General features: G+C 59.0%; 57 protein-coding genes, 3 tRNA genes and 1 pseudogene. 26 read left to right on the top strand and 35 right to left on the bottom strand.

The annotated features are described in order from the left end of the window. Nucleotides 1–255 precede the first annotated feature (255 nt). The 7 genes from AC3WJW_RS27220 to AC3WJW_RS27190 form a co-directional block, all read right to left on the bottom strand. Nucleotides 256–1,671, bottom strand: coding sequence for a sigma-54 interaction domain-containing protein (locus tag AC3WJW_RS27220; RefSeq protein WP_493728135.1), 1,416 nt, complete (start codon nt 1,669–1,671; stop codon nt 256–258). A gap of 145 nt (nt 1,672–1,816) precedes the next feature. Beyond that, complete coding sequence (locus AC3WJW_RS27215) at nt 1,817–3,394, bottom strand: ABC transporter ATP-binding protein (RefSeq protein WP_429387674.1); 1,578 nt, start codon at nt 3,392–3,394, stop codon at nt 1,817–1,819. 13 nt (nt 3,395–3,407) lie between these two features. Continuing rightward, nucleotides 3,408–4,430, bottom strand: a complete 1,023-nt coding sequence (locus AC3WJW_RS27210; protein ID WP_493728134.1) for an ABC transporter permease — start codon at nt 4,428–4,430, stop codon at nt 3,408–3,410. Beyond that, nucleotides 4,430–5,491 (bottom strand): microcin C ABC transporter permease YejB, encoded by a 1,062-nt coding sequence (locus AC3WJW_RS27205; RefSeq protein ID WP_493728133.1) that lies wholly within the window; start codon nt 5,489–5,491, stop codon nt 4,430–4,432. The genes AC3WJW_RS27210 and AC3WJW_RS27205 overlap by 1 nt, the downstream gene beginning before the upstream one ends. Continuing rightward, complete coding sequence (locus tag AC3WJW_RS27200; RefSeq protein WP_493728132.1) at nt 5,491–7,359, bottom strand: extracellular solute-binding protein; 1,869 nt, start codon at nt 7,357–7,359, stop codon at nt 5,491–5,493. Before AC3WJW_RS27200 ends, AC3WJW_RS27205 begins: the two co-directional genes overlap by 1 nt. A 135-nt stretch (nt 7,360–7,494) precedes the next feature. Next, a complete protein-coding gene (locus AC3WJW_RS27195; RefSeq protein ID WP_007974703.1) occupies nt 7,495–7,776 on the bottom strand; it encodes a peptidylprolyl isomerase in 282 nt (93 codons plus the stop codon). A gap of 107 nt (nt 7,777–7,883) precedes the next feature. Further along, nucleotides 7,884–8,765: an esterase/lipase family protein gene (locus tag AC3WJW_RS27190; protein ID WP_493728131.1), complete on the bottom strand. Its 882-nt coding sequence runs from the start codon at nt 8,763–8,765 to the stop codon at nt 7,884–7,886. A gap of 338 nt (nt 8,766–9,103) precedes the next feature. Between AC3WJW_RS27190 and AC3WJW_RS27185 the strand changes: the two genes are divergently transcribed. Next, nucleotides 9,104–10,168, top strand: coding sequence for a hypothetical protein (locus tag AC3WJW_RS27185; protein WP_493728130.1), 1,065 nt, complete (start codon nt 9,104–9,106; stop codon nt 10,166–10,168). 57 nt (nt 10,169–10,225) lie between these two features. Here the strand turns inward: AC3WJW_RS27185 and AC3WJW_RS27180 are convergent, their stop codons facing one another. After that, entirely contained in the window at nt 10,226–11,305 is a 1,080-nt protein-coding gene (locus tag AC3WJW_RS27180; RefSeq protein ID WP_493728129.1) for a 3-deoxy-7-phosphoheptulonate synthase, read from the bottom strand. 627 nt (nt 11,306–11,932) lie between these two features. Here AC3WJW_RS27180 and AC3WJW_RS27175 point away from each other — a divergent pair. From AC3WJW_RS27175 to AC3WJW_RS27135, 9 genes are all read left to right on the top strand, one after another. Next, on the top strand, nt 11,933–12,691 hold the full coding sequence (locus tag AC3WJW_RS27175) for a carbon-nitrogen hydrolase family protein (RefSeq protein ID WP_493728128.1): 759 nt from the start codon (nt 11,933–11,935) through the stop codon (nt 12,689–12,691). Beyond that, complete coding sequence (locus tag AC3WJW_RS27170) at nt 12,691–13,125, top strand: GNAT family N-acetyltransferase (protein WP_493728127.1); 435 nt, start codon at nt 12,691–12,693, stop codon at nt 13,123–13,125. The genes AC3WJW_RS27175 and AC3WJW_RS27170 overlap by 1 nt, the downstream gene beginning before the upstream one ends. Before the next feature lie 136 nt (nt 13,126–13,261). After that, a complete protein-coding gene (gacA, locus tag AC3WJW_RS27165; RefSeq protein ID WP_008015884.1) occupies nt 13,262–13,903 on the top strand; it encodes a response regulator transcription factor GacA in 642 nt (213 codons plus the stop codon). Nucleotides 13,904–13,905: 2 nt separating this feature from the next. Continuing rightward, the gene (gene uvrC, locus AC3WJW_RS27160; protein ID WP_007974717.1) at nt 13,906–15,729 is read left to right on the top strand and encodes an excinuclease ABC subunit UvrC; all 1,824 of its coding nucleotides are present in this window, start codon (nt 13,906–13,908) and stop codon (nt 15,727–15,729) included. Between the two features lie 32 nt (nt 15,730–15,761). Continuing rightward, nucleotides 15,762–16,322: a CDP-diacylglycerol--glycerol-3-phosphate 3-phosphatidyltransferase gene (pgsA, locus tag AC3WJW_RS27155; protein WP_204933690.1), complete on the top strand. Its 561-nt coding sequence runs from the start codon at nt 15,762–15,764 to the stop codon at nt 16,320–16,322. A 63-nt stretch (nt 16,323–16,385) separates the two neighbouring features. Further along, a tRNA-Gly gene (locus tag AC3WJW_RS27150) sits at nt 16,386–16,461 on the top strand. 47 nt (nt 16,462–16,508) lie between these two features. Next, a tRNA-Cys gene (locus AC3WJW_RS27145) sits at nt 16,509–16,582 on the top strand. A gap of 195 nt (nt 16,583–16,777) precedes the next feature. Then, nucleotides 16,778–16,864, top strand: a tRNA-Leu gene (locus AC3WJW_RS27140). 67 nt (nt 16,865–16,931) lie between these two features. Then, entirely contained in the window at nt 16,932–17,201 is a 270-nt protein-coding gene (locus tag AC3WJW_RS27135; protein ID WP_493728126.1) for a hypothetical protein, read from the top strand. A gap of 112 nt (nt 17,202–17,313) precedes the next feature. Here AC3WJW_RS27135 and AC3WJW_RS27130 read toward each other — a convergent pair whose 3' ends face one another. After that, nucleotides 17,314–17,532: a GDCCVxC domain-containing (seleno)protein gene (locus tag AC3WJW_RS27130; protein WP_493728125.1), complete on the bottom strand. Its 219-nt coding sequence runs from the start codon at nt 17,530–17,532 to the stop codon at nt 17,314–17,316. A gap of 165 nt (nt 17,533–17,697) precedes the next feature. On the opposite strand from AC3WJW_RS27130, the gene merR reads away from it, so the two are divergent. Continuing rightward, a complete protein-coding gene (gene merR, locus AC3WJW_RS27125; RefSeq protein WP_493728124.1) occupies nt 17,698–18,096 on the top strand; it encodes a mercury resistance transcriptional regulator MerR in 399 nt (132 codons plus the stop codon). Between the two features lie 138 nt (nt 18,097–18,234). Here merR and AC3WJW_RS27120 read toward each other — a convergent pair whose 3' ends face one another. Further along, nucleotides 18,235–19,137: a universal stress protein gene (locus tag AC3WJW_RS27120; RefSeq protein WP_493728123.1), complete on the bottom strand. Its 903-nt coding sequence runs from the start codon at nt 19,135–19,137 to the stop codon at nt 18,235–18,237. A gap of 273 nt (nt 19,138–19,410) precedes the next feature. Here AC3WJW_RS27120 and AC3WJW_RS27115 point away from each other — a divergent pair, with 273 nt between their 5' ends. Both AC3WJW_RS27115 and AC3WJW_RS27110 read left to right on the top strand, forming a co-directional pair. Next, nucleotides 19,411–20,958 (top strand): phospholipase D family protein, encoded by a 1,548-nt coding sequence (locus AC3WJW_RS27115; protein WP_493728122.1) that lies wholly within the window; start codon nt 19,411–19,413, stop codon nt 20,956–20,958. 476 nt (nt 20,959–21,434) lie between these two features. Further along, a complete protein-coding gene (locus tag AC3WJW_RS27110; RefSeq protein WP_493728121.1) occupies nt 21,435–22,040 on the top strand; it encodes a transglycosylase SLT domain-containing protein in 606 nt (201 codons plus the stop codon). Between the two features lie 122 nt (nt 22,041–22,162). On the opposite strand, the gene AC3WJW_RS27105 is transcribed toward AC3WJW_RS27110, so the two are convergent. Together AC3WJW_RS27105 and AC3WJW_RS27100 are read right to left on the bottom strand one after the other, a co-directional pair. After that, the gene (locus tag AC3WJW_RS27105; protein ID WP_493728120.1) at nt 22,163–22,357 is read right to left on the bottom strand and encodes a hypothetical protein; all 195 of its coding nucleotides are present in this window, start codon (nt 22,355–22,357) and stop codon (nt 22,163–22,165) included. A gap of 93 nt (nt 22,358–22,450) precedes the next feature. After that, nucleotides 22,451–23,293, bottom strand: a complete 843-nt coding sequence (locus tag AC3WJW_RS27100; protein WP_493728119.1) for an NAD(P)H-binding protein — start codon at nt 23,291–23,293, stop codon at nt 22,451–22,453. A 179-nt stretch (nt 23,294–23,472) separates the two neighbouring features. Between AC3WJW_RS27100 and AC3WJW_RS27095 the strand changes: the two genes are divergently transcribed. Next, complete coding sequence (locus AC3WJW_RS27095; protein WP_493728118.1) at nt 23,473–24,129, top strand: TetR/AcrR family transcriptional regulator; 657 nt, start codon at nt 23,473–23,475, stop codon at nt 24,127–24,129. Between the two features lie 33 nt (nt 24,130–24,162). On the opposite strand, the gene AC3WJW_RS27090 is transcribed toward AC3WJW_RS27095, so the two are convergent. The 8 genes from AC3WJW_RS27090 to AC3WJW_RS27055 form a co-directional block, all read right to left on the bottom strand. Next, the gene (locus AC3WJW_RS27090) at nt 24,163–24,447 is read right to left on the bottom strand and encodes a hypothetical protein (protein ID WP_041474854.1); all 285 of its coding nucleotides are present in this window, start codon (nt 24,445–24,447) and stop codon (nt 24,163–24,165) included. A 207-nt stretch (nt 24,448–24,654) separates the two neighbouring features. Continuing rightward, nucleotides 24,655–24,885 (bottom strand): hypothetical protein, encoded by a 231-nt coding sequence (locus tag AC3WJW_RS27085; protein WP_007975977.1) that lies wholly within the window; start codon nt 24,883–24,885, stop codon nt 24,655–24,657. Nucleotides 24,886–25,014: 129 nt separating this feature from the next. After that, nucleotides 25,015–25,236, bottom strand: a complete 222-nt coding sequence (locus AC3WJW_RS27080) for a hypothetical protein (protein ID WP_493728117.1) — start codon at nt 25,234–25,236, stop codon at nt 25,015–25,017. A 72-nt stretch (nt 25,237–25,308) separates the two neighbouring features. Next, nucleotides 25,309–26,334: a DNA topoisomerase IB gene (locus tag AC3WJW_RS27075; protein WP_493728116.1), complete on the bottom strand. Its 1,026-nt coding sequence runs from the start codon at nt 26,332–26,334 to the stop codon at nt 25,309–25,311. 75 nt (nt 26,335–26,409) lie between these two features. After that, the gene (modC, locus tag AC3WJW_RS27070; protein WP_493728115.1) at nt 26,410–27,489 is read right to left on the bottom strand and encodes a molybdenum ABC transporter ATP-binding protein; all 1,080 of its coding nucleotides are present in this window, start codon (nt 27,487–27,489) and stop codon (nt 26,410–26,412) included. Between the two features lie 3 nt (nt 27,490–27,492). After that, nucleotides 27,493–28,173, bottom strand: a complete 681-nt coding sequence (gene modB, locus AC3WJW_RS27065) for a molybdate ABC transporter permease subunit (protein ID WP_493728114.1) — start codon at nt 28,171–28,173, stop codon at nt 27,493–27,495. After that, nucleotides 28,174–28,941: a molybdate ABC transporter substrate-binding protein gene (gene modA, locus AC3WJW_RS27060; RefSeq protein WP_493728113.1), complete on the bottom strand. Its 768-nt coding sequence runs from the start codon at nt 28,939–28,941 to the stop codon at nt 28,174–28,176. Nucleotides 28,942–29,067: 126 nt separating this feature from the next. Then, complete coding sequence (locus AC3WJW_RS27055) at nt 29,068–30,135, bottom strand: NAD(P)H-dependent flavin oxidoreductase (protein WP_493728112.1); 1,068 nt, start codon at nt 30,133–30,135, stop codon at nt 29,068–29,070. 213 nt (nt 30,136–30,348) lie between these two features. On the opposite strand from AC3WJW_RS27055, the gene acuI reads away from it, so the two are divergent. After that, nucleotides 30,349–31,332 carry an acrylyl-CoA reductase (NADPH) gene (acuI, locus tag AC3WJW_RS27050; RefSeq protein ID WP_493728111.1) on the top strand — a complete coding sequence of 328 codons (984 nt, stop codon included), beginning with the start codon at nt 30,349–30,351 and terminating at the stop codon, nt 31,330–31,332. On the opposite strand, the gene ada is transcribed toward acuI, so the two are convergent. The 5 genes from ada to AC3WJW_RS27025 all read right to left on the bottom strand — a co-directional run bounded on the left by ada (nt 31,333) and on the right by AC3WJW_RS27025 (nt 34,484). Next, a complete protein-coding gene (gene ada / locus AC3WJW_RS27045; protein WP_493728110.1) occupies nt 31,333–32,397 on the bottom strand; it encodes a bifunctional DNA-binding transcriptional regulator/O6-methylguanine-DNA methyltransferase Ada in 1,065 nt (354 codons plus the stop codon). It lies immediately after the preceding gene. Nucleotides 32,398–32,484: 87 nt separating this feature from the next. Next, complete coding sequence (gene alkB / locus AC3WJW_RS27040) at nt 32,485–33,165, bottom strand: DNA oxidative demethylase AlkB (RefSeq protein WP_493728109.1); 681 nt, start codon at nt 33,163–33,165, stop codon at nt 32,485–32,487. Beyond that, entirely contained in the window at nt 33,155–33,859 is a 705-nt protein-coding gene (locus AC3WJW_RS27035; protein WP_493728108.1) for a 2OG-Fe(II) oxygenase, read from the bottom strand. The genes alkB and AC3WJW_RS27035 overlap by 11 nt, the downstream gene beginning before the upstream one ends. A 117-nt stretch (nt 33,860–33,976) precedes the next feature. After that, a complete protein-coding gene (locus AC3WJW_RS27030; protein ID WP_007985513.1) occupies nt 33,977–34,144 on the bottom strand; it encodes a hypothetical protein in 168 nt (55 codons plus the stop codon). A 37-nt stretch (nt 34,145–34,181) separates the two neighbouring features. Beyond that, nucleotides 34,182–34,484 (bottom strand): DUF1883 domain-containing protein, encoded by a 303-nt coding sequence (locus tag AC3WJW_RS27025; RefSeq protein ID WP_007912251.1) that lies wholly within the window; start codon nt 34,482–34,484, stop codon nt 34,182–34,184. A 201-nt stretch (nt 34,485–34,685) separates the two neighbouring features. Between AC3WJW_RS27025 and AC3WJW_RS27020 the strand changes: the two genes are divergently transcribed. Further along, complete coding sequence (locus tag AC3WJW_RS27020; protein WP_493728107.1) at nt 34,686–35,042, top strand: hypothetical protein; 357 nt, start codon at nt 34,686–34,688, stop codon at nt 35,040–35,042. A 72-nt stretch (nt 35,043–35,114) separates the two neighbouring features. Then, the gene (locus tag AC3WJW_RS27015) at nt 35,115–35,345 is read left to right on the top strand and encodes a hypothetical protein (RefSeq protein WP_007975952.1); all 231 of its coding nucleotides are present in this window, start codon (nt 35,115–35,117) and stop codon (nt 35,343–35,345) included. Between the two features lie 11 nt (nt 35,346–35,356). On the opposite strand, the gene AC3WJW_RS27010 is transcribed toward AC3WJW_RS27015, so the two are convergent. From AC3WJW_RS27010 to AC3WJW_RS27000, 3 genes and pseudogenes are all read right to left on the bottom strand, one after another. Then, on the bottom strand, nt 35,357–35,638 hold the full coding sequence (locus AC3WJW_RS27010) for a hypothetical protein (protein WP_104447300.1): 282 nt from the start codon (nt 35,636–35,638) through the stop codon (nt 35,357–35,359). Between the two features lie 147 nt (nt 35,639–35,785). Further along, a pseudogene (locus AC3WJW_RS27005) lies at nt 35,786–35,866 on the bottom strand (DNA-3-methyladenine glycosylase 2 family protein); the annotation flags it as partial. A 209-nt stretch (nt 35,867–36,075) separates the two neighbouring features. Continuing rightward, nucleotides 36,076–36,264: a hypothetical protein gene (locus tag AC3WJW_RS27000; protein WP_493728106.1), complete on the bottom strand. Its 189-nt coding sequence runs from the start codon at nt 36,262–36,264 to the stop codon at nt 36,076–36,078. A 290-nt stretch (nt 36,265–36,554) separates the two neighbouring features. Between AC3WJW_RS27000 and galU the strand changes: the two genes are divergently transcribed. The 3 genes from galU (at nt 36,555) to gorA (ending at nt 40,713) form a co-directional block, all read left to right on the top strand. Further along, entirely contained in the window at nt 36,555–37,394 is an 840-nt protein-coding gene (gene galU / locus AC3WJW_RS26995; RefSeq protein ID WP_102702148.1) for a UTP--glucose-1-phosphate uridylyltransferase GalU, read from the top strand. 338 nt (nt 37,395–37,732) lie between these two features. After that, nucleotides 37,733–39,247, top strand: a complete 1,515-nt coding sequence (locus tag AC3WJW_RS26990) for an MFS transporter (RefSeq protein ID WP_493728105.1) — start codon at nt 37,733–37,735, stop codon at nt 39,245–39,247. A 107-nt stretch (nt 39,248–39,354) separates the two neighbouring features. Further along, nucleotides 39,355–40,713 carry a glutathione-disulfide reductase gene (gene gorA, locus AC3WJW_RS26985; protein WP_493728104.1) on the top strand — a complete coding sequence of 453 codons (1,359 nt, stop codon included), beginning with the start codon at nt 39,355–39,357 and terminating at the stop codon, nt 40,711–40,713. Here gorA and AC3WJW_RS26980 read toward each other — a convergent pair. Beyond that, nucleotides 40,710–41,720, bottom strand: a complete 1,011-nt coding sequence (locus AC3WJW_RS26980) for a DNA-binding protein (protein ID WP_493728103.1) — start codon at nt 41,718–41,720, stop codon at nt 40,710–40,712. The genes gorA and AC3WJW_RS26980 overlap by 4 nt on opposite strands. A gap of 296 nt (nt 41,721–42,016) precedes the next feature. Here AC3WJW_RS26980 and AC3WJW_RS26975 point away from each other — a divergent pair, with 296 nt between their 5' ends. The 3 genes from AC3WJW_RS26975 (at nt 42,017) to ahpF (ending at nt 45,352) form a co-directional block, all read left to right on the top strand. Next, nucleotides 42,017–42,955: a site-specific integrase gene (locus AC3WJW_RS26975; protein ID WP_493728102.1), complete on the top strand. Its 939-nt coding sequence runs from the start codon at nt 42,017–42,019 to the stop codon at nt 42,953–42,955. 138 nt (nt 42,956–43,093) lie between these two features. Next, nucleotides 43,094–43,657: an alkyl hydroperoxide reductase subunit C gene (ahpC, locus tag AC3WJW_RS26970; RefSeq protein ID WP_007975937.1), complete on the top strand. Its 564-nt coding sequence runs from the start codon at nt 43,094–43,096 to the stop codon at nt 43,655–43,657. 132 nt (nt 43,658–43,789) lie between these two features. Next, on the top strand, nt 43,790–45,352 hold the full coding sequence (gene ahpF / locus AC3WJW_RS26965; protein WP_493728101.1) for an alkyl hydroperoxide reductase subunit F: 1,563 nt from the start codon (nt 43,790–43,792) through the stop codon (nt 45,350–45,352). Between the two features lie 255 nt (nt 45,353–45,607). Here the strand turns inward: ahpF and gloA are convergent, their stop codons facing one another. Next, the gene (gloA, locus tag AC3WJW_RS26960) at nt 45,608–46,129 is read right to left on the bottom strand and encodes a lactoylglutathione lyase (RefSeq protein WP_095966630.1); all 522 of its coding nucleotides are present in this window, start codon (nt 46,127–46,129) and stop codon (nt 45,608–45,610) included. Between the two features lie 144 nt (nt 46,130–46,273). Between gloA and AC3WJW_RS26955 the strand changes: the two genes are divergently transcribed. Further along, complete coding sequence (locus AC3WJW_RS26955) at nt 46,274–46,792, top strand: DUF4946 domain-containing protein (protein WP_493728100.1); 519 nt, start codon at nt 46,274–46,276, stop codon at nt 46,790–46,792. Nucleotides 46,793–46,955: 163 nt separating this feature from the next. Here AC3WJW_RS26955 and AC3WJW_RS26950 read toward each other — a convergent pair whose 3' ends face one another. The 3 genes from AC3WJW_RS26950 to AC3WJW_RS26940 all read right to left on the bottom strand — a co-directional run bounded on the left by AC3WJW_RS26950 (nt 46,956) and on the right by AC3WJW_RS26940 (nt 50,084). Further along, complete coding sequence (locus tag AC3WJW_RS26950; protein ID WP_008075430.1) at nt 46,956–47,321, bottom strand: histone-like nucleoid-structuring protein, MvaT/MvaU family; 366 nt, start codon at nt 47,319–47,321, stop codon at nt 46,956–46,958. Nucleotides 47,322–47,554: 233 nt separating this feature from the next. Continuing rightward, nucleotides 47,555–49,087, bottom strand: coding sequence for an EAL domain-containing protein (locus AC3WJW_RS26945; RefSeq protein WP_493728099.1), 1,533 nt, complete (start codon nt 49,085–49,087; stop codon nt 47,555–47,557). A 124-nt stretch (nt 49,088–49,211) separates the two neighbouring features. Beyond that, a complete protein-coding gene (locus AC3WJW_RS26940; RefSeq protein ID WP_493728098.1) occupies nt 49,212–50,084 on the bottom strand; it encodes a LysR family transcriptional regulator in 873 nt (290 codons plus the stop codon). A gap of 78 nt (nt 50,085–50,162) precedes the next feature. Here AC3WJW_RS26940 and AC3WJW_RS26935 point away from each other — a divergent pair, with 78 nt between their 5' ends. Both AC3WJW_RS26935 and hppD read left to right on the top strand, forming a co-directional pair. After that, nucleotides 50,163–51,107: a DMT family transporter gene (locus tag AC3WJW_RS26935; RefSeq protein ID WP_493728097.1), complete on the top strand. Its 945-nt coding sequence runs from the start codon at nt 50,163–50,165 to the stop codon at nt 51,105–51,107. Nucleotides 51,108–51,357: 250 nt separating this feature from the next. Further along, nucleotides 51,358–52,434 carry a 4-hydroxyphenylpyruvate dioxygenase gene (gene hppD, locus AC3WJW_RS26930; RefSeq protein ID WP_007979060.1) on the top strand — a complete coding sequence of 359 codons (1,077 nt, stop codon included), beginning with the start codon at nt 51,358–51,360 and terminating at the stop codon, nt 52,432–52,434. A gap of 126 nt (nt 52,435–52,560) precedes the next feature. Here the strand turns inward: hppD and rarD are convergent, their stop codons facing one another. After that, on the bottom strand, nt 52,561–53,442 hold the full coding sequence (gene rarD / locus AC3WJW_RS26925; protein WP_493728096.1) for an EamA family transporter RarD: 882 nt from the start codon (nt 53,440–53,442) through the stop codon (nt 52,561–52,563). Nucleotides 53,443–53,639: 197 nt separating this feature from the next. Then, the gene (locus tag AC3WJW_RS26920) at nt 53,640–54,653 is read right to left on the bottom strand and encodes an aldo/keto reductase (protein WP_493728095.1); all 1,014 of its coding nucleotides are present in this window, start codon (nt 54,651–54,653) and stop codon (nt 53,640–53,642) included. Between the last annotated feature and the right edge of the window lie 231 nt (nt 54,654–54,884).

Raw genomic sequence — 54,884 nt, 5'->3', positions numbered from 1 at the left:
TAGGGTGAAACTGGGTAGGGAGGCGTATAGCGAGTTTTGTGCCATATGTTTAAGTTGTTGAAATATAAGGGTTTAAGTTGGTTTTAAGATGAGCTTGCGGCGTATTTGTCTATTTATTGAGACTTTGTGGTGCGTTAAAAGATCGCAGCCTTCGGCAGCTCCTACAGGGGAACGCGGAAAGCCCTGTAGGAGCTGCCGAAGGCTGCGATCTTTTGCTCTTTAAAAAACATTCTACAAAAAGAGATTGATGTCTCTCTAAAGAGACTCGACAATCCCCAACGCCACCATCTTCTTGTACAACGTCGACCGCCCCAGCCCCAATCGCGCCGCCGCCTCAATGACCTTGCCCCCGCATTGCGCAAGGGTCGTTTCGATCAGATGCCGGTCGAATCGCTCCCGCGCCGCACTGAACGTTTCATGGGCAAAGGGCTCCTGGGCCATGGGCGTGACGCGCTCAACCCGGGTGAACGTACCAATCGCCGCGCGGATGTCCGCCGCTGTCAGGCGCAAGTCATCGCTGAGCAGCGCCGCGCGCTCCAGCACGTTGCGCAATTCGCGGATGTTCCCCGGCCAGGCGTGTTGCCCCAGCAACTCCAGGGCCTCGTGGTGCAGTTCATGCTGGCTGCGCAGTTCCTCGAGAATCGCTTCACTGAGCGCCGGCACGTCATCGAGGCGGTCGCGCAGGGGCGGAACCTGGATCGGCAGCACGTTGAGGCGGTAGTACAGGTCGGCGCGGAACTCGCCGCGTTTGATCGCCGCTTCCAGGTCGGTCGAGGTCGCGGCGATCACCCGCACATCGCTCTGGATCACTTCGTTGGAGCCTACCGGCTCGAATTCCTTTTCCTGCAACACCCGCAGCAGTTTGCTTTGCAGGGGCAGCGGCATGTCGCCGATTTCGTCGAGGAACAAGGTGCCACCCTGGGCGATCTGCAATTTGCCGGCGCGCCCCTTGCGGTCGGCTCCGGTAAATGCGCCGGGGGCGGTGCCGAAGAACTCGGCTTCCAGCAGTGATTCGGGAATCGCCGCGCTGTTGATACTGACAAACGCCTTGTGCGCGCGCGGCGAGGCATTGTGGATGGCCTGAGCCAACAACTCCTTGCCGGTGCCGGTTTCGCCGAGCAGCAGTACCGGCGATTCGGTACTCGCACTGCGCCGGGCGCGGCGTTTGACTTCCAGGCTGGCGGCGCTGGTGCCGATGAAATGGGCGAAGTTGTATTTGGTCTGCCGCGCGCGCAGCAGCGAGCGGGTGGAGGCCAGTTCTTCCTGCATGCTCATGTAGCGCTTGAGCATCGGCGACAGGCTGCGCAGTTCGTCGAACAGGGCGAAACCGATGGCGCCGATGACCACGCCGGCGTCATCGTGAATCGGCAGGCGCATGACCACCAGCGGCTCTTTCGGGGTGTCTTGCATATCCAGCAGGATCGGCCGGCCGGTGCGCACCACTTCACGCAACAGGCTGCCGGGGATCACGCTTTCGCAGGGCTTGCCGATCGCAACTTGCGCCGATTGCAGGCCGAAGCGCCGGGCATAGCGCTCATTCATCCAGACGATGTTGGCATCGCGGTCGACAATCACCGTGCCCTCGCTCGATTGCTCGATGATTTCGAACAATGAACGGATCGCCAGCAGGCGAACGCGCTGGTAGTCCTTGAGGCTATCGGTGGTGTTCATGGGGCTGATCCTGATTATGTTTTGCCTGTGCCGGCCTCTTCGCGAGCAGGCTCGCTCCCACAGTTGATCTGTGTCGTTCACAAATCCCCTGTGGGAGCGAGCCTGCTCGCGAAGGCCGCGCCTCGGTCCAACTTCATGCAACGGATTATGCCTGCCCCAACAACGCCGCCGCCAACAGCTCTTTGGTGTACGGATGCTGTGGTGAGTCAAATACCTCGTGGCTGGCGCCGCGTTCCACCACCTTGCCATCCTTGATCACGATCATGTCATGGGCCAGGGCGCGCACCACCGCCAGGTCGTGGCTGATGAACAGGTAGGTCAGGCCGTGCTTTTCCTGGAGCTGGCGGAGCAGGGCGACCACCTGTTTCTGCACCGTACGGTCCAGCGCTGAAGTCGGTTCGTCGAGCAGGATCAGCGCAGGCTTGAGCACCAGCGCCCGGGCGATGGCGATGCGCTGGCGCTGGCCACCGGAGAATTCGTGGGGATAGCGATGGCGGCTTTGCGGGTCGAGGCCGACTTCGCTCAGAGCGCGGATCACTTCGGCGTTGCACTCTTCAGTGCTCAACTGGCTGTGCACTTCCAGGCCTTCGCTGATGATCTGCGCCACCGACATTCGCGGGCTGAGACTGCCGAAGGGGTCCTGGAACACCACCTGCATTTTCTTGCGCCACGGCCGTAGCTGTTTTTGCGTCAGGCCATCCAGCGCCTGGCCCTGAAAGCGGATGCTGCCTTCGGAGTCGAGCAAACGCAGGATCGCCTGGCCGAGTGTGGACTTGCCGGAACCGGATTCACCGACAATGCCCAGGGTCTTGCCACGCTGGATGTTCAGGCTGATGCCATCGACGGCACGCAGCCAGGTCTTGCGCTGGAACAGGCCGCCACTGACGGGAAACCGCACCTGCAGATCGTTCACCTCCAGTACGTTTTCGCGCTCGTCCCGGGGCAAGGCTTCGCCCTCGGGTTCGGCGTGCAGCAATACGCAGCTGTAAGGGTGCTTCGGTTCGGTGAACAGGGTTTCGCACGGCGCTTGCTCGACGATTTCCCCGGCCTTCATCACGCACACGCGCTGGGCGATGCTGCGCACCAGATTGAGGTCGTGGCTGATCAGCAGCAGCGACATGCCCAGCCGCTGTTGCAGGGACTTGAGCAGCAGCAGGATCTTGCGCTGCACCGTCACGTCCAGCGCGGTGGTCGGCTCGTCGGCAATCAGCAGTTCCGGTTCGCACGCCAGGGCCATGGCAATCATCACTCGCTGGCGCTGGCCGCCGGACAATTGATGGGGATAGGCTTTGAGGCGCTCCTCGGGTTTCTGGATGCCCACCAGGTGCAGCAGTTCAAGGATCCGCGCCTGCGCCGCTTTGCCCGCCAGGCCTTTGTGCACCAGCAAGGTTTCGCCGATCTGTTTTTCGATGCTGTGCAGCGGGTTCAGGGACGTCATCGGCTCCTGGAAGATCATCGCAATGCGATTGCCGCGCAGTTGTCGCAACTTGCCGGCATCGGCACCCACCAGTTCCTGGCCGCGATAGCGGATGCTGCCGGTTGTCCGGGTATCGGTTTGCGGCAGCAGTTGCAGGATCGAGTGGGCCGTCACCGACTTGCCCGATCCCGATTCGCCCACCAGCGCCAGGCATTCGCCGGGGCGGATGTCCAGGCACAGGTTGCGCACCACGGTCTGGCCACTGAAGGCCACGCTGAGGTCACGGATTTCGATCAGGTTGGTCATTGCCGCCGTCCGTTCAAGATCTCGGATCGAAGGCGTCTCGCAACGCCTCGCCGATAAACACCAGTAAAGAAAGAATCAGCGCCAGGGTGAAGAACGCCGTCAGGCCCAGCCACGGCGCTTGCAGATTCTGCTTGCCCTGGCCGATCAGTTCACCCAGGGAAGCGCTGCCCGCCGGCATGCCGAAGCCGAGGAAGTCCAATGCCGTCAGGGTGGAAATCGCCCCGGTGAGGATAAACGGCAAGTAGCTCAAGGTCGCGTTCATGGCGTTGGGCAGAATGTGCCGGACGATGACTTTGCGGTCGGTCAGGCCCAGCGCGCGCGCGGCCTTGACGTATTCCAGGTTGCGCCCGCGCAGGAACTCGGCGCGCACCACGTCCACCAGGGCCAGCCATGAAAACAGTGCCATGATTCCCAGCAACCACCAGAAATTCGGCTCGACGAAACCCGACAGGATGATCAGCAGGTACAGCACCGGCAACCCGGACCACACCTCCAGCAACCGCTGGCCGAGCAAATCCACCCAGCCGCCGTAATAGCCTTGCAGGGCACCGGCCGCGATGCCGATCAGCGCGCTGACAAAGGTCAACATCAAGGCAAACAGGATCGATACCCGGGCACCGAAGATCACCCGGGCCAGAACGTCCCGTGCCTGGTCGTCGGTGCCCAGCCAATTGACGCTGGTGGGCGGACTGGGGGCGGGTTTGTTCAGGTCGTAGTTGGGCGTGTCGTCACTGAACGGAATCGGCGGAAACAGCAACCAGCCGCCATCCTGCTTGATCAGCTTCTGCACGTAGTCGCTGCGGTAGTCGGCCTGGAACGGCAGTTGCCCGCCGAACTCCTGTTCGGTGTGGCGCTTGAACACCGGGAAGTACCACTGGCCTTGATAGCTGACCATCAGCGGTTTGTCGTTGGCGATCAGTTCGCCGCCCAGGGTCATCAGGAACAGGCCGACAAACAGCCAGAGCGACCACCAGCCCCGGCGGTTTTTCTTGAAGCGCTCGAAGCGTCGGCGCGCCAGCGGTGAAAGCTTGAGCATCAGGCGTTCCTCGCGGCGAAGTCGATACGCGGGTCGACCAGGGTGTAGCAGAGGTCGCCGACCAGTTTTATCAAAAGGCCAAACAGGGTGAAGATGAACAGCGAGCCGAACACCACCGGATAGTCCCGGGATACCGCTGCTTCGTAACTCATGCGACCCAGGCCGTCGAGGGAGAAGATCACTTCGATCAGCAGGGAGCCAGCAAAAAACACACTGATGAACGCCTGGGGAATGCCCGACACCACCAGCAGCATGGCGTTGCGGAACACGTGTCCATAGAGTACCCGTCGTTCACTCAAACCCTTGGCCCGGGCAGTGACCACGTACTGGCGGGTGATTTCATTGAGGAACGAGTTCTTGGTCAGGATGGTCAGTGTGGCGAAACCGCCAATCACCAGCGCGGTGACCGGCAACACCAGATGCCAGAAGTAATCGGCCACTTTGCCCAGGGGCGACAGCGATTCGAAGTTGTCCGAGACCAGTCCGCGAACGGGGAACCAGTTCAGCGAAGTGCCGCCGGCAAACACCACGATCAGGAACATCGCAAACAGGAACGCCGGCATGGCATAGCCGATAATGATCGCGGTACTGCTCCAGATGTCGAAATGGCTGCCATGGTGCACGGCCTTGCGGATGCCCAGGGGAATCGACACCAGATAAGTAATCAGCGTCGCCCAGAGCCCGAGGGAAATGGTCACGGGCATTTTCTCGAGGATCAGGTCGGTGACGGTGGCACCGCGGAAGAAACTCTTGCCGAAGTCCAGGCGCGCATAGCTGGTGAGCATCAGCCAGAGGCGTTCGTGTGCCGGTTTATCGAAGCCGTACTGTTTTTCTATGTCCTTGATCAGCTGCGGATCGAGCCCGCGACTGGCCCGGGACTTGCCGCTCATGGACTCGCCGGAACCGCCGCCGACCGCGGCGCCACCAATGCCTTGCAGGTGTGCGATGGCCTGTTCGACCGGCCCGCCGGGCGCCGCCTGGACGATGACAAAGTTGACCAGAAGAATGATCACCAGCGTCGGAATGATCAGCAGCAGGCGCCGCAGTATGTAAGCCCACATCAGTGCGGCCCTCCGGGTTTGCCACGGCTGATACGCTCGGCCGTCATCTGTTGGTTGGTCAATGGCGTGGTGCTCATCTCCCACCAGCTCTCGATGGCTTCGTCATTGCTCGCTTGCACGTTCGGGATGCCGAAGCGGTTCCACCACACCGTCGAGGTGCCCGGCGGGTAATAGTTGGGAATCCAGTAGTAGTTCCATTGCAGCACCCGGTCCAGGGCATGGGCGTAATGCAGCATGTCAGCCTGGGTGTTGGCCCGGATCAGCCCGGTGATCAGGGTGTCCACTGCCGGGTTCTTCAACACCATGTAGTTGTTGGAACCCGGGTCGGTGGCCGCCTCGGAACCGAAGTAATTGAGCAGTTCGCCTCCCGGAGAGGTGGTGACGGGGTAGCCGGTGACGATCATGTCGTAGTCGCGGCTCATCAGGCGGTTGACGTATTGGGACGAGTCGATGCGGCGGATATTGAGGTCGATGCCGATCTGTTTCAGCGTGCGTTTATAGGGCAGCAGCAGACGGTCCATGCCGTTCTGGCTGACCAGGAAGGTGAAGCTCAACGGCTCGCCTTCGGCATTGACCAGTTGATCGCCATCGGGTTTCCAGCCGGCCTGTTCGAGCAAGTCCAGGGCCTGCAACTGCTTGTCGCGAATCACGCCGCTGCCGTCGGTCTTCGGCGCCTCGAACACCTGGGTGAAGACTTCGTCGGGAATCTGCCCGCGCAGCGGTTCGAGAATCGCCAGCTCCCCGGCATCCGGCAGTTGCCGGGCGGCGAGATCGGTGTTGGAGAAAAAGCTCTGCTGGCGAATGTACATGTCGCGCATCATCTGCCGGTTGCTCCACTCGAAGTCCCACAGCATCACCAGCGCCTGGCGCACGCGACGGTCCTGGAACATGGGCTTTTGCAGATTGAACACAAAACCCTGGGCTGGCTGCGGCGCCTCGGTGGCGAGGTGGGCCTTTTGCAGGCGACCGTCACTCAGCGCGGGACTGTCATAGCCGATGGAATACCCGGTGGCGGAAAATTCCCGGTTGTAGTCATAGGCGCCACCGCGCAGGACCTGGCGCGCCACATCGGTATCGCCGAAGTACTCGATGCTGAAATGATCGAAGTTGTACAGGCCACGGCTGACCGGCAGGTCCTTGCCCCACCAGTCGGGATTGCGCTCGAAGGTGATACTGCGCCCGGAATCGATCTTGCCGACTTTATAGGGGCCGCTGCCCAACGGTGCTTCATAGCCGCCGCCACCGGCGAAATCGCGAGTCTTCCACCAGTGTTCGGGAAACACCGGCAGGGTCGCGATATCCAGCGGCAGGGTGCGATTTTCGTTGTTCTTGAAATCAAAGCGGATAGTCAGCGGCGATTCCACTTCGACGCCTTTGACGTCGGCGAACTGGGTGCGGTAACGCAGGCTGCCCTGGGTCATCAGCAGGTCGAAGGTATAACGCACGTCTTCGGCGGTAATGGCTTTACCATCGGCAAAACGCGCCTTGGGATTGAGGTAAAAACGCAGTGACAGGCCGTCCTCGGAACGCTCCATCTTCTCTGCCACCAGGCCGTACACGGTGTAAGGCTCGTCCAGCGAGCGCTGAGCCAGCGGCGAATAGAGCAAGCCGTCGATCTGGGTGACGCCGATGCCTTTGTCGATATAAGGCAAGACATGGTCGAACTGCCCGATTTCGATCGCCGATCGCCGCATCGTGCCGCCTTTGGGGGCCTGCGGATTGGTGTAGGCGAAATGACTGAAGCCGGCAGGGTATTTTGCCGGTTCGCCGTACACGGTCATTGCCGGTTGCGGTGCCGCATTCACACCCGCGGCACCCGACAGCAGGGCCACGGCCGTGAACAACAAGGTAGGGAAAGCCAGTCGCATTGTCAGCCTTAGAGCCGGGTGGTCGTTAACGACAATTTGTACGCTAGCGGCGCGTCCCTCGCCAGCCGAATTACGCGTGTGAAACACAACGGCCCACCAAAAGGCGGGCCGTTGTGTGAGGAGCTCAAGCGTCGATCAGTCCTGACGGCTGGTCACTTCCAGCAGGTGGTAACCGAACTGGGTCTTGACCGGGCCCTGGACCACGTTGAGCGGCGCGCTGAAGACCACGGTGTCGAATTCCTTGACCATCTGGCCTGGACCGAACGAACCCAGATCACCGCCCTGGCGGCTGGAAGGGCAGGTGGAGTTTGCCTTGGCAACGTCGGCGAAATCGGCGCCAGCCTCGATTTGCGCCTTGAGTTCGTTGCATTTGGCTTCCGAGGCAACAAGGATGTGACGGGCAGTGGCTTTGGCCATGGGAAAATACTCCTTTCAATATTCGGTAAAGTGCGGAGCCTACCGGATTCAGTGAGCTATTTCTCCTCAAAGTTCCGTTCCATTCGCGATCCACGGCAGGTAGCCCCTCAAAGGCCGGCGGCGCTCAAGCGCTCGGCATGCTGGACATACAGGTCAATCGGGTCGACACCTGTGCGCAACTGGCCCGTCGGTTGGCCAAGGGTGTCCAGATGATCCAGCGCATAGTCGGAACGGATAACCGTGCCCAGATGAGAACTGAAACGACCGACCAAACCGTCGTTCTGCCCGGCTTCCGTGACGAAATAGCCAGAAAGGGCCCGACAGAAAGCGTTGAGCGGATGGAGTGCATTGAGCCCTTCCTTGAACACATTCGACTGCAGCACGCCGCTCCACGAGTAGTAACGAACACCGTTGACCTGTTCGCGCCCCTTGCCACCCCAGGTGGCGGGCAGCCCTTGCGGGTATTTGTCGTTGAATGCGCCTACACCTTCGGTGGTCAGGGCATTGAGGGCGGCGATGGCGTTCTGCGGCTGGTACTGGTTGTCGCTCAGGGTCGCGAGGAAGTCGGCGAAGAGGGTCACCACCGTCTCGGCCACATGTTCCGGCAGACGACCCGGAGTCAATGCCTTGCGCAGGAAATCGGCGAGCTCCGAGCCATGGTTCGGCCCGCTGACGGAAGTCACCGATGCCACACTGTGTGGCGCAACCGCCGCGGCGTAGCGTGCTGCCAGTGCTCCCTGGCTATGGCCTATGAGGTTGACTTTGCGGGCACCGGTTCCTTCCAGTACCCGCTCGATCTGCATGAGTAATTGGTTACCGCGTACTTCGTTGTCGTGGATGGCCGACAAGTGGGGAACGAACACCCTTGCTCCGGCGTTCCTCAGCGCCTGCCTGATGTCGTGAAACAGCTCGAACTTGCCAATTCTTTCGAAGCCGAAAAGGCCGTGGATCAGCAGTATTGGATAACGAGTGCTTGCATTCCTTTGCATATTCACACCTTTGCACAGAAGTTCGTCGGGACTGCATGGCGCTTCACTCTAAAACACTGGAGGTTGGCGCGATGTATGAAAAGTCCGCCGAAACTTGCGAAAAGCGGAATAGAGCAAGTGCGAATGCTCACGATTTGCTGAGGCTTTAGTCGGAATCGTTTGACGATTTTTCACGGCATTCAGGCGGCTCTTGATCAAAGACCTACTTCACATGTATCGACTTTCCGAGCGAGGCTGAGTGAGAAGCCGACATCACGGCAGGTAGTCGTGAGGTTAAATAGACGTCATCCAAAGCCGGCCACCCGTTCGGTGTTTATTCCAGGGAATGGAGCGAATGAATGACTGTTTATGAACCCGACACCTTGAATCTCGTACTGCAACCATTGCCACCGCCCGTACTGGAGCAGGCGGAAAACGGCGTTCTGAACCCCTCTGACCGAAAAGCCGTGATCAGGGTGCGGCCTTACCCAGGCATGACCTGCGGCGACAAATTGCTATTGAATTGGGCGGGGCTGGATGCCGATGGCCTCGCCTGCAATCATCAGGTGACGCGTTTTGTCAGTGACGACCGAGTCGGCGAGGACATGATCTTTGCTGTGGGTAGCGCTTATATCGAGGCGCTCGACGGTGGCTCACTCGAAATCAGCTACTCGCTCCTGAGCAGTCGTTTTACCGGGCTCGTGCATTCCCATCGTTTACAGTTGTGTGTGGGTGATGTGCAGTCAGACCTGTTACCCGCGACGGTGAACGACGCGGTGGGTAGAACGCTTGATCCGGATCGGGTCAGGGAAGGGGCGATCGTTACAATCAAGCCCTATGCGCGCATGACCGCGGGCGACTGGGTGTTGCTGACCTGGACGGGTGTTTCGCTCGAAGCAAGTTTCAGTGATGCACTCAAGGTCGAGTCCTTTGCTGTGGGGGGCGAGCTGTCGTTTTGGGTCAGCCCGGAGTGCATTGCGCCCAATCTGGGATCATCCGTGTCCGTCGATTATTGCGTCAAGCAAGCAGGACATGGCCCTCGTTACTCTGAAGTGACGACACTGATGATTGGCAAGATGGAGCGGGGACCACTGCCAGCTCCCATTGTGCTGGAAGCCGACGAAGGTTGGGTGGATCTGCTTGATGCGCAGGATGGCGTGACCGTCGTCATCGAAAACCCGAGGGCTGAAAAAGGGGAGCTGGTTTGCCTGAGATGCGACGGGGAGAAATTCAATCACTGTGACGAGCGCGAAATCACCAGAGACAGCGCGGGCGAGCCGTTGATATTCATCGTTCCCTACCGGTTCTGGAGGGAACATCGAGATTCTGCGATCCGTATTTCCTGTTCGGTCGAGCGCCTTGATAACACCTCGCAGCAATCCGGGGTGACACGGGTTCAGGTGCAATCCCTGATGGGGCATTGATCGCCATTTGCCCTCCAGTCTTCAGATGAAGGCCGGAGGGCGGACAGAGGATGCCGGTTATTGGGCGTTGTCTTGCACTCGCAGCCGACCTGCCGCTTCAAGCAACAGTTGTTCCGTCCCGGCCCAACCAAGGCAGCCATCGGTCACTGACACACCGTATTGCATTGACGAACCCAACGGCTGACAGCCCTCGAACAAATGGCTCTCGATCATCATGCCGATCAGCGAACGATTACCTTGCAGACGCTGTTCAAGCACATCGTTGAACACGGCCGGCTGGCGCAACGGGTCTTTGCCGCTGTTGGCGTGACTGCAATCGACCATGATCCGAGCCGGAATCCTGAGCCGGGCCAAGTCACTGTTCACCCGGGCGATACTGGCGCTGTCGTAGTTCGGCCCGCGATGGCCGCCGCGCAATACCAGGTGAGTGTCCGCATTGCCCGGGGTTTGAATGATCGCCGGATGTCCCTGGCTGTCGACACCGAAATGGCGATGCGGATGGGCGGCGGAACGCATGGCGTCGCTGGCGACAGCGACACCACCGTCAGTCCCGTTCTTGAACCCTACAGGCATGCCCAGGCCGCTGGCCATTTCCCGATGGATCTGCGATTCCGTGGTCCGGGCGCCGATCGCCACCCAGCTCAACAAATCGTCGAAGTAGCCGGCGGCCATCGGTTGCAGCAGTTCAGTGGCGACGGGCAAGCCCAGGCGGAGCATTTCGCGCATCAACTCGCGGGACAGCGTCAGGCCGGCGGCCATGTCATCGCTGCCGTCCAGGTGCGGATCGTAGGCCAGGCCTTTCCAGCCAACCGTGGTACGGGGTTTTTCGACGTAGGCGCGCATCACTAGGAGCATTTCGTCGCTGACTTCGGTGGCGAGGCGGGCAAGATTACCGGCGTATTCGAGGGCTGATTCCGGATCGTGGATCGAGCATGGGCCTACGATGACCAGCAAACGGGAGTCTTCACCGTTGAGGATCGCGCGAACCGCCTGGCGGTGGGAGGCAACTTGCTGGGTCAGGATGTTGCCGAGGGGCAATTGCTGTTTGAGTTGCAATGAGCTGGGCAGACGCAGGGTCAGCGCTTCATTGGCAGGGCTCAAGGTGGACAGCGGCAGTGCGGAGACGGACGAGTTCATATTCAAGGCTTCCTGGGCTGGTGGCGGGTTCGTGCCCGCTCGCTCGGCCCTACTGGGGTGTTCGACAATTGGCCAGGCTGGCTGTGTGTGTGTGCTTGCCACCTGTGGGTGACCGATCGGAGGCGGCAGGCTGTCCCGAGCGGAGGGTGGTAAATCGCCAGGCGGTAAAACTGTCGTAACGGTAATAAGTGGCGTAGTTCATGTTGTGAATCCTCTGGATGTCTGGTGTGTCGCTAAAAGTGTTGGGGCTGAAAAAACAAAACCCCCGGTCGGGAGGCCGACCGGGGGTTGAGAATTCTCTGGTGGCGACCCGTTTAAAGTGGGCGCCGTGTGGGTATCAGGCGCGCCAGTGGCTAAACCAATACCCAAAATAAAAGCTGACCGGAGCACAGCCGTCGTTCACCCGGGCAGCCGCAACCGAGCGCAGGGCGCTGGCGGTACGAAGCTGTGAGAGGGTGCTGAACATGGTCTGTCTCCGATGGATGGGCCGAGCTTACTAGAGGCCGGTGCGCAGATTCAATCAGAAAATGCTATTGGCCGGCGACAGGGTTTTCTATCGCTTGAGTGGCCTGAGGGTTGTGACAAACTCTGCGTCTGTTCAAAAGCACATCGACACAAGGACGCTTCATGTTACCGCTGACCATCGCCGCAGCCCAATCGATCTCCATCGCCGGAGACCTTGCCGGCAATATCGCCAGGCACCAACGCTTCATCGCGGCAGCCGCGGAGCAGGGCGTGCAGTTGCTGGTGTTCCCTGAACTGTCGCTGACCGGCTACGAGCGCGGGCTCGCGGCCGAGCTGGCCATTGTGCCGGATGCCGCCATCCTGCAACCGCTGCGGGACGTCGCCCGGGCAGTCGGTGTGACGGCGGTTGTCGGTATGCCGATTCGGCTGCCGGATAACCCGTCGGTCCTGATCGGTGCACTGGTGCTGGGGGCCGATGGTTCGCTTGGGGTCTATAGCAAGCAGCATCTGCATCCCGGGGAAGAAGTGGCGTTTGCACCAGGCGCCGGGGGGGAGCCTCTGACCATCGGGACAGACACGATTGCACTGGCGGTCTGCGCCGACTTTTCCCATTCCAGCCATGCCGCTGCTGCGGCGTGCCAGGGTGCAGATGTCTACGCCGCAGGCGTGCTGATCTCGGAAAACGGCTACGTCGCGGATACCGTGTTGCTGCAAGGCTATGCCGCGCAGCACGCCATGGTGGTGTTGATGGCCAATCATGGTGGCGCGACCGGTGGCTGGGCGTCGGCAGGACGTAGCGCGATCTGGGCGTCGGACGGTTTGTTGATTGCGGCCGCCACCGGTACCGGCAGCCAGATGGTTGTAGCCCGGCGCAACAGCGAGGGCTGGAGCGGGGAAGTCGTCACCGTGGAGCCGGCGTGATGGACTGCGCATGGCGTGCGGCCACGCCAGAAGACCTGGCCTTCGCCCGCCATCTGACCTGTAACAACATGCTGCGCTACTACATTCGGTACGACCTGATGTGGCAGGACGAAGCTTTTGACGTGGCCTGGGCAGGGCGGGACAACCGCTTGCTGACAGCCGGCGATCAGTTGCTGGGTTATGTGAGCTTGAGCCGTGATGCCAGAGCGTTGTACATCCGCGAACTGCAGGTCGTCGAAGCGTTTCGCGGGCTGGGCATTGGTTCCTGGGCAATCGATCAGGTACTGTCAGTCGCGCACCAGGAGCGTCGACCGGCGTTACGCTTGACGGTTTTTGAAAATAACCCGGCGCGGGCGTTGTACGAGCGCAAAGGATTCACGGTGGTGGGCAAGGATGAATGTTTCCTGAGAATGCAGCTTGATATCAGTCCATGACATTGCCGCAACGCGTTTGCGACTGGCCTTTCAAGATGAATTGAAACTTTTAATCTGATGCTTTCCGCTAGGTCTGCCAGATGCTTTTTGCTAAGGTGTCTGGCAACCCAATAAGACCATATCGCGAGGTGTCTGCTTGATTAGGGTGCTAGTAGTCGATGACCATGATCTCGTTCGTACAGGCATTACACGAATGCTGGCTGACATCGATGGCCTGCAAGTAGTCGGCCAGGCCGAGTCGGGTGAAGAATCCCTGCTCAAGGCGCGTGAGCTGAAACCCGATGTGGTGTTGATGGACGTCAAGATGCCGGGTATCGGCGGTCTTGAGGCCACTCGCAAATTATTGCGCAGTCATCCGGATATCAAGGTCGTCGCGGTGACCGTGTGTGAGGAAGACCCGTTTCCTACGCGGCTGTTGCAAGCCGGTGCGGCAGGGTACCTGACCAAGGGGGCAGGTTTGCCGGAAATGGTCCAGGCCATCCGCCTGGTGTTTGCCGGGCAACGCTACATCAGCCCGCAAATTGCCCAGCAGCTGGCGATCAAGTCCTTCCAGCCCACCAACGACTCGCCTTTCGATGCCCTGTCCGAGCGGGAAATCCAGATCGCGCTGATGATCGTCGGCTGCCAGAAAGTACAGATCATTTCCGACAAATTGTGCCTGTCCCCGAAAACCGTGAACACCTACCGTTACCGCATCTTCGAAAAGCTTTCGATCAGCAGTGATGTCGAGTTGACGCTGTTGGCGGTGCGTCATGGCATGGTCGACGCCAGCCTCTGAAAATGACCGAAACCTTTGATCCGAGCGCCTTTCTGTCGACCGTCAGCGGCCGCCCCGGCGTGTACCGCATGTTCGACAGCGAAGCGCGGTTGCTTTACGTCGGCAAGGCGAAAAACCTCAAGAATCGCCTGTCGAGTTATTTTCGCAAGACCGGGCTTGCCCCCAAGACCGCCGCACTGGTCGCGCGTATCGCCCAGGTTGAAACGACGATCACCGCCAACGAAACCGAAGCTTTGCTGCTCGAGCAGACGCTGATCAAGGAATGGCGCCCGCCCTATAACATCCTGCTGCGCGACGACAAATCCTACCCCTATGTCTTTCTCTCCGACGGAGAGTTTCCGCGCCTGAGCATTCATCGCGGTGCGAAAAAGGCCAAGGGCAAGTATTTCGGTCCTTACCCCAGCGCCGGCGCGATCCGCGAAAGCCTGAGCCTGCTGCAAAAGACGTTTTTCGTTCGGCAATGCGAAGACAGCTATTACAAGAACCGCACCCGTCCTTGCCTGCAATACCAGATCAAACGCTGCAAGGCGCCCTGCGTCGGGTTGGTGGAGCCCCAGGTGTACGCCGAAGATGTGCGCCACTCGGTGATGTTTCTCGAGGGGCGCAGCAATGCGCTGACTGACGAGTTGTCTGCCGGGATGGAAGAGGCGGCGATCAACCTGGAGTTCGAGCGAGCGGCCGAGCTGCGGGACCAGATTGCGTTGCTGCGCCGGGTCCAGGATCAACAGAGCATGGAAGGCGGGACCGGGGACGTCGATGTGATCGCCGCGTTCGTCAACCCAGGCGGTGCCTGTGTGCACTTGATCAGCGTGCGGGGCGGGCGGGTGCTGGGCAGCAAGAATTTCTTTCCTCAAGTCGGTATTGAAGAAGATGTTTCCGAAGTCATGGCCGCGTTTCTCGGCCAATACTTCATCAGCAGTCCTGAACGCGACTTGCCCAGCGAGTTGATCGTCAATGTGGTCCACGAAGACTTTCCAACACTGATCGCGGCCATCGACGAATTGCGCGGTCGTGAACTGACCATCAGCCATCGCGTGCGGGGTACGCGAGCGCGCTGGCAGCAATTGGCGGTAACCAATGCCGAGCAGGCGCTGAGTGCGCGCCTGGCGAATCGTCAGCACATTACGGCGCGCTTCGATGCACTGGCCGAGGTGCTGAAGCTGGATGAGCCTCCACAACGCCTGGAGTGCTACGACATCAGTCATTCCAGTGGCGAGGCGACAGTGGCGTCCTGCGTGGTCTTCGGCCCCGAAGGCCCGATCAAGTCCGACTACCGCCGGTACAACATCGAGGGCGTTACGGCCGGCGATGATTACGCGGCGATGCATCAGGCGTTGACCCGACGCTTCAGCAAACTGAAGGACGGGGAGGGCAAGCTGCCGGATATCCTGCTGGTGGATGGTGGTAAAGGCCAGCTGTCCATGGCCCGTGACGTGCTCGATGAACTGGCCGTGCCTGATCTGATCCTGCTCGGCGTGGCAAAAGGCGCGACGCGCAAGGCCGGTTTCGAAACCCTGTACCTGAACGACGCCGCGCATGAGTTCACCTTGCGCGGCGATTCTCCCGCGCTGCATCTGATCCAGCAGATTCGCGACGAAGCTCACCGATTTGCCATTACCGGGCACCGCGCCCGGCGTGGAAAAACCCGTCGAACGTCTACACTGGAAGGCGTCGCTGGCGTCGGTCCAACACGTCGGCGGGATTTGTTGAAACATTTTGGTGGATTGCAGGAGCTGTCTCGTGCAAGCATCGAAGAAATTGCCAAAGCCCCCGGGATCAGTAAAAAGCTCGCAGAGTTGATTTATGCAAATCTGCACAGCGAGTAGAATGCCCCCTCACCTCGTAGCCAGTTGTGCCGATGAATATCCCTAATCTGATTACCGTTCTACGCGTTCTGCTCATTCCGATCTTCATTTTGCTGTTCTACCTGCCTTACCAGTGGAGTTTCCTGGCTTCCGCCTCGGTCTTCGCCTTTGCTGCAGCCACCGACTGGCTGGACGGGTACCTGGCCCGCCGCCTGGAACAAAGCACACCGTTCGGGGCTTTTCTCGATCCGGTTGCCGACAAGCTGATGGTCGCGGTTGCGCTGGTACTGTTGGTACAGGAACACGGAAACCTGTGGCTCACGCTGCCGGCTGCCGTGATCATCGGTCGCGAGATTGTCGTCTCGGCACTGCGCGAATGGATGGCCGAACTGGGCGCACGTGCCCACGTCGCCGTATCGAACCTTGGCAAATGGAAAACCGCTGCGCAAATGCTCGCGCTGGTGATCCTGCTGGCCAATCCCAAGGATTTCAGTTTCTGGGTCTTGCTGGGCTACACCTTGCTGATGGTGTCGGCCGGCCTGACTTTGTGGTCGATGGTCCAGTACCTGCGGGCTGCCTGGCCACATCTGAAGACCGACGTTGAAAAGAAATAAAACTTTTTTGAATCAAAGGGTTGACGGGGCTTCTGGATTCTATAGAATGCGCCACACCAAGACGCGGGAATAGCTCAGTTGGTAGAGCACGACCTTGCCAAGGTCGGGGTCGCGAGTTCGAGTCTCGTTTCCCGCTCCAAGTTTGTACGCATTTGATGTCGCGCTACTAGATATCAAATGTTTTGAGGCCGAGTAGCAAAATGGTTATGCAGCGGATTGCAAATCCGCCTACGCCGGTTCGATTCCGACCTCGGCCTCCACTCATAAACAAGCTCCGTAGATCTATGATTTACGGAGCTTTTTTATTTGCAGTAGCCTGCAAGATTTAGTCTTGAAAAGGGTATTTGCGAACTTGCTTCACCGGGGCGGGATGTATATATTTCCACCTCTGCTGCACAGGCGTCAGAACTGCCAGATCGTTATTTGGCAAAACCTCGACGCTTCACCGCGCTACCGCCCGAATGGCGAAACTGGTAGACGCATGGGACTTAAAATCCCCCGCTCGTAAGGGCGTGCCGGTTCGATTCCGGCTTCGGGCACCATGAATATCAAGGGCTTGCATGAGATACCTCATGCAGGCCCTTAGTTTTTTATTGCCGCAATTTTTCAATGTTGCCGCAACTCCCATTTTGTCGACGTCACTTTCTTACCTTTTCGATTACGGGTGAAATGCTCGGTCATCGCGACGGTGGTGTGACTCAGCTGGAACGCTTGGCGGCCGAGACGCTCGCACAGATCGAGCGCACGCCTATTCCGCTGCTGATCGGACAAGGCTACCTGCCAAAAACGGCACCCACTGCGGACCGACCGAGCGTCACCCATTGGTTTAAAGCCAATACAGGAGAGCAATGGTGTACAACCAGCCGATGCAAAGGGTGATTGTCAGGTAGACAACCACGAGCATCAGGGAGCGACTCCACATGATACTTTCCCTCCCATAACCACGGTTTGAGGCGCTTCAGGGGTGCCTGACAAACCGAATAAACACAGGTCAATCCGTACTGCAGCACCCAAGTTGCTCCTGGAGAGGCGGGCACTTCACCGTTCCAAACGAACAGAACACACAGCAGTCACCGGGGTTCGGGCGTAGCAGGGTTTTGCAATTGCCACACTCGTAGAAGAACTGGCAGGCGTCCATGGGCATGGCTTCCTGCTTGGCGAAACCGCAATGTGGGCAGGTCAATACGGATTCGAGGATGACGGCGCTCATGGCTGCCTCATTTGTGCACGGTGGAGGGATAACCCGCATTTGTCGTCGCCTTGGTCAACGCTTCAGGATCCGCCGATCTGTTGAGCCATCGTTTTCTCCATTGAATCGATCTAACCTGGAGTCACTCTACACTCCGTACCCAGGTACAGAATCAAGGGGCGTGTGATGGCGACAGGGCTGAGTATCGGTAAGTTGGCGGAAGCTGCCGGGGTGAATATCGAGACTATTCGCTATTACCAGCGACGCGGCCTGCTGGATGAGCCGCCAAAGCCGCCCAGCGGTTATCGGTGCTATCGACCGGAGCAGGTCAAACGGTTGCGCTTTATCAAGCGAGCACAGGCGCTGGGATTCACGCTGGATGAGGTGGGTGCACTGCTGACACTGGATACGGCCTGCTCTTGTTGCGAGACTCGAGCACTGGCCGTGCGCAAACTGGCCCTGATCGAGCAAAAAATGGCCGACCTTGCCGCAATTCGGCAGGTGCTGGGCGGACTGGTGCAGGAGTGCGATGCAAGCGAAGGCGGGGCCGCTTGCCCTATCATCGATGTGCTGAACAGGGAGTGATGTCTGATTGCAGCCCTCCCGACTGGCCGAAATACAAAAGCAGGCGGCCAGCTGTGTCCGCCCAGTCAACACTCTCCGTAAAACATGGCCGTGATTGTCACCTGCTGTCGCATCAAAGTGCGGACCTGAAGAGTATTCCTACTGATCTGCTTGCCCCTTTATTGCCAAAACATTGCAGGGCACCTGATACAGGACGTGCTCTGTCGTACTGCCAATCAGCTTGTGCAGCCCTTTTCGATGTGTGCTGCCCATTACGATCACATCGGTTCGACTATTGGCTGCGAAGTCGGACATCACTTTGGTTGGCGACCCTTCAATGAAGTGCTGTCGTTCAGAGGGTATGTAGTAGCTGTCAGCCAACGCAATGAAGGACTTATGCAGTGACCGACGTACGTCGTTGATGAAGCCTGGCATCGTCACGGCGCCGGCCCCGGCGTCAGAGATATGTGTTTGCGATGGATCGAAGGCGTGCAGCAGGTGCAACTCTGCATTGCACTGCATTGCCATCCGCTGTGCAGCCAGGACGATGCGATCGTTGATCTCAGTGATCTGGTGCTCTGGATGCGACAAATCCACTGCTGCCACTATCACCCGCGGAAGTGGACACCTGACTTCGCTGACCAGATGAACAGCAACCGGGGAATCACGCACCAGATGCCAATCCAGAGGCGTGACGAATACGCGTTTGATTGCTGATTCGTGGTGTACGTCCTTGATAACCAGGTCCGGATGCAGGTCTTTCACATGCTGAAGGATTTCTTGCAGTACGTCCCGAGCCAATGCAACTTCGGTGGTCACCGTAATACCATTGCCGCGCATCAGTTGGGCTTCATCTTGCAGCCACTTCTGGTTCTCTTGCTGACAGATCTCGCGAAATTGCTCATTCCCGCTCATCAACCCCAGGATGTCGACGTCTTCGATAAACACCGCGATATGCAGTACTGCGCCAGTGGCTTTGGCAAGTGCGACTGCCCGCTCTAGCGCCGGCGTGTGACGCATGGCTGGACTGACAATCAGTAAGAGGCGTTGATATTGGCTCATGTAGCACCTCCAGCATTCTGGGTGATCCGTTAGTTTCCGCCGGCACTCTCGTTCGCCACACTATTGGCGAGTTCCTGCCGCCTCAACTTCCCGGATCGACACTACCAATATACGCCCGCATTCAGTGAGCGCGCACGGGAGGAGTCGCCCTGCGCATATCTCTGCTTTACTGGAACAAGTCGTGCGGATTATCGAGGGCTGCATGTTCTCGGCAGCCGGTACTGGCTGGATGCCGGGTCCACATCTACACCCGTCGAGGTTGAGGACCAGCCCATGTCCCGGTTCCTCTGCGCCATGTTGTTCGCGCTGCTGCTAGTCGGTTGCGCCACCACGCGCATGCCCCACGACTTCAGCGAGGCGATCCCCGCCAGCGAATCGGCTTTCGGGCGTTCGATCCAGACTCAGGCTGCCGCGCATGAGGGGCGCTCGGGTTTTCGCTTGCTGCCCAACAGCAGTGAAGCATTCCGGGCGCGCGCCGAGTTGATCCGCAATGCGCAGAAATCCGTCGATCTGCAGTACTATATCGTGCATAACGGTCTCAGCACCCGGGCACTGGTTAATGAAATGCTGCTGGCTGCCGATCGCGGCGTACGGATACGTATCCTGCTCGATGACACGGCCACCGACGGCCAGGAAGAAGTCATCGCTACCCTGGCGGTGCACCCGAACATCCATATCCGCGTCTTCAACCCTTTGCATCTGGGTCGCAGCACCGTGGTGACTCGGACCATGGGTCGCTTGCTTGATCTTTCCCAACAACACCGACGCATGCACAACAAACTGTGGCTGGCTGACAACAGCGCAGCCATCGTCGGCGGACGCAACCTGGGGGATGAATATTTCGACGCCAAGCCCGATCTCAACTTCACCGACATGGACCTGCTTTGCATCGGCCCGGTCGCCGAGCAGTTGGGGCACAGCTTCGATCAGTACTGGAACAGCGCCTTGAGCCAGTCGATCAGTGATTTCCAGCTCAACAAGCCGACAGCACAAGACTTGCTCGAGAGCCGTCAACGTCTGGAGCAGTCGCTCCAGTCCTCACGTACCGAGCACAGGGCTTTGTACAACCATCTCATGACCTACCAGACTCATCCGCAATTCGAGACTTGGCGCAAGCAGCTGATCTGGGCCCATAACACGGCGATGTGGGACGCTCCGAGCAAGGTCCTGGCTGACGGCGAACCGGCACGCGCGTTATTGATGGCCACGCAACTGCGGCCTGAACTCGATGGCGTCAGTAACGAGCTGATCATGATCTCGGCCTACTTCGTCCCGCAAAAGTCGGGCATGGACTATCTCCTGGGTCGTGCCGATGCCGGCGTTGATGTGCGCCTGCTGACCAATTCACTGGAAGCCACCGATGTGCCGGCGGTGCATGGCGGCTATGCACCGTATCGCAAGACGCTGCTCGAACATGGCGTGAAACTCTATGAGCTGCGGCGTCAGCCGGACGATCCCGGCCGCAGCTCTTCGTTTGGATTCAGTGGTGGCTCGGACTCCAGCCTGCACACCAAGGCCATGATCCTGGACAAGCAGAAAGTGTTCATCGGTTCGTTCAATTTCGACCCGCGTTCAGTGTTCTGGAACACTGAAGTCGGGGTGCTGGTCGACAGTCCCGAACTGGCCGGCTACGTGCGTCAGGCGGCGCTTGAGGGCATGGCGCCGGCCATGAGTTACCAGGCCCGACTGGAAAACGGCGAAGTCGTCTGGCTCACCGAAGACGACGGCCGCCAACATACCTTGCGCAAGGAACCCGGCGGCACATGGCGCAGCTTCAAAGCCTGGCTCAGCGACAAGGTCGGCCTGGAGAAGATGCTCTAGATCGAAACCCGGAGTCCCCCTCTGGTCTCGTTGTGCAACAGGAATTTACAAAGAACCCTTTCGATAAGGGTGACGCGATCAAGCTGGAAGTCTTCTGACGTTTTTGCCTGCAATTGCCTGAGTCAGGTGCCTTGGAGCTGCCGAAGGGATTTTGCTTTTCAAGATCAAGATCAAAAGATCGCAGCCTTCGGCAGCTCCTACAGGGATCGCGGTGCGGTTTACCAGGTGGCCACAAGTACCAGGCCGCCGCCGTCCGGAAAGGGCTCCATGTCGAGCCGATCTCGATCATCTTGATCCGGGCGTTCAGTCGGTTGAAGTCGGGGTCGTGAGGTCAACCCGACCCATGTAGGAGCTGCCGAAGGCTGCGATCTTTTGATTTTGCTTTTCAGGATCAAGATCAAAAGATCGCAGCCTTCGGCAGCTCCTACAGTAGTTACCCGGGATTGTGCGAAGAACTTTATTTTTGAGCGTGATGAATGACACAACGAAATTTTTTGCTGTTGGCTTTGTTGTTCATGTTTTTGACAGGTTGCACGACGATGCCACCCAAGGATCAAAACAATCTCTGCAGCATTTACCGTGAATATCCCGACTGGTACGAGGACTCGCTGGAAATGCAGAGTGAATATGGGACGCCTCTGCATGTGGCCATGGCGATCATGAAGCAGGAAAGCAGCTACGTGGCGGACGCATTGCCGCCGCGTGACTACCTGCTCTGGGTGATCCCCTGGGGACGAGTCAGTTCGGCCTATGGTTATGCGCAGGCTCAGGACCCTGTGTGGGGTGAGTACAAGGACAGTACTGGCAACGGCGGTTCACGTGACAGTTTCGACGACGCGATCATGTTTATCGGCTGGTACACCACGGGCACGCAACGTCAGCTCGGAATCTCCAAATGGGACACCTACAATCAGTACCTGGCTTATCACGAGGGGCGTGGGGGCTTTAGCCGCAATTCCTATCGCAGTAAACCGTGGCTGATGCAGGTTGCCCAGAAGGTGCAAAAGCAATCGGAGATTTACAACGCCCAACTCAAGCAGTGTCGCCAGGCGCTGGAAGATGATCGCAGTGGGTGGTTCTAGCGCGGCAAAGGCTCCGCTAACGGGCGTTATGCGGGATCAAGGGCTTGCCAGCGAAAGCCGATGCAAGCCCTTGCGGTTTCTGCGCCATCATTTCTGTCTTGAGGGTGGTTGCCGACTGTTTTTCAGGAAGCCGGGCCTGTCTTGCGACGATCGCTGCCGGTCGGGTTGCCGGTGTTGATCAGCCTTCTTTCCAGCAACACGTTTTCCAACGCCTGGCGGTCGGACGGGGTCAATTGATGCTCTCGCTCCTTGAGTTCCAGCAGGATCGGGGTGGACCACTGGCGGTAGGTTTGTTCGGCACTACGATTGGGTGACATGCGTTTTCTCCTTGATCAGGCTCCTGCCAATTAAGGTGCCGCAGTTCGATACGCAAGAGACCCTAGCCGACGAACCCTGTTCTCGCCAATACGTTACATCGGACGCCCATTTCCCCAGATGCCCGCAGCCGCGGTGCGCTGCACGTAGTCGCTGAAGTCGCGCGCCGGCCGTCCCAGTGCCCGCTGAACGCCATCGGTCACGGGTGTGTTGCGGCCGTCGAGCACGGTGGTGAAGAGGTACAGCACCAGATCGATCAACGCCGGGGGAAGTTGTTCCTGTTCCATTGCCTGTCGATAGGCGTGCGCCGGTACGGCCACGAATTCGATGTTGCGATGGGTGGCACGGGCAATCTCGGCCACGGCGTCGGCAAAGGTCAACGCCCGAGGACCGGTCAACTCATAGAGCTGGTCTGTGTGCCCGGGTTGGGTCAATGCGGCGATGGCACACTCGGCGATGTCGTCTGCATCGACGAAGGGTTCGGCGACCTGGCCGACGGGGAGTGCGAGCTCACCTTGCACAATGGGTTCAAGAAAGTGCGCCTCGCTGAAGTTCTGGCAAAACCAGCTGGCCCGCAGAATCGTCCAGTCAATCCCGCTGTCCTGTACGACACGTTCGGCCAGTTCCGCTTCGATTTCGCCGCGCCCGGATAACAAGACCAGTTTGCGGACTCCGTTTTTCACCGCCAGGTCGGTGAAAGCCTGGATGGTTTCAACAGCGCCTGGAACGGCGAGATCGGGCTGGAAGGAAATATAGACCGCATGAACACCATCGATTACCGCGTCCCAGGTTGATCGATCTTCCCAGTCGAAAGGCGGATTCGCATCGCGGGAACCCTGGCGAACGGGCAGGCCGGCCGCTTCGAGTCGTTGGGTGATTCGCCGTCCGGTTTTGCCGGTGGCGCCGAGGACCAGCAGGGTTTGCTGAGCGGTGTTCATCGCGTTCATCTCCATCGGTTAATGTGAGTAATGCTCACGTTTAAAAGATGATAGATCCTCATGTTTGTGCGTCAACCCATCGGATCGAATCGCCCGACGGGTGGGCATCTGTTGTTTGGCATGGGGATGGGCGATGCTAAGGTGAGTACATGTCACGTTATTGATCGGGAAATTCGCTCGTGCGCAAAAAGACCCCTGAAGCCCTCGAACAGCCTGCTGCAGAAGCAGTTCGGCGTAATCCCACGCAACAGCGCAGTCGCGAGCGCCAGGAGCGAATTCTGTCAGCGGCGACTCAATTGATTGCGGACAAGGGCAGCGATCAGCTCAAGATGAGTGAAATCGCCGAGCGCGCCGAGATCTCGATCGGTTCCCTTTATCAGTATTTTCCCGACAAGAGCGCCGTCATCCGAACGCTCGCCGAACGCTACAACGCCGAGAGCCGTCGTTGCATTGCACAGGCATTGGAGGCTGTCGAGGATGCCCAGGGTTTGCAAGCCGCCTATTCGCAGTTGCTCGACCTGTATTACGAGATCGTGATGGCGACACCGGTGATGCGTGACATCTGGTCCGGCATGCAGGCCGACAAGCAGTTGTTGCAGCTGGAGCTGGAGGAGAGCCGGGTGGCCGGAGCGCTGCTGGCCCAGGCCATGCTTCGTGTATTTGCGCAAAGCGATGAGCTGAAGGTCCGGCAATCCGCGTTTCTGATCTGGCACCTGGGCGAGGCGACCATGCGGTTGGCGGTCACTTGTACGCCAGTGGAAGGGCGCGCGCTGGTCGAGGCGTTCAAGCGCATGTCCCTGCGCGAGGTCATGGAGCCAGCGTGCAGGGACATCTGATCGCAGTAAAAGCCTGGTAGCTGTTTCAATTACTTAGACGAAAGGTTGGCCGGCAAATCCCCGCGGCAGTCGTTGCAGGCCGGCCATCGCGGTCAGTCGTTCAGTCCAGGCTGAACGCCAGTTATCGGCGGTGTGCACGGCTTTGGCTTTGCGTGCTGCGCGGCGGGCAGCGTTGCGTTCAGTCTTGCGGGCTTCTTTGTAGGCGTCGGTGTTTCGGCAGCTTCTGCATTTCACCCGATTGAGTTCGCGGGTCGATACCAGGTTGTTGCCGTGGTGACCGCAGGCCAGGTGCCCGCTGACTTTGAAATGAGTGACCATTGGAACGTCTCCTTGGTGACGTGTGATCGGTTGACCCCACGTGAGCGGTGACGTTCGATTGGTTTTGCGCAACAAAAAATCCCGGCACGAGGTCGGGTTGCAAGAGCGGGTGAAAACTCGGCAGGCAGCCAGCTGTCCGGAGGCGTCAGTGCCACCGGTCATGCTGCCCGAATCGGGCCTGTCCTCGTACCGCGAATCCGTGGCGGATCATCTGAACCGAGGCAGAGGCCGGTCGACAGGCTGGAGAGAAGACAGCGTGTGCCGGATCAGCGGCGTGTCCTTCTCGATATCGTTCAGCCGATCACGAATTCTGAGGGCGGTGGGGTGTCCGCCTTGATGATCGACCCAGTCGGCGATTTCCTTGCAGGCCGCAGCCAGGCGCGCCTGACGGGAGTCCAGCAATGTGAGCAGGGTGGTGATGGACTCTTTTTCGGACATGGGAGACACCTCCGTTCAAGAAACCTGGTGTGGCAGCAAAAAGCCCGCCTGGAGCGAGCTTTCTGCCGTTGGGGTCGCTGTTCCTTCAGCCATTTCAGTATAGACCCGTTAAAAAATGGTGACAGGCCCTCAACTTTGTCGGGCTGTCACTTGTGATTTGGCGTTCAGCTGCCGGCAAACACGCTGAGCGTCTTCTTCAGTGTCGTAGCCATCTCCGATAAAGCCTTGGGTGCGGGTATCGGCGATGCGATACCAGACCGCGGCATCCGGAGGCAGATGGTCATTTTCACCCGCACGGCGGCCATGAATGATGATCTTGTTGCAACGCTTCACGACGAAAATGTCTTCCATGGCGTCTCCGCAGCGGATTCGTGTTCAGTTCAACTATAGAAGTCATTGGTGATCGTGCAAAAAATAGGCAGGTCAATTCGTCGGTTCAGGCGCCGCGGGCATTCTCTCCAGGAAGATCGCCAGCCTGACCTCCTCGGCCGATAGCCCCTTACGAGCCCTGGTCGTTGGCAGTTGCGTCAGATCGCCGAGAAGAAAGCCGTCCAGCACCGCCGGGTGGATATAGCATTTGCGGCACACCGCCGGGGTATTGCCGAGCTGCCTGGCAACGTTCTTGACCATTTCCGCCAGGTGCCGCCTGGCATCCGTTTCAGGCTCCCACTGCAGTTTGCGCAAACTCGCCAGAGCCAGGACGCTGCCGGCCCAGGTGCGGTAGTCCTTGGCGGTGAAATCGGCGCCGGTGAGCGTTTGCAAATAGCTGTTGATGTCGGATGAACTGACGGTGTGACGGTCTCCGCTTTCATCCAGATACTGAAACAGGTTCTGCCCGGGAATGTCCTGGCAGCGTTTGATGATCCGCGCCAGTCTTCGGTCTTTCACGGTGATCTGGTGTTCGACGCCACTTTTGCCGCGGAACTGGAACAGGATGGCACTGCCGTTGATCTCTACATGGCGGCTGCGCAAGGTCGTCAGGCCGTAGGAGCGGTTGTCCCGGGCATATTGGCTGTTGCCGATTCGGATCAACGTCGTGTCCAGCAGAGTGATGACCGTGGCCATGACTTTGTCGCGACTGAATCCCGGTGCCGCCAATTCGGCCTCCAGTCGCTGGCGCAGTTTCGGCAAGGCCAGCCCGAACTCACGCAGGCGCAAGTACTTGTCGGCGTCGCGCACCTCTCGCCAGCGCGGATGATAACGGTATTGTTTGCGACCCCGGGCATCCCGCCCGGTGGCCTGCAGGTGCCCGCATGGATCGGCGCAGATCCACACCTCGGTATAGGCCGGTGGCACCGCGAGTGCGTTGAGGCGCTTGATTGCCTCCGGGTCGGTGATGCGCTGGCCCGTGGGCTCGAAGTAGGCGAATTTACCGCGCAGTTTCCGGCGGGTGATGCCCGGCTGGGTGTCATCGACATAATGCAGGTCAGGTGGCAGTGCATCGGGCATGACAGGCGTCCTGGGCGAGGAATCACGGGGCGTTACAGCCATGGACCGCGCCCCGCTGCAGTCGTGCCGACGGATTTACGCCAGCACTGCGACCGCTTTGATTTGTGCCCAGAGTTGCTGGCCAGGGTGGACGTTCAGTTGATCGCGGGAATAACGCGTGATCCGCGCCAGCAGCGGCGTACCGGCGGCGTCCAGGCGAATCAGCACATGGGCGGCGTTGTCGGCGTTCATTTCACTGACCACGGTGACTGGCAGGCGATTGAGAATGCTGCTGTGCCCGGCACTGTGCAGGTTCAGGCTGACATCCCGCGCCTGGACCTTGCAGCGCAGTGCCTGGCCTGTATCCATGGGCGTATGCGGTACCCGAATGTTGAGGCTGGTGCCGGGCAATTGCAGACTCAGCAATTGGTAGTCGGCGTCATAGGCGCTGACACGACCTTCGATCACCACGCCGGCGTCGTCCCCCATGGCCAGAGGCAAGTCGAGGCGCGCCAGGGTCTGGCCGATCGGACCGCTGGCCAGCGCCTTGCCGTGGCTGAGCAACACGATATGGTCGGCCAGCCGCGCGACCTCATCCTGGGAGTGGCTGACGTACAGCACCGGAATGTCGAGCTCGTCGTGCAGCCGCTGCAAGTAAGGCAGGATTTCACTTTTGCGTTGGGCATCCAGCGCGGCCAGTGGCTCGTCCATCAACAACAGTTTCGGGCTGGTGAGCAAGGCGCGGGCGATGCCGACGCGCTGTCGCTCGCCGCCCGAAAGGTGTTGCGGGTGCCGGCCCAGCAAATGGCTGATGCCCAGTAATTCGCTGGCGTGGGCCATGTCGACCCGCCGCTGCGACTTCGGGATGCGCTTGAGGCCGAATTCCAGGTTGGCCAGCACCGACAGATGAGGAAACAGGCTGGCTTCCTGGAACACGTAGCCCAGCGCGCGTTTGTGCGGCGCGACGAAAACCTTGTTGTCGCTGTCTTGCCAGACTTCATCGTTGACCTGGATAAACCCCTGATCGGCCCGTTCCAGGCCGGCGATGCAGCGTAGGCAAGTGGTCTTGCCCGAGCCGGAATGGCCGTAAAGCGCGGTGACCCCACGACCCGGCAGTTGCAAGTCGACGTCCAGGGCGAAGCCCGGGTAATCCAGTTTCAGGCGCATGTGAATCATCGGTCAGCTCCAGCCGGCTTTGGTTTTCCGGCTGGAATACAGCGCCAGCAAGACGACAAACGAGAACACCAGCATCGCCCCGGCCAGCCAATGGGCCTGGGCGTATTCCATGGCTTCGACGTGATCGTAGATCTGCACCGAGACCACGCGGGTCTTCTCGGGAATGTTGCCACCGATCATCAGCACGACGCCGAACTCGCCGACGGTGTGGGCGAATCCGAGAATGGCGGCGGTAATGAAACCGGGGCGGGCCAGGGGCAGGGTCACGCTGAAAAAGGTGTCCCAGGGATTGGCCCGCAGCGTCGCAGCCACTTCGAGCGGGCGCGTGCCAATGGCGGAAAAAGCGTTTTGCAGCGGCTGGACGACAAAAGGCATCGAATACAACACCGAGCCAATGACCAGCCCCGCAAAACTGAAAGTGAGGGTGCCAAGACCGAGTGATTGGGTGAGCTGGCCAATGAACCCGTGAGGGCCCAGCGCCAGCAACAGATAAAAACCGATCACGGTCGGTGGCAGCACCAGGGGCAGGGCGACAATCGCCCCGACCGGGCCGCGCAACCAGGAGCGGGTGCGCGAAAGCCATAACGCAATCGGAGTGCCGACAATCAGCAGGATGACGGTCGTCAGGGACGCCAGTTTCAGGGTCAGCCAGATGGCGGAAAAATCGGCACTCGATAGCGACATTTAGATTTCGTAGCCGTAGGACTTGATGACAGCTGCCGCTTTCGGCCCCTTGAGGTAGTCAACCAATGCCTTGGCGGCCGGGTTGTCCTTGCCCTTGTTGAGGATCACGGCGTCCTGTTTGATCGGGTCGTGCAGACTGGCCGGAACGATCCAGGCCGAGCCGCTGGTGATCTTGCCGTCCTTGTAGATCTGCGACAGCGCGACAAAACCCAGCTCGGCGTTGCCGGTGGAGACGAACTGATAGGCCTGGGTGATGTTCTGGCCTTCAACGATCTTGTCCTTGACCTTGTCGGTCAGACCTTCCTTGGCCAGCACCTGGGTCGCCGCCAGGCCGTAAGGCGCGGCCTTAGGGTTGGCAATGGACAGGTGCTGGTACTCGTTCTTTTTCAGCACATCGCCCTTGGCATCGACGTAGCCGTCCTTGGCCGACCATAGCGCCAGGGTGCCGACTGCGTAGGTGAAGCGCGAACCCTTGACGGCGTCGCCTTCGGCCTCGAGTTTTTTCGGGGTGCTGTCGTCCGCCGAGAGGAACACTTCGAACGGCGCGCCGTTTTTGATCTGGGTGTATAACTGGCCAGTGGCACCAAAGGCGGTGACCAGTTTATGCCCGGTGTCCTTTTCGAAATCAGCGGCGATGGCCTGGATGGGCGCGGTGAAGTTGGCAGCGACCGCCACCTGGACTTCGTCCGCCTGGGCTGAGCCGAAGGCGAATACGGCGAGCAGGCTCGCCAGGCAGGTCGGGGCAAAACGTGAGGCACGAATGGTCATGAAACGGCTCCGTTAAAGGCAATTGCAGCAGGGGGTGAATCGTTATGTACAGAAATATATAGCGAATTGCCTTTAAACGGAATGAGCTGTCAAAAAATTGTATACAATTTTAACGCAAAGTGATGTTCAGGGGCGACGCAGCAGCCTCGCTAAACCTTCTTCAGCCAGTTTTCGAGTCAATGCCTCGGTGGTCAATTCCACGCCGAGAGTAAATGCCTGGCCGGCCCAGAGGTTGCTGAAGTCTGCTTCACCTATGGCCCGCAACGGCATCAACGCGCCACCGGCCAGGGGGAAGGCCGGAGCCTTGGCGCTCATGGGCCCCAGTTCACGCATGACCCGGTTAAGGATGCCCCGGGCCGGGCGACCGGTGAACACGTTGGTGATGGCCGTTTCGCTTTCCTTGGCGGTGCGCAAGGCTTTGTGATGGGACGGGCTGACCTTGGCCTCCGGGGTGAACAGGTACGCCGTGCCCACCTGCACCGCCGAAGCCCCCAGCATGAAAGCAGCGGCGACGCCTCGTGCATCAGCAATGCCGCCGGCGGCAATCACGGGCACTTTCACCGCATCGACGACTTGCGGCACCAAGGCGAACGTGCCCACCTGACTGCTCAGGTCATTGCTGAGAAACATCCCGCGATGGCCTCCGGCTTCGTAGCCCATGGCGATGATTGCATCGCAACCATGCTGCTCCAGCCACACGGCTTCTTCGACGGTGGTGGCCGAGGACAGCACCTTCGCACCGGTGGCTTTGACCCGGTCGAGCAGGGATTTTTCCGGCAGGCCAAAGTGAAAGCTCACCACCTCGGGGCGAAACTCTTCGATCACTTGGCAGGCCGCGTCATCGAACGGTGCCCGATTGGACACCGGTGTTGGCGCATCGAAATCGGCGCCAAGTTCCTGGTAGTAGGGTTGCAGCAGGTTTTTCCAGTCCTGCGCGCGTTGCTCATCAGGGGCTGGAGTTTGATGACAGAAAAAATTGACGTTGATCGGGCGCTGGGTGTGTTGGCGGATCGTTTTCAGCTCTTCGCGCAGTTGATCCGTGCTGAGCATCGCCGCTGGCATCGAGCCCAGGCCACCCGCATTGCAGGCTGCAATCACCATGGCCCAGTTGTGGGCTCCGGCCATCGGCGCCTGAATGATCGGCAGCTCGATCCCGAGCAGGTCAAGAATGCGGGTATCTGGCCATTGGTTCATGTGCTGTGTTCTCCGACGTTGAATCCGGGCAGGGACGCTAGAACAGGATTTGTAACGCAACGACTGGCGCAAGACCAGTCGTCATTTCACTTCGCCGGGCTTTCTTCAGCGCCCCATGCGTTGGCTGATTGGCTTAAAGTCGGGTACGGCAATCTGTTGCCATGTGTTATTTCAATTGCATCACAACCCGACTGATTCCATTGAGGGGCCGTAATGTTCAAAGGTATTTTGATCGACAAAGACGACAGCGGTTACCGGGCCACACTGCAAGAGATCCAGGACGATCAGTTGCCCGAGGGCGATGTCACGGTGCGTGTCGCCTACAGCACGCTGAACTTCAAGGATGGCCTGGCAATCACCGGCAGCAGTCCGGTGGTGCGCAAATTCCCGATGGTGCCGGGCATTGACCTGGCCGGTGTCGTCGAAGTCAGCGGGCATCCGGATTACAAGGTCGGTGACCATGTCCTGCTCAATGGCTGGGGCGTAGGGGAAGGGCATTGGGGCGGCCTGGCGCAGAAGGCTCGCCTGAACGGTGACTGGCTGATTCCGTTGCCCAAGGCATTCACCGCCGCCCAGGCGATGGCCGTCGGTACGGCGGGCTACACGGCCATGTTGTGCATCCTGGCCTTGGAGCATAACGGTGTGACGCCCGGGCAGGGCGAAGTCCTGGTCACTGGTGCCAACGGTGGCGTCGGCAGTTTCGCCATCGCGTTGCTGAGCAAGCTCGGCTACCGGGTGGTCGCGTCCACCGGGCGTACGTCGGAGCACGACTACCTGAAGCAGCTGGGCGCCAGCGAAATCATCGATCGCGCCACGCTGTCCGAGCCGGGCAAACCCTTGGCCAAGGAGCGCTGGGCGGCCGTCATCGATTCGGTCGGCAGCCACACCCTGGCCAATGCGTGCGCCAGCACCAAGGCCAATGGCACTGTCGCGGCCTGCGGTTTGGCGCAGGGCATGGACTTTCCGGCGTCCGTTGCGCCGTTCATCCTGCGCGGTGTGACCCTGGCCGGCATCAACAGCGTGACCCAGCCCAAAGCCAAGCGCGTGGAGGCCTGGAGTCGCTTGGCCAAGGACCTGGACTTCAACCTGTTGCCGCTGATCAGTCACGAAATCGGCTTGAGCGACGCCATCGAGGCCGCGCCGCGCTTGCTTGCCGGGCAGTTGCGCGGGCGCGTGGTGGTGGATGTGAATCGCTGATTACCGCGATTCGCGCTCCAGCAACTGGCGTTTGCGCTCGACACCCCAGCGATAGCCCGAGAGATTGCCATCGCTGCGCACCACGCGATGGCACGGGATCGCCACGGCCAGGCTGTTCGCGCCGCAGGCTTGAGCCACGGCGCGAACGGCTTTCGGCGAACCGATGCGTAGCGCGACATCGGCATAGCTCGCCGTGCTGCCAACGGGAATCTCCCGCAGCGCTTGCCAGACACGCTCCTGAAACGCGGTGCCGCGCACGTCCAATGGCAGGTCCAGGCCAATGGCCGGCGCCTCGATAAAGCCGACGACCCTGGCAATCAATTGCTCGAATTCATGATCGGCACCTATCAGGTTGGCTCGCCGGAACTTGTCTTGCAGATCACAGACCAGTTGGTGCGGATCATCACCGAGCAAAATCGCACAAACCCCGCGCTCACTCTGCGCCACCAGAATCGCTCCCAGCGAGCACTGGCCCACGGCAAAACGAATGTCGTTGTTTTGCCCAGCAGCGCGGTAGTCCCCGGGCTTCATTCCGAGCAACTGGTCTGCCGCTTCGTAAAACCGGCTGTTGGAGTTGAAGCCGGCGTCATACAGGGCATCGGTCACCGAGCCGCCGTCTGCCAGGCGCTCGCGCACCTTGCGCGAACGATGGGCATCGGCGTAGCCCTTGGGCGTCAGGCCGGTGACGGCTTTGAACACGCGATGGAAGTGGAAGCTGCTCAATCCCGCCGCCTCGGCCAATTCGCCCAGGGTGGGCAGCGTTTCGGCGCTTTCAATCTGGCGGCAGGCAGCGGCCACGGTGGCGGCATGCTGCGCGGCGAGTTCGCTCTGATCCTTTGCCGCGCGCTTGCTCGGACGATAACCCGCGGCCCGGGCCTGTTCGGCGCTATCGAAGAATACGACATTGTGTGGCTTGGGCAGGCGCGCAAGGCTGCTGGGGTTGCAGTAGATGCCTGTGGTCTTCACGGCATAGACAAACTGTCCGTCAGCCTTGGGGTCGCGCGCGACCACGGCGGCCCAGCGCGGATCGTTTTCGATGGTGATCTTGGTCGATTGGGTTGTCATGGCGTCACGTCCTTTGAGGAGTTGCCTGCACATTAACCATGGGGCAATTCCCACACACTCCGGCGCTTGCGGTCAAATTCGAAGTCTTCATCCGGCGGTGCGGAAGGTGAAGTTGATGCGTTGCTCGCCCAGTCTCGGGTGGCAGCCGTCCTTGATCGGCAATACGCCGTGATAACGCAGGCGATCCACGCCACCCCAGACCACGATGTCACCATGCAGCAGGGGGATGCGCTGGCTTTTGTCACTGCGGGCAAAGCCGCCGAACAGGAACATCGCCGGCAGGCCCAGCGATACCGAAACGATGGGGGCTGCGTAGGAAAGTTCGTCCTTGTCTTGATGCAATGACATTTTTGCCCCGGAGATGTAGCGATTGATCAGGCAGGAATCCGGCACAAAACCGCTGAAACCCGCAGCCTGCGCCGCCGCTTGTGCCAGTTGGAAAAACACCTCGGGCATCATTGGCCAGGGCTGACCGGTCTGTGGATCATCGCGGGTGTATCGATAACCGCTGCGGTCAGTGGTCCAGCCGAATGTGCCACAACTGCTCAGGGCGACCGACATGGTAAAGCCGCCGGGTGTGACCATCTGCCGAAACGGCGCGGCCGCCAGCACTGCTTCCAGAGCGGGTAGCAAGCGCTCGAGCCAGGGCAGGGCGAAGCCTCTGAGCACCCAGGATTGTTCGCCGATCTGCTCGCGCCTGGGCTCTTGCTCGGGCTCTGCATCGGCAAACAGATCGAAAGTCAGCGGGTTCATGGGCTCATGTCGCATCGTGAAAGATGATTCCAAGGGTATGCCGTTTGCCGCTGTGCAGGCGACTCACGCCATGGCGCAGGGTCACGCGGTAGTAACCGCGAGTGCCTTTGACCGGCCGCTGGTTGACGGCAAAGATCAGCCCGTCACCTTTCTTCAGGTCGATGACCATCGGCCGTGACTGCATTCGCGGGCGTTGTTCGGTCATGACAAATTCGCCGCCGCTGAAGTCTTGATCGGGATCCGACAGCAGAATCGCCACTTGCAGCGGGAAAACATGCTCACCGTACAGATCCTGATGCAGGCAGTTGTAGTCCTGCGGACCATATTGCAGCAATAAGGGTGTCGGACGGTTCTGACCAGCGGCATGACAGCGCTCGAGGAAGGCAGGATGAGTGTCAGGAAAACGCTGCGGCAAACCCATCTGTTCATGCCAGCGATTGGCGATGGGCGCCAGGCGCGGGTAGAGCGCGCTGCGCAAGCGCGCCACAAGGTCCGGTAACGGGTAGCTGAAATACTTGTACTCGCCGCGGCCGAAGCCGTGACGAGCCATCACCACGTGCGAGCGAAAGGACTCGGTCCGGGGGTACAGGGCGCTGACCTGATCACAAGCCTTGTGGCTCAGCAGTGAAGGGATGACGGCGTAGCCGTCCAGGTCAAGTTGCTGTTCGAGCCGGGGCCAGTCCAGCCGGTCCAGATATTGCTCGCTCATCGCCGGGCCTCTTGGGGTTGAGGTGGCCAGTCTGGAAGACATGAATGAAGCAGGCACTCCGGCGCTTGCGGTCGAACTGCGAACGGGAGCCGACGTCCATTGTCGCTCCGGATTGCGTTACAGCGCTTTGCTGACGCTGATTTCGCTGATGACGTCGTCCTGTCCATGAATGGCATCCAGCGCCGCTTTGGCTTCTTCTGCGGTGCCGTTTTCAAGCTGGGCAAACTCGAAGCGGCGTTCACCGTTGAGTTTGTATTTGATGACGTACTTGGTCGTTTGGGCCACGGTCGTATCTGCCTGTCTTGTGTTTCGGGTGTGCTGATCAGCTCAGTTTCGTGCTGGAACGGCGAATGATTTTGATCGAGTGCGTCAGGGTGGGCTTGCGCGTCACGCTGATAGCGCGGCGGTTGACGGTGTCGATCGTGATGTTCCAGAAACCGGTGCTGGGGGCGGTGATCCGCGCCGGAAACGTGTCGAATGCACCGCCGTGATAGGTGTGACGGCCGCCATTCTTGAAGCTGCGGAAGTTGGCGTCGTTCATCAAACGGATGTTGCACATTTGGGAGCATTGAATGACGACGATGTCGTCTTCATTGAGGTGCTCGCGCTGATGGATAAATTTCATGGGGCGCCTCCAGAAGGGCTTTTTCTACAAAATCAAAACGATAGCATGGGCGATGGGCGCAGTTTATCAGCCCGAAGGCCTTATTATCCGGCCGCTTTGACAATTAAAAACGCTAATTTCACCTTTGATGAGCGATAAAGCAGTTTGCCTCGGAGAAAAAACGCATCTGCGTTGTCCGAGCCTCTTTATCGGAGGTTTTGTATGAAGTGGGGTTTGTGGGTTGTTTCGCTGGCGGCATTGGTGAGCGGTTGTGCGAACGTCTCTGACATCAACGAGTCACTGCCGACCATGAGCGTGATTTCTGGCAAGAAACCCCATGAATATGCGCAATGCCTCAGCGAAAAACTGGCCGACAGTCGTGGCGCCTTGCAAATCGAGCCGCACAAGGATGGCCTGCGTGTGATCGTGCCGCTCAAGTTTTCCACGGGGCCGTCAGCCATATTCGACATTGAAGAGCGCTCGGGTGGCAGCAGCATCAAGCTGCACGAGAGCATGTCCAATGTCCCGGTGCGTCCAAAGGATGTACAGAAGGCTGCCACCGAGTGCATTTCCGGCTGATAAACTATCGACCAACAGCACCGATGCCGCCAAAGCCTGTTTTTGGCGGCATCGTCATTTCTGGAGTCGACGATGAAACGAGAGCAGGTCCGGGAGCGCCATGCAGAGGGACTTATCTCTGCCACCCATGTGATCCAGAATCCGGCGGAGCTGGGGGAATGGATCGTGTTTTTCAAGAAAAGCGCGGGGCGCAGCTATTTCCTGGTGGATGACAATGACGAAGTCGAGTCCTTTGGCAAACTCGACGATCTGATTGAAACGGTGCGTGGACTCGGGATCAGGTTCGCCGAGATTCATCTGTAGGGTCGAGCCCCTTATTTGCAGACCACCACGACGCTGCGGTTCTTGTAATTGCCGATATCGGCGCCGAGGGTTTTTTCACTGACCTTGAGCGCTGGCGTGCCGTCGGTGCCGACAATCCGGTAGCCGGTACCTGCACAGGAGGCATCGGCCTTTTCGTAGCAGGCGGCCCAGGAATTCGCCTCTCCCGAGCAATCGATCGTCAGACCCTGCTCTCCGTTGCCCAGGTAGGTTTCTTCCGACGTTGCGCAGCCGCTCAGGGCCAGTACCGTTAGCAAAGGCAAAATTTTATTCATGGCTTGATCATCGTCAGGGGGGTGGGCTAAGGCTGAGACAGCGCCGGACTCAAAAGGTTATAGCCAAAGGCCACTTCTTTTTCGGTGTTCCGATCAAGATCAAAAGATCGCAGCCTTCGGCAGCTCCTACAGGGACCGTGATGCGGTCTAGTGGGTGGGCACCCGCCATAAATACCAGGCTGCCACCGTCCGGCAAGGGCTACATGCCGAGCCGATCTCGATCATCTTGATCCAGTTTGAAGTCGGAGTTGTGAGGTCAACCCGACCCTTGTAGGAGCTGCCGAAGGCTGCGATCTTTTGATTTTGTTTTTCAAGATCAAAAGATCGCAGCCTTCGGCAGCTCCTACAGATATTTCGTAATCAGTGTTCCCCGGGATTCCGTGAAGTACCATAAAAAAGCCCTGTGCTAAGACAGGGCTATTCGAGAGGAGCGTCGATCAGCTCTTGTCCTTGCCACGTCGCTTGGGTTCCGGGTGCTCCAGTTCCAGCACCGAGGCCACTTCGATTGCCAGGGCTTCGGAAGGGAAAGGCCCGGCGATATTTTCACCGGCGACACTGGTCACCCACCATTGACCGTCTTTCATCTTGTTGATCAGGAATCCGTTGACGCTTTTTGCTTCCGACATCTATTTGCCTCGTTGTCTGGTTCAATCGCGCCATGATACCGGCAAACGCACGCAACGGGTGCCGATGGGCGTATGGTGAGGGGTTTCGGGCGGTAGAAAGCCGTGCATTTGCGCCAGTCTCTGCTATGCATAAGAGGCTGTGCAATCGCCTGTGCAACCTCACAGGGAACTATCCGCCAGAATAATTCTCTATGTTGGCATCAGTTAGCCAGCGCGGGGGCATTGTAAGGTGCACGCCGCCTGATTAGACTGCGCCGAAACTCGTACACACAGCCCTTTCAAGGACTTATATGATCAAGAAATGCTTGTTCCCAGCAGCCGGTTACGGTACTCGCTTCCTGCCAGCGACTAAAGCCATGCCCAAAGAAATGCTGCCGGTGGTGAACAAGCCACTGATCCAGTACGGCGTCGAAGAAGCACTGGATGCCGGCTTGACCGAAATCTCCATCGTCACCGGCCGCGGCAAGCGCGCCCTGGAAGACCACTTCGACATCAGCTACGAGCTGGAAAACCAGATCAAGGGCACCGACAAGGAAAAATACCTGGTCGGCATCCGCAAGCTGCTCGACGAATGCTCGTTCTCCTACACCCGTCAGACCGAAATGAAAGGCCTGGGCCACGCGATCCTCACCGGCCGCCCGCTGATCGGCGACGAGCCGTTCGCCGTGGTACTGGCCGATGACCTGTGCGTCAACCTCGAAGGCGACGGCGTGCTGACCCAGATGGTCAAGCTGTACAAGCAGTTCCGCTGCTCGATCGTGGCCATCCAGGAAGTCGATCCGCAAGAAACCAACAAGTACGGCGTGATCGCCGGCGAGATGATCCGTGACGACATCTACCGCGTACACAGCATGGTTGAAAAGCCAAAGCCGGAAGACGCACCGTCGAACCTGGCCATCATCGGCCGCTACATCCTGACCCCGGACATCTTCGACCTGATCGAACAAACCGAGCCAGGCAAGGGCGGTGAAATCCAGATCACCGACGCCCTGATGAAGCAGGCCCAGAACGGCTGCGTCATGGCCTACAAGTTCAAGGGTAAGCGTTTCGACTGCGGTGGCGCCGAAGGCTACATCGAAGCGACCAACTTCTGCTTCGAGAACTTCTACAAGACGGGCAAGGCTTACTGATAGCGCTTGAGCTGCTTGTATTGAATTCACCTTCTCTGGTTGTGTAACAACAAACAGATGAAGGCCCAGGCAAACGCCCCGACTTGTTCGGGGCGTTTGCTTTTGTGCGGACTCAAGTACGCAGGGGGCGAGAAGGTAGGCATCACCTGACATCCATCGGTAGGCGCTGCGAAAGAAAATCCTGATTTGTTAATGGCAGGGGCAAACGATGATTGTTGCGGCTAAAAACCTTTGTATTAAATGTGATGTATCAGACCCGGCTTGCTCGGCGTGACTAATGTCACGTGAACGGCGGGCTTAAAGTCGCTGGGGGTTTATGAGGAAATGGAGTTTCGAGAATGGCGTTAAAAGGATGCGTGACCCTAAAGCGGTGGTTGGCTCTAAGCGTATTGATGCTACCGGTACTGCTGGTAACAATTGACAATACGGTACTTGGATTCGCGTTGCCAAAAATTGCCGAGGCCCTGCGTCCGAGCGCTAGCCAGCAGTTGTGGATGATTGATGCTTATTCGCTGGTATTGGCGGGGTTGCTGGTGTCGATGGGTAGTTTGGGAGATCGAGTCGGCCATCGTAAGTTGTTGCTGGCCGGATCCTTGGGTTTTGCCATTGTGTCGGCGCTAACCGCGTATTCCGATACCGCCACGCAACTGATTGCCGGGCGAGCTTGTATGGGCGTTTTCGGTGCAATGCTGATGCCCTCGACGCTGGCGTTGATACGTTCGGTGTTCGAGGACCGAGAAGAACGCAGACTGGCAGTCGCGATCTGGGCAACGACGTTGACGGTCGGTTCGGCACTCGGTCCTTTGGTGGGCGGGGTGTTGCTGGAATTCTTCAGTTGGGGATCGATTTTCCTGTTGGCGGTGCCCGTGTTGGTACCACTGCTGGTATTGGGGCCACTGTTATTGCCCGAATCCGGGCGAGATGCTTCAGGACCGTTGGATCCGATAAGCATTCTGCAATCGATGGTAGCTCTTGGTGCCATTGTTTATGGCATTAAACACAGCGCCAGTAATGGTATCGACTGGATGGTGCTGGCAGCATTTGCTGTAGGCGCAGTTGCGGGCTGGATGTTTGTGTGTCGACAGTTACGTCTGCCAGTGCCGCTGATGGACCTGAGTCTGTTCCGCAGTGGCACCTTTAGCGGCTCTGTCGCGATCAATTTGATGAGTCTCGCGTTTCTCGTCGGCTTCGTATTCTTTACCACTCAGTTCCTGCAGATCGTTCTTCAGATGTCGCCCTTGAGTGCTAGCCTCGCGTTGGTTCCTGGTCAGGTTATGGCGATTATAGTGGGGATGGCGGTCGTGCCAGTTGCACGGCGATTACAGGTGCATGTGCTGATACCGATTTTGATGGCGTTTGCTGGAGCGGCGTTTTTGCTGGTCGCCAGTATGGGCAGTAGCCTGACCGTTCTGGTGGTGGCTTTTGCCTTGCTGAACATTGGCGTGGGCGCGATCGCGACGGTGTCCAATGATGTGATTTTGTCTGCCGCACCGCCGGCAAAGGCAGGCGCCGCGTCGGCCATTAGCGAAACGGCCTATGAAGTGGGCGTAGTTTTGGGGACGACAGTGCTAGGTGGTGTCGTCACCGCCTACTATCGCGGTGCATTGCAGCTTCCGGGGTTCCTGAGCGAAGTGCAGATGATGCTGGCGAGTGAGACGCTGTCTGGCGCCTATCATGTGGCGGCAGACTTGTCGGGTGATCAAGCAAGGGAATTGATGGCGCAGGCGGGAAGGGCATTCGAAGGTGGAGTCGGTTTGGTTTCGTGGGTGACGTTCGGCTTGGCACTCATGGCGATTTTGATTGCTTGGCGCACTCTGCGGACACCGAAAACGCAATCCGCAGAGGGGCATTGATCGTAAACGAAGATTGGGTCGTGCATTGCCCGGCCCGAGCATTTCAGCACAATGCTTGCTCAGCGGCCGTCCGCAGGTATGCTGTTGGCCTGCCGAGGAGATTGAAAATGGCCTACGATTTTGACCTTTATGTGATTGGTGCCGGTTCCGGCGGTGTGCGGGCTGCGCGGTTTGCCGCCGGGTTTGGCGCGAAAGTGGCGGTGGCCGAGAGTCGCTACCTGGGCGGCACCTGTGTGAACGTCGGCTGCGTGCCGAAAAAATTGCTGGTTTACGGTGCGCACTTCGCCGAGGACTTCGAGCAGGCGTCCGGTTTTGGCTGGAGCCTGGATGAAGCGCAGTTCGATTGGGCGACGCTGATCGCCAACAAGGACCGCGAGATCAATCGCCTCAATGGCATTTATCGCAACCTGCTGGTCAACAGCGGCGTGACCTTGCATGAGGGGCACGCGAAGATCGTCGATCCGCATCAGGTCGAGATCAATGGCGAGCGCTTTACCGCGAAGAACATCCTGATCGCGACCGGCGGCTGGCCACAGATTCCGGAGATTCCGGGGCACGAGCATGCCATCAGTTCCAACCAGGCATTCTTCCTCAAAGAGCTGCCCAAGCGGGTGTTGGTGGTGGGCGGTGGCTACATTGCCGTCGAGTTCGCCGGGATCTTCCATGGACTGGGTGCCGAGACCACGTTGCTGTATCGCGGCGAACTGTTCCTGCGCGGCTTTGACGGTTCCGTGCGCAAGCATTTGCAGGAAGAGTTGACCAAGCGCGGCATGGACCTGCAATTCAATGCGGACATCGAGCGCATCGACAAGCAGGTCGATGGCAGCCTGAAAGTCACGCTCAAGGACGGCCGCCAGCTGGAAGCCGACTGTGTGTTCTACGCCACCGGGCGTCGTCCGATGCTGGACAATCTCGGGCTGGAAAACACCGGGGTCAAGCTCGACAAGAAGGGCTTTGTCGAGGTTGATGAGCTGTATCAGACCGCCGAGCCGTCGATCCTGGCGCTGGGTGATGTGATCGGCCGTGTTCAACTGACGCCGGTCGCGCTGGCTGAAGGCATGGCGGTTGCGCGCCGCTTGTTCAAGCCTGAGCAGTATCGTGCGGTGGATTACAAGATGATCCCGACGGCGGTGTTCAGCCTACCGAACATCGGCACCGTCGGTTTGACCGAAGAGGAGGCCCGCGAAGCCGGCCACGACGTGCAGATCTTCGAAAGCCGCTTCCGGCCAATGAAGCTGACCCTGACAGAATGCCAGGAGCGCACGCTGATGAAGCTGGTGGTGGATGCCAGGACCGACAAGGTATTGGGTTGCCACATGGTCGGCCCGGAGGCCGGTGAGATCGTGCAGGGCCTGGCGATTGCCTTGAAGGCCGGTGCCACCAAACGCGACTTCGACGAAACCATCGGCGTGCACCCGACGGCCGCCGAAGAGTTCGTCACCATGCGCACGCCGGTCGCCGGTTAATCGTCCTTCGCTGCGTCTGCCGCTGCCGCAAGGGTCGCGGCCAGACGTACGCGTTCTTCCAGATCCGTCCGGGTCCTGGTCAGTTCAATTTCCAATGACTTGTTGAGCTGCGACTGCTCCTCGACGTTCTGTTTGAGCGCCTGACTTTCCAGCAGGGCGACGCGCAGGCGTTCCTGGAGGAGGGTGCGCTCGCCGTCGACGCGGGTGGCCTGTTCCAGCAACTGATCCTGGCGGGTATTGCTTTGCTTGAGCTGTTCCTGCAGCAAGCTCAGCTCGCGCAGCGTGCCACGGTTTTCAGTCAGCAAGCGTTCGTTGTCGCGGTGCAACTGGGTGATTTCATCCTGGCGTACCAGCGCGCTTTGTTGTGCCTGGCGCAGTTCCATCTGTAGCTGTTGCACCTGGCCTTCGTGGCGACTCATTTCCTGTTCGCGCTGCTCCTTGACCGCATTGCGGTAGTGCTCCAGTGCGTCGCGAGTGTGCAGGTGCTTTTCCTCAAGGGAGCGGATCTGCTCGTCCTTGTCTTTCAAACGCAATTCGAAATCGGCCAGTGCCTGGTTCATCCCGGCGTTACGGGTTTGCTCCGTTTGCAGTGTGGCGCGGGTTTCTTGCAGGGCCTCGGATTCCTGAGTCAGTGCCAGGCTCTGGAACTCATATTGCTGGTGCAGTTCGCTGTTGGCCTCTTGCGCTTCGCTGAGCTGATTCTCCAGCGCCTTGCGTTGTTCCTCGTACTGCGTGCGCGCCTGGTCGATGGGCTCCTGCGCCTGCTCCTTGAGTCTTTGGGCGAGCCGCGCCACCAGCGCCATCAGTTCGTCGTCAATCGGTTCCGCGGGCGCTTCGACTGTCTCGGTCCTGTCATCGAGCTCTTTGAGGTAGCGATGAATCGTGGTTTTCGAGCCGGTATTGCCCATTTCGATCCGTACGGCATCGATGCTGGGGTTTTCGCCACGGGCGAGGATCGCCAACCGAGCGGCTTGCACCACCGCTTTATTTACACCGCCGCGTGCCATGAGATCTCCCGGGTTTTGTTGATGTGGTACGTACCACGTAAAAACACATTGTACCATTCAATTGATAAAGTTAAATGCTGAATCTATTTAACACGGGATATACTGGTATTACCCCGTGTGATAGCAGTTTCGAGGTATTCCTCGCGCTATTTCCGTACACAAACCTCTGTAGGAGCGAGCTTGCTCGCGATGACCCCAAGACCGCCGCGGGGCATCTGCCAACCAGCGTCATCGTTAACGATTATCGCGAGCGAGCTCGCTCCTACAGTCAGTCGGTTAAAACAGGTTCATGCCCTATGAGCGATCTGGATCGCTATCTGCAAGCCGCGACTCGCGACAACACCCGTCGCAGCTATCGGGCAGCCATCGAACACTTCGAAGTCACGTGGGGCGGATTTCTGCCGGCAACCGGCGACAGCGTGGCGCGCTACCTGGTGGCGCATGCCGGGGTGTTGTCGATCAATACGCTGAAGCTGCGCTTGTCGGCCTTGGCGCAGTGGCACAACAGCCAGGGTTTTGCCGATCCCACCAAGGCGCCGATGGTGCGCAAGGTGTTCAAGGGCATCCGCGCGTTGCACCCGGCCCAGGAAAAACAGGCCGAACCCTTGCAGCTTCAACACCTGGAGCAGGTGGTCAGTCGTCTGGAGCTGGAAGTGCAAATCGCAAAGGCCGAAGGCGACCGCCCGGGGTTGCTGCGAGCCAGGCGCGACATGGCGTTGATCCTGCTGGGCTTCTGGCGCGGCTTTCGCAGCGACGAGTTGTGCAGGGTTCAGGTTGAACACGTGCAGGCCAGTGCCGGTTCCGGCATCAGCCTCTATCTGCCGCGCAGCAAGAGTGATCGCGACAACCTCGGCAAGACTTATCAGACGCCGGCCTTGCAGCGTTTGTGTCCGGTGCAGGCTTACATCGACTGGATCACCGAAGCGGCACTGGTGCGTGGGCCGGTGTTTCGTGGCATCGATCGCTGGGGGCATCTGGGCGAGGTGGGCTTGCACGCCAACAGCGTGATCCCCTTGTTGCGCCAGGCGTTGGCGCGCGCCGGCATTGCCGGCGAACTCTACACCAGCCATTCCTTGCGCCGCGGCTTTGCGACCTGGGCGCATCAAAGTGGCTGGGATCTGAAGTCGCTGATGAGTTATGTGGGCTGGAAGGACATGAAGTCGGCCATGCGTTACATCGAAGCCAGTCCATTCCTCGGGATGGCGCGGCTTACGGAAAAGCCCGTGTCACCCTAGATACCGTTTTCTTCTATTAATACAGCTGGCTAATAGCTAAAGCCAATCAGCAGCATCAGGTTTGCCAATGAGCCTTCCGTTCGTCGAGTGGGTAAAGTTCTCTCCATCAACTTCTTAACCCCTGACGGAGAGTCAACGATGCCTATCATCAACAGCCAAGTTAAACCGTTCAAAGCTGATGCATTCAAAAATGGCGACTTCGTAAAAGTCTCGGACGCCGACCTGAAAGGCAAGTGGTCTGTCGTGTTCTTCTACCCGGCCGACTTCACCTTCGTCTGCCCGACCGAGCTGGAAGACCTGGCTGACAACTACGACGCCTTCCAGAAGCTGGGCGTCGAGATCTACAGCGTTTCCACCGACACCCACTTTGCCCACGCTGCCTGGCACAACACTTCGCCAGCCATCGGCAAAATCCAGTACACCATGATCGGCGACCCGACCCACGCCATCTCCCGCAACTTCGACGTGCTGATCGAAGAAGCAGGCCTGGCGGACCGTGGCACCTTCGTGATCAACCCGGAAGGCCAGATCAAGATCGTTGAACTGAACGACGGCGGTGTAGGCCGTGACGCTTCCGAGCTGCTGCGCAAGATCAAGGCAGCCCAGTACGTCGCTGCTCACCCGGGCCAGGTTTGCCCAGCCAAGTGGAAAGAAGGCGAGGCCACTCTGGCGCCGTCCCTGGACCTGGTCGGCAAGATCTAAGTCTGTGATCGCACCATCAGGGCGGAACTCCGCACCTACTCGGTAAGCTGCACCGCCCAATAAAAACGCCCGGGCGAGATTCGCTCGGGCGTTTTTTTATGTCTTCGCAAAAGCAAAAAGGAAATCGCCCGTATGTTGGACACCAATCTTAAAGCCCAGTTGAAATCGTACCTGGAACGGGTCACTCAGCCGATCGAGATCGTTGCTTCCCTCGACGACGGTGCGAAATCCCAGGAAATGCTCGAACTGTTGAAAGACGTTGCCAGTCTTTCCACCCAGATTACTTTGCTCGACAACGGTGATGATGCACGCAAGCCATCGTTCTCGATCAATCGCCCGGGAGCCGACATCAGCCTGCGTTTTGCCGGCATCCCGATGGGCCATGAATTCACTTCGCTGGTGCTGGCCTTGCTGCAAGTTGGCGGTCATCCGTCCAAAGCCAGTGTCGAAGTGATCGAACAGATTCGCTCGCTCAAAGGCGAGTTCAACTTCGAAACTTACTTCTCGCTGTCGTGCCAGAACTGCCCGGACGTGGTCCAGGCGCTGAACCTGATGGCGGTACTTAACCCGAACATTCGCCACGTCGCCATCGACGGCGCGCTGTTCCAGGCTGAAGTCGATGAACGCCAGATCATGGCCGTGCCCAGCATCTACCTGAACGGCGTGAACTTCGGTCAGGGCCGCATGGGCCTGGAAGAAATCCTCGCCAAGATCGACACCAGCGGCATTGAACGCCAGGCCGAGAAAATCAGCGCCAAGGAAGCCTTTGACGTGTTGGTGGTCGGCGGTGGCCCGGCCGGTGCTTCGGCGGCCATCTATGCGGCCCGCAAAGGCATTCGCACTGGTGTCGCGGCCGAGCGTTTTGGTGGTCAGGTGCTGGACACCATGGCCATCGAAAACTTCATCTCGGTGCAGGAAACCGAAGGGCCGAAACTGGCCGTGGCCCTGGAAGAGCACGTCAAGCAGTACGACGTGGACATCATGAATCTGCAGCGTGCCGACAAGTTGGTGCCCGGCAAGAATGGCGAGTTGCACCAGATTCACTTCGCCAGCGGCGCATCGCTCAAAGCCAAGACCGTGATTCTGGCAACTGGAGCGCGCTGGCGTGAAATGAACGTCCCGGGCGAGCAGGAATACCGCAACAAAGGCGTGGCGTACTGCCCGCACTGCGACGGCCCGCTGTTCAAGGGTAAGCGCGTGGCAGTGATTGGCGGCGGTAACTCCGGCGTCGAGGCGGCCATCGACCTGGCGGGTATCGTGTCCCACGTCACGCTGCTGGAGTTCGACGTTCAGTTGCGCGCCGATGCGGTGTTGCAGCGCAAGTTGCACAGCCTGCCGAACGTCACCGTGATCACCAGTGCGCAAACCACTGAAGTCACCGGCGACGGTCAGAAGGTCAACGGCCTGCGCTACAAGGATCGCCAGAGCGACGAAGTGCGCAGTGTGGAGCTGGAAGGGATCTTTGTGCAGATCGGTTTGCTGCCCAATACCGATTGGCTCAAGGGCACCATTGAGCTGTCACCCCGTGGCGAGATCATCGTCGATGCTCGCGGTGAAACGTCGGTGCCGGGTGTGTTCGCCGCCGGCGACGTGACCACTGTGCCGTACAAGCAGATCGTGATCGCCGTGGGCGAGGGCGCCAAGGCTTCGCTAAGCGCCTTCGATCACCTGATCCGGACTTCCGCCCCGGCATAAGTCCCGGCGCTGAAAACACAAAACCCCATGAACGATCATGGGGTTTTTTGTGTCTTGCACATTACCAATGTGGGAGCGAGCTTGCTCGCGATGGTCGTCAACGATAACGCGGGTTGGCAGGTGCCCCGCGGTGTTCTCAGGTTTATCGCGAGCGAGCTCGCTCCTACAGAGGGGAGCGATCATGGGGTTTTTGTTTGGGTCAAAAGATCGCCGCTCTGTAGGAGCTGCCGCAGGCTGCGATCTTTTGATTTTGCTTTACAGCGGCGCTGGCTGAATGATCTCGACCCAGTAGGCGTCCGGGTCCTTGATGAATGCCAGGCTCTTCATGCGGCCATCGCTCAGGCGCTTCTGGAAATCGCAGCCCAGTGCTTCAAAGCGCTCGCAGGCGGCGACGATGTCCGGCACCGAGATGCAGATATGGCCGAAACCGCGCGGGTCGGTGTTGCCGTTGTGGTAGGCGAAGTCCGGGTCGTTCTCGGTGCCATGGTTGTGGGTCAGCTCCAGAATACCGGGGATCGATTTCATCCACTCGGTGCGCGCGGCGGCATCGGCCGGGATCTGGTTTTTGTCGACCAGCGCCAGGAAATACAGGCTGAACTCGGCTTCCGGGAAGTCGCGTTTTTCCACCAGGGTAAAACCCAGGATGCGTGTATAGAAGTCCAGGGACTTGGTGATGTCCTTGACCCGCAGCATGGTGTGGTTGAAGACAAACTTCTGCGTAGCGGTGTCCGGTTGGGCGGTGACGCCGGGGAAGGTGTTCAATTCGTGCAGGCTCATGGGCCCTCCGGGAAATATGTGGGCTAACGAATGGTGACAATGATACGCAAGGGTTCGGACATCACCAAACCCAAACAGTCGGCTATTGCCTGACAGCCGGCCTGGGCCCAGACTTTACGGCTTGATCCGTGAGTGCCGATTGCAATGATTCGATTCCGTAACCTGCTGTTTATCCTGCTGAGCGTGTGTTCGCTCGCGGGCGCTGCTCGTGCCGATGCGCCAGTGGTGACCTGGCCGCAAGGCTGGCAGATCGAAGACGTACCTGACTCAGCGTCGGGGGTCAGTCGCCAGCGGGCGGTGAAAAATGATCAGGATGGATCGCCGCTCCTGGTGATGGAACTGACCATGAGCCCGGTACAAAGCGATCATCAGGTAAACCTCGAAGGCGTATTGCTGGAGATGCGCAAGTCAGTTCAAAAAGACTTCTTTCAGGGTGGGTATCAAAGTGTCTGCACGCGAATTCATCCGACTACCTTGAGTCGATTGGCCGCGCTGGAAACAACCTGCACCGTCACGCAAAACGGCAGGCATGTGCTTTCGCAAACATTGGTGGCCGCGGTGGATGCCGATAAGGCCTATGTTTTTTCCTACGCAGGGCAGGCCGAGGCTTATAAGGCGAGCCAGGATGAAATAGACGCTGCCCGTAACAGCTTGAAACTTTAGTTGGCGACAGTGCTTTTTCGATGCATGAAAAAAATTTTAGATATCCAAATGGATTAAGCACAAAATAGTTGGCGGTCAGGTAGTTGTCTTGTGCTCGCCAAGGGCATTTAGATAACCCATGAAAAAGCCCTGCATAAGCAGGGCTTTTTTGTCGCCGCGAGAGTTAGCCGCGCAGCCAGGAGTCAACGGTGGCTGCACCGTACTGTTCTTTCCAGGCTTTCAGGCCGCGGTGATTGCCGCCCTTGGTTTCAATCAGCTCGCCGGTGTGCGGGTTCTGATAAACCTTGACCACGCGAGCGCGGCGGGTTTTCGGTGCTGCTGCCTGCTGCAGACCGGATTTTGCCGGGTTCGGGTCGAGAATGGCGATGATGTCGCGCAAACTCTTGCCATAGGTTTTCATCAAGCCCTGGAGCTTCTCTTCGAATTCGATTTCTTTCTTGAGCCCGGCATCGTTCTTCAGGGATTCCAACTGCTTGAGCTGTTCTTGAAGGGCCTTTTCGGCTGCACGAAATTCAGCGAGTCTGGACAATATCTTTACTCCAATAGTGTGTTTGGCTGATACCAACCGCAAACAAAGCTATAAGCCAAGAGCCTTGAAGCGACTCGGTGATAGTGGCTCACCTGCCAAATTAGCGCAGGCATGAAAAATTGTAGTAGTTAATTGGCCAAGAGTAAATCCTGTCTTTTTCTTCATGTAAGGGCAGTAGTGTCTTGATTCAAATCGATGCCTGTAGTCGTTGTTTTATCGATTAAATTTTCGAGTTAATGGTCGCTTAATGCACTAATGAATTCCGCGCCGGGCATGGGTTTGCCGAACAGATAACCCTGCAGGAAGTTGACCTGACGAGCGCTGAGGTAATCACTCTGCTCACGGGTTTCGACACCTTCGGCCACCAGGGCAAGGTCGAGTTTGACGGCCAGGTCGATGATGCTGTCGAGGATGTGGCTGGAGAGGGTGTCGATGCCGATCATGGCAACAAAACTCTGGTCTATTTTCAGGAAGTCGACATTGAACTGTCGCAGGTAGCCAAGGCTTGAATGACCCGTGCCGAAATCGTCGATGGCGATCTTCACGCCCAGTTCGCGAAGTTGCTCGAACAGTTGCAGGGTGATCGCCGTTGGCTCGATCAGTTCGCGTTCGGTCAGTTCCAGTATCAGGTAGATCGAGCCTGGCTCGAACGCATCGAGAAACTCGCGGCAATCCTTGACCAGGTCCAGGTCCTGACAATGGCTGGCGGTAATGTTGATGCCAATATGAAAGGGTTTGTTGAATCCGGCGGATTGCGGCGCGAGCAGGGCGGCGGTTTGTCGCATGAGCGAACGGGTCATCGGTACGATCAGTCCGGAGTGCTCGGCAAACGGGATGAACAGGTCCGGACGCACCAGGCCTTCCTTCGGATGTTTCCAGCGCATCAGCACTTCGGCACCGGACCAGCGTTTGCTGTCGCCATGCACCACGGGCTGGAAATACGGAATGAACTCTGCGGCTTCCAGTGCCCGTTGCATTTCCTGGGTGGGGGCCGATGAGCGCTTTTGCAGGAAGTGACCAATTGACCCGGCAATCACACCGAAGAAAATCAGCAGGCTGAACAGGGGGGGATACTCGCTGCTCATGTATCGCCAGGTTTCGCCTTCGGGGAAACCGGCTTCCACGGCAAAGGCATAGTGTCCGGAGGTCAAACGACTCTGGGCAACGGGTAGTTCAGGCGCGGCACCGGTGTGAACCTTGCCGTCGGCGGACATCCAGTCCGGGCCAACCTGCAGCACCAGCAAGGTCTGGCGGCCGATCAAGCGCAGAACGTTGCCCAAGTGATAACCATAGAGGGTCGTCAGCGCGCCTTTTTTTCCTTCGCTCAGGCGGTACACCAGCAAGGAGGCGTTGGGCGTCACCGGATTGCCGCTCATGAGCCACAAAGCGCCTTGGGTGTAGTCGCCGGGGCTGACCGTCTCCTGATAGTCGCCGAACAGCGAACTGCAATAGAGGTTGTTATCCCACACCAGACTGGTCGAGCGCACGAATGGGCGGCGGGTGACCTGCTCGCGCAGCGCCAGGTTGACCTCGCTGCAACGTTGACCAGCCATCGGCAGCAGTTCGCGAGCGGCCTGGGCGGTGTTGTCGAGCATCAAGTCGAACTGACGAACCGCTTCCTCGGCGGTTTTTTCGGTGTCTTGCTTGAGCGCCCGCCCTGCCTGCATATAAAGAATGGTCGCCCCCAGCAGCACCGGGAGTAATCCACTGAGCAGGGTGACAGCAATTTTCGTGCTGCGACTGCGGGTTTTGGCTTTCAGCGGCATTCGCGAATCCCGTCACGAAGAAGTAAGGCTCTCAACAGCTGGCAGGGCAATACGCCTCCCATAAAGAGTTCGGGTAATGGCCATGATAGTTGGCCCTTGGTCGTTATGCTGGTAGCTATGCCGCTCAACGCAGGTCGAGGCTTGCGGCCAGTTCGATAAAGGCCAGCGTCGCGGGTGATGCCTGGCGTCGATCGAGTACCGCCAGGCCGACCTGGCGCACCACCGTCGGCGACAGCGGTTTTTTCACATAGCGGCTGTCTGATTGATGGGGCAATGAACCTTCGGCGACTACCGTCACCCCGTCGCCACGAGCGACGACATCGAGGGTGCTCATCAGCTGTGAGCAGCGATAACGGATGTTGGGCGTCAGTCGGGCCGCAGTGAACAGGCGGGAAACCAGCTCCGAAGAACCGGCCTCGGTCAGCACAAACGGGACGTCGCACAGGTCCTTCAGGTTCAGGCTGTCGTGAACCGCCAGCGGGTGGTCGGCGGGCAGCAGCGCGACCATCTGGTCTTCGATCAGCGCGACAGTGTCGAAACGCTCCTCGGGCAACACCACGAAGCCGATGTCGATCCGTCGCTCCTCCAGCCACTGCAGCACCTGGCGGTCAGGGCCTTCGTCGATATGCACTTCTATGCCGGGATGGGCGGCGCGGTACTGCTGCAGAATCAACGGCAACAATTTGATCGATGAAGTCGGCCCGAACGAGCCGATACGCAGCGTGCCGCGTTTCATGCCCCGCGCATCGGCCGCTTCCTGGCGCAGGGTGTTGGCCAGGCCCAGCATCGCGCGGGCGCGCAGCAGCAACTGCTGGCCAATGTCGCTTGGCTCGACCCGGGTTTGATGCCGGCGCAACAACTCGACCCCCAGTTCCTGCTCCAAAGACTTCAAGGCATGGGATACCGCCGATTGGGAAATGCCCAGGCGATTGGCCGCTGGCGTGAAGCCGTGGAGTTCGGCCACGAGGGAGAAAATCTCCAGTTGAGTGAGGGTCATGAGTGTTTGCTCATTTTACGATGACTAGATATTAGTTGAATGATAGATCATCTCTCCGATATCCGACCCTGGAATCTTATGACGATCTGTGAGCAAACCCTGTCAAAACCCTCGGATCTGCCGGTGTATCTGAAACTGGCGGGCGTCAGCATGGTATGGGGCGGCACCTTCGTTGCCGGACGCTTTCTGGCCGACGGCCTCAGCCCGTTGCTGGCTGCCAGCCTGCGGTTTTTACTGGCCAGCGTGGCATTGCTGCTGTTTGTACGCATAGCGCGGATACCGCTGCTCCGGCCCGGCGCCCGGCAATGGCTGCAATTGGTCTTGCTTGGCTTTTTCGGGATCTTCTTCTACAACCTGTGCTTCTTTTATGGCCTGCATTACATCAACGCTTCACGGGCATCCTTGATCGTCGCGCTGAACCCGGCGGTGATCGGGCTGGCTTCCTGGTTGCTGTTCAAGGAGCGTTTGAACCGGGCGAAAGTCGCCGGTATCGCGATCTGCATGGCGGGCGCGAGCATGGTGATCGTCAGTCGCAACCCGCAATTACTGGCCGCCGGTACCGATGCCTGGATCGGCGATCTGCTGATTTTCGGCTGCGTGCTCGGCTGGGGCGTCTACTCGCTGTGCTCCAGAGAGCTGAACCAGACCCTGGGACCGGTGCAAACGGTGACCTGGTCGATTCTGCTGGGTACCGTCATGCTCTGGATGACCTGCCTTGCCCGTGGCGAGGTGAGTGTCACCGCGATCACCCACCTGGGTGCGCAGCAATGGTTGAGCCTTTTGTACCTCGGCGTGCTGGGTTCGGCGCTGGCGTACATTGGCTACTACGACGGCATCCGCAAAATCGGTGCGACGCGATCCGGGGTGTTCATCGCCTTGAACCCGTTGACAGCGGTGATCCTGGGGGCGCTGTTGCTCGATGAGCCGTTGACGCTGGCCATGTGCCTGGGGGGCGGGCTGATACTGGCGGGGATTTTCCTCTGCAACAAACCCCTTGCGCGGGTAAGGAAAAAGGGGATTTGATACAGAAGGCGGACAAATTGATTTACGCTGTGTAGAATCGGTTTACGCATACAATAATAATCGTCTTCTGGCAGCAGAAGCCTCGCCCGCAAGAGCCTTGGGTCGACAATGAAGATATTCGGGTTTCAACTGATCTACGGTGATTTTCTCGCCCGCAGTGTGCGAGGCATCTCCTGTGCGCCACCCAGCGGTCTCAGCATTGCTTACAACTAACCTTAGTTAATTGATAAAAAATGATGAGGCGCCAACCATGGCAGATTTATACGAAAACCCAATGGGCCTGATGGGCTTTGAATTCATCGAGCTCGCATCGCCGACCCCGAACACCCTGGAGCCGATCTTCGAGATCATGGGCTTCACCAAGGTCGCGACCCACCGCTCCAAGGACGTGCACCTGTATCGTCAGGGCGCGATCAACCTGATCCTCAACAACGAACCCCACAGCGTCGCCTCGTACTTTGCGGCCGAGCACGGCCCGTCGGTGTGCGGCATGGCGTTCCGCGTCAAGGATTCGCAGAAAGCCTACAAGCGTGCCCTGGAACTCGGCGCCCAGCCGATCCACATCGAAACCGGCCCGATGGAGCTGAACCTGCCGGCGATCAAAGGCATCGGCGGCGCGCCGCTGTACCTGATCGACCGTTTCGGTGAAGGCAGCTCGATCTATGACATCGACTTCGTGTTCATCGAAGGCGTTGACCGCCACCCGGTCGGTGCCGGCCTGAAGATCATCGATCACTTGACCCATAACGTGTATCGCGGTCGCATGGCCTACTGGGCCAACTTCTACGAGAAGCTGTTCAACTTCCGCGAAATCCGCTACTTCGACATCAAGGGCGAGTACACCGGCCTGACCTCCAAGGCCATGACCGCACCCGATGGCATGATCCGCATCCCGCTGAACGAAGAATCGTCCAAGGGCGCCGGGCAGATCGAAGAGTTCCTGATGCAGTTCAACGGTGAGGGCATCCAGCACGTTGCCTTCCTGTCCGATGACCTGCTCAAGACCTGGGATCACCTGAAAAGCATCGGCATGCGCTTCATGACCGCACCGCCGGACACCTACTACGAAATGCTCGAAGGCCGTTTGCCGAACCACGGCGAACCGGTCGGCGAACTGCAGGCACGTGGCATCTTGCTGGACGGTTCGTCCGAGTCGGGCGACAAGCGTCTGCTGTTGCAGATCTTCTCGGAAACCCTGATGGGTCCGGTGTTCTTCGAGTTCATCCAGCGCAAGGGTGACGACGGTTTCGGCGAAGGCAACTTCAAGGCGCTGTTCGAATCCATCGAGCGTGACCAGGTTCGTCGTGGCGTGTTGTCCACGGACTAAACCATTACGCCGATAAACCTGTGGGAGCGAGCTTGCTCGCGATGACGGTGAGTCAGTCAACATTGATGTTGAATGTACAACCGCTATCGCGAGCAAGCTCGCTCCCACATTGTTTTGTGTCGGTGATTAAGGCCTACGCTGTCGCACCAAGTGCTTGAACCCTTCAAACACCAGCACCAGCACCGCCATCCAGATCGGGATGTAGGTCAGCCATTCGCCGGCCTTGATACTCTCTCCCAACAGCAGCGCCACGCCCAGCAACAACACCGGTTCGACGTAGCTCAACAAGCCGAACAGGCTGAACGGCAGCAGGCGACTGGCAATGATGTAGACCACCAGCGCCGACGCGCTGATCACGCCGAGCAGCGGTATCAGCAGCGACAACCATGGATGCTGGTCAAACACGCCAAAACCCTGTGCACCGCTCTGAACGAACCAGAAGGCTACGGGCAGCGTCAACGCCATGTCCAGCCACAAGCCGCCGAGGTTGTCCGCTGCCAGCCGCTTGCGCAGAACGAAGTAAGTCGGGTAACCAATGCAGACCAGCAAGGTCGCCCAGGAAAAACCACCGACCTGATACACCTCGTTGACCACGCCCAGGCAGGCGAACACCACGGCGACCTTTTGCAGGTACGACAGGCGTTCGCCATAGGCGATCCGCCCGGTCAACACCATGGTCAGCGGCAGCAGGAAATAGCCGAGGGATACATCCAGGCTGTAACCGTTCAGCGGCGCCCACATGAACAGCCACAATTGCACGCCGAGCAGGGCAGAGGAGGCGATCAGCGCGCCAATCAGCTTCGGATCGGCCAGGGCGCGCCGTACGATCTCCAGCACGCGCTTCCACTCGCCGGACACCACCATGAACACGGTCATGCACGGCACGGTCAGCAGCATGCGCCAACCGAAGATTTCCACGCCGCTCAAGGGGGTGAGCAGCGACGTGTAGTAATACATGACGGCAAACAGCACCGAGGCTGAAACCGATAGAGCGATACCTTTAGACAAGCTGTCCTCGCGAGGTTGAAGGTGAAACGGGGGGGCGGAGGATACGTGGTTTTCGAGACGAATATTGACCAATCAATCAATACAGCCCAACTGTGGGAGCGAGCCTGCTCGCGAAGGCGTTGTGTCAGTCAGCATTGTTGTGGCTGACACTCCGCCTTCGCGAGCAAGCTCGCTCCCACAATGGGTTATCTGTTCACTCAGTTGTTACGCGGTGTACGCCCCGACACAAAATGGCTCACATCATTGAACCCCGGTGTCGACGCATGCCCCGGTGTCACCAGCGAATCGATGAACGCCTCGTCCTCGGCCGTGATCTTCACCGCCTGCGCCTTAGTGTAGGCGTCCCATTGCGCTTCGGTACGCGGCCCGACAATGGCCGAGGTCACGGCGCTGTTGTTCAGCACCCAGGCAATCGCGAACTCGACGATGCCGACACCGCGCTCCTGGGTGTATTGCTGGATCTGCTGGGCGATGCGCAGGGATTCGACGCGCCATTCAGTTTCCAGGATGCGTTTGTCCTGGCGACCGGCACGGCTGTTGGCGTCCGGTTTCACATCCGGCGCGTACTTGCCGCTGAGCACTCCGCGCGCCAGCGGGCTGTAGGGCACCACACCCAGACCGTAGTTTTGCGCAGCGGTGATCTGCTCGGTTTCAGCCTGGCGGTTGACGATGTTGTACAGCGGCTGGCTGATCACCGGCCGGTCGACGCCGAGCCTGTCAGCCACGCGAATCACTTCGGCGATGCGCCAGCCACGATAATTGGACAGGCCCCAATAGCGGATCTTGCCCTGGCGAATCAAGTCGCCAATGGCCGAGACCGTGACGTCCAGCGGCGTGTTGTGGTCTTCGCGGTGCAGGTAGTAGATGTCCAGATAGTCGGTGCCCAGGCGCGTCAGGCTGGCATCGATGCCATTGAACAGATGCTTGCGGCTCAGGCCGCTGCGGTTGGGCACACCGTCCACGGGACCGAAGCCGACCTTGGTGGCCAACACCCATTCATGACGGCGGCTGGCGATGGCCTCGCCGACGATTTCCTCGGAGCGGCCGTTGGTATAGACGTCGGCGGTGTCGATGAAATTGATGCCCTGGTCCCAGGCCTTGTCGATGATCCGCAGGGAATCTTCGGTACTGGTCTGTTCGCCGAACATCATCGTGCCCAGGGTCAGGGTGGACACCTGCAGACCCGAATGACCCAGTGTGCGATAGCTCATGAGCAAATCCTTTTACCGGTGGGAAAGGCTCAATCAGATACCAGAATCGCTTTGTGGGGCAAACCGAATTATCCGGTCAACGCTAAAAACCTTGTGGGAGCGAGCCTGCTCGCGAAAGCGGCGTGTCAGTCAGCATTGATGTCGCTGACACTCTGCCTTCGCGAGCAGGCTCGCTCCCACAAGGGTGGTGGTGCTTAGGCGCGCAACGTACGAGTCATGCGCAACGCCAGC

Source organism: Pseudomonas sp. GW821-FHT07G06 (assembly GCF_058986625.1).
The sequence above is the reverse complement of the archived record's forward strand: the minus strand, read 5'-3'. Positions and strand labels throughout refer to the sequence as shown.

Excerpts from the sequence above, each read along its gene's own strand:
- AC3WJW_RS27220 (WP_493728135.1), bottom strand. The coding sequence starts at position 1,671 with ATGAACACCACCGATAGCCTCAAGGACTACCAGCGCGTTCGCCTGCTG.
- AC3WJW_RS27215 (WP_429387674.1), bottom strand. The coding sequence starts at position 3,394 with ATGACCAACCTGATCGAAATCCGTGACCTCAGCGTGGCCTTCAGTGGC.
- AC3WJW_RS27210 (WP_493728134.1), bottom strand. The coding sequence starts at position 4,430 with ATGCTCAAGCTTTCACCGCTGGCGCGCCGACGCTTCGAGCGCTTCAAG.
- AC3WJW_RS27205 (WP_493728133.1), bottom strand. The coding sequence starts at position 5,491 with ATGTGGGCTTACATACTGCGGCGCCTGCTGCTGATCATTCCGACGCTG.
- AC3WJW_RS27200 (WP_493728132.1), bottom strand. The coding sequence starts at position 7,359 with ATGCGACTGGCTTTCCCTACCTTGTTGTTCACGGCCGTGGCCCTGCTG.
- AC3WJW_RS27195 (WP_007974703.1), bottom strand. The coding sequence starts at position 7,776 with ATGGCCAAAGCCACTGCCCGTCACATCCTTGTTGCCTCGGAAGCCAAA.
- AC3WJW_RS27190 (WP_493728131.1), bottom strand. The coding sequence starts at position 8,765 with ATGCAAAGGAATGCAAGCACTCGTTATCCAATACTGCTGATCCACGGC.
- AC3WJW_RS27185 (WP_493728130.1), top strand. The coding sequence starts at position 9,104 with ATGACTGTTTATGAACCCGACACCTTGAATCTCGTACTGCAACCATTG.
- AC3WJW_RS27180 (WP_493728129.1), bottom strand. The coding sequence starts at position 11,305 with ATGAACTCGTCCGTCTCCGCACTGCCGCTGTCCACCTTGAGCCCTGCC.
- AC3WJW_RS27175 (WP_493728128.1), top strand. The coding sequence starts at position 11,933 with ATGTTACCGCTGACCATCGCCGCAGCCCAATCGATCTCCATCGCCGGA.
- AC3WJW_RS27170 (WP_493728127.1), top strand. The coding sequence starts at position 12,691 with ATGGACTGCGCATGGCGTGCGGCCACGCCAGAAGACCTGGCCTTCGCC.
- uvrC (WP_007974717.1), top strand. The coding sequence starts at position 13,906 with ATGACCGAAACCTTTGATCCGAGCGCCTTTCTGTCGACCGTCAGCGGC.
- pgsA (WP_204933690.1), top strand. The coding sequence starts at position 15,762 with ATGAATATCCCTAATCTGATTACCGTTCTACGCGTTCTGCTCATTCCG.
- AC3WJW_RS27135 (WP_493728126.1), top strand. The coding sequence starts at position 16,932 with ATGTTGCCGCAACTCCCATTTTGTCGACGTCACTTTCTTACCTTTTCG.
- AC3WJW_RS27130 (WP_493728125.1), bottom strand. The coding sequence starts at position 17,532 with ATGAGCGCCGTCATCCTCGAATCCGTATTGACCTGCCCACATTGCGGT.
- merR (WP_493728124.1), top strand. The coding sequence starts at position 17,698 with ATGGCGACAGGGCTGAGTATCGGTAAGTTGGCGGAAGCTGCCGGGGTG.
- AC3WJW_RS27120 (WP_493728123.1), bottom strand. The coding sequence starts at position 19,137 with ATGAGCCAATATCAACGCCTCTTACTGATTGTCAGTCCAGCCATGCGT.
- AC3WJW_RS27115 (WP_493728122.1), top strand. The coding sequence starts at position 19,411 with ATGTCCCGGTTCCTCTGCGCCATGTTGTTCGCGCTGCTGCTAGTCGGT.
- AC3WJW_RS27110 (WP_493728121.1), top strand. The coding sequence starts at position 21,435 with ATGACACAACGAAATTTTTTGCTGTTGGCTTTGTTGTTCATGTTTTTG.
- AC3WJW_RS27105 (WP_493728120.1), bottom strand. The coding sequence starts at position 22,357 with ATGTCACCCAATCGTAGTGCCGAACAAACCTACCGCCAGTGGTCCACC.
- AC3WJW_RS27100 (WP_493728119.1), bottom strand. The coding sequence starts at position 23,293 with ATGAACACCGCTCAGCAAACCCTGCTGGTCCTCGGCGCCACCGGCAAA.
- AC3WJW_RS27090 (WP_041474854.1), bottom strand. The coding sequence starts at position 24,447 with ATGGTCACTCATTTCAAAGTCAGCGGGCACCTGGCCTGCGGTCACCAC.
- AC3WJW_RS27085 (WP_007975977.1), bottom strand. The coding sequence starts at position 24,885 with ATGTCCGAAAAAGAGTCCATCACCACCCTGCTCACATTGCTGGACTCC.
- AC3WJW_RS27080 (WP_493728117.1), bottom strand. The coding sequence starts at position 25,236 with ATGGAAGACATTTTCGTCGTGAAGCGTTGCAACAAGATCATCATTCAT.
- AC3WJW_RS27075 (WP_493728116.1), bottom strand. The coding sequence starts at position 26,334 with ATGCCCGATGCACTGCCACCTGACCTGCATTATGTCGATGACACCCAG.
- modC (WP_493728115.1), bottom strand. The coding sequence starts at position 27,489 with ATGATTCACATGCGCCTGAAACTGGATTACCCGGGCTTCGCCCTGGAC.
- modB (WP_493728114.1), bottom strand. The coding sequence starts at position 28,173 with ATGTCGCTATCGAGTGCCGATTTTTCCGCCATCTGGCTGACCCTGAAA.
- modA (WP_493728113.1), bottom strand. The coding sequence starts at position 28,941 with ATGACCATTCGTGCCTCACGTTTTGCCCCGACCTGCCTGGCGAGCCTG.
- AC3WJW_RS27055 (WP_493728112.1), bottom strand. The coding sequence starts at position 30,135 with ATGAACCAATGGCCAGATACCCGCATTCTTGACCTGCTCGGGATCGAG.
- acuI (WP_493728111.1), top strand. The coding sequence starts at position 30,349 with ATGTTCAAAGGTATTTTGATCGACAAAGACGACAGCGGTTACCGGGCC.
- ada (WP_493728110.1), bottom strand. The coding sequence starts at position 32,397 with ATGACAACCCAATCGACCAAGATCACCATCGAAAACGATCCGCGCTGG.
- alkB (WP_493728109.1), bottom strand. The coding sequence starts at position 33,165 with ATGCGACATGAGCCCATGAACCCGCTGACTTTCGATCTGTTTGCCGAT.
- AC3WJW_RS27035 (WP_493728108.1), bottom strand. The coding sequence starts at position 33,859 with ATGAGCGAGCAATATCTGGACCGGCTGGACTGGCCCCGGCTCGAACAG.
- AC3WJW_RS27025 (WP_007912251.1), bottom strand. The coding sequence starts at position 34,484 with ATGAAATTTATCCATCAGCGCGAGCACCTCAATGAAGACGACATCGTC.
- AC3WJW_RS27020 (WP_493728107.1), top strand. The coding sequence starts at position 34,686 with ATGAAGTGGGGTTTGTGGGTTGTTTCGCTGGCGGCATTGGTGAGCGGT.
- AC3WJW_RS27015 (WP_007975952.1), top strand. The coding sequence starts at position 35,115 with ATGAAACGAGAGCAGGTCCGGGAGCGCCATGCAGAGGGACTTATCTCT.
- AC3WJW_RS27010 (WP_104447300.1), bottom strand. The coding sequence starts at position 35,638 with ATGAATAAAATTTTGCCTTTGCTAACGGTACTGGCCCTGAGCGGCTGC.
- AC3WJW_RS27000 (WP_493728106.1), bottom strand. The coding sequence starts at position 36,264 with ATGTCGGAAGCAAAAAGCGTCAACGGATTCCTGATCAACAAGATGAAA.
- galU (WP_102702148.1), top strand. The coding sequence starts at position 36,555 with ATGATCAAGAAATGCTTGTTCCCAGCAGCCGGTTACGGTACTCGCTTC.
- AC3WJW_RS26990 (WP_493728105.1), top strand. The coding sequence starts at position 37,733 with ATGGCGTTAAAAGGATGCGTGACCCTAAAGCGGTGGTTGGCTCTAAGC.
- gorA (WP_493728104.1), top strand. The coding sequence starts at position 39,355 with ATGGCCTACGATTTTGACCTTTATGTGATTGGTGCCGGTTCCGGCGGT.
- AC3WJW_RS26980 (WP_493728103.1), bottom strand. The coding sequence starts at position 41,720 with ATGGCACGCGGCGGTGTAAATAAAGCGGTGGTGCAAGCCGCTCGGTTG.
- AC3WJW_RS26975 (WP_493728102.1), top strand. The coding sequence starts at position 42,017 with ATGAGCGATCTGGATCGCTATCTGCAAGCCGCGACTCGCGACAACACC.
- ahpC (WP_007975937.1), top strand. The coding sequence starts at position 43,094 with ATGCCTATCATCAACAGCCAAGTTAAACCGTTCAAAGCTGATGCATTC.
- ahpF (WP_493728101.1), top strand. The coding sequence starts at position 43,790 with ATGTTGGACACCAATCTTAAAGCCCAGTTGAAATCGTACCTGGAACGG.
- gloA (WP_095966630.1), bottom strand. The coding sequence starts at position 46,129 with ATGAGCCTGCACGAATTGAACACCTTCCCCGGCGTCACCGCCCAACCG.
- AC3WJW_RS26955 (WP_493728100.1), top strand. The coding sequence starts at position 46,274 with ATGATTCGATTCCGTAACCTGCTGTTTATCCTGCTGAGCGTGTGTTCG.
- AC3WJW_RS26945 (WP_493728099.1), bottom strand. The coding sequence starts at position 49,087 with ATGCCGCTGAAAGCCAAAACCCGCAGTCGCAGCACGAAAATTGCTGTC.
- AC3WJW_RS26940 (WP_493728098.1), bottom strand. The coding sequence starts at position 50,084 with ATGACCCTCACTCAACTGGAGATTTTCTCCCTCGTGGCCGAACTCCAC.
- AC3WJW_RS26935 (WP_493728097.1), top strand. The coding sequence starts at position 50,163 with ATGACGATCTGTGAGCAAACCCTGTCAAAACCCTCGGATCTGCCGGTG.
- hppD (WP_007979060.1), top strand. The coding sequence starts at position 51,358 with ATGGCAGATTTATACGAAAACCCAATGGGCCTGATGGGCTTTGAATTC.
- AC3WJW_RS26920 (WP_493728095.1), bottom strand. The coding sequence starts at position 54,653 with ATGAGCTATCGCACACTGGGTCATTCGGGTCTGCAGGTGTCCACCCTG.